Source organism: Pseudoalteromonas sp. DL2-H2.2 (genome assembly GCF_021532535.1).
GTDB classification, from domain to species: Bacteria; Pseudomonadota; Gammaproteobacteria; order Enterobacterales; family Alteromonadaceae; genus Pseudoalteromonas; species Pseudoalteromonas rubra_A.
The window spans coordinates 115,343-173,013 of sequence record NZ_JAKGBD010000002.1; the positions used below are offsets into that span (position 1 = coordinate 115,343).

The following is a 57,671-nucleotide window of genomic DNA, read 5'->3' on the forward strand; positions in this document are numbered from 1 at the left end:
GATTTTGGTAGGCTCGACAAAAGATTTAAAGCCGGCCAGTTTAATGCTACTCAGGCGCATAGAAACAAAAGCTTAAGTGCAATCACACAGGTTCAAAGCCACCACCTTAACCGTGGCGCTTGATGTTATCGAGGATGATCCCCGTGGCCATCGCCACATTCAGCGACTCCGCGCCGCCAAATGCCGGAATGGTGACAGGCTGATTGATATGCTGTGCCACCGCATCACTGATCCCGTGCGACTCGCTGCCCATCACCAAAATACCTTGCGCTGTAAACGACGTAGTATGCACGCTTTGACCTTCCAGGAAAGCCCCATAAATTGGCCCATCGTAGGTTTTTAGCAACGCGCATAGATCGGTTCTGATCACATCAACCCGGGCAAAAGAGCCCATAGTTGCACTGATCACTTTGGGATTAAGGTGGTCGGCACAGTGCTCGCTAAGCACAATCTGGCGCAAACCATACCAGTCCGCAACACGAATAATGGTGCCCAGGTTGCCGGGGTCGGATACGCCGTCCAGCGCCAGGACCAGCCCTTGGGTATTCAACTCAGCTTGCGGCTCTGTCTCAGCAATGGCAATGGCCGCATTGTTACTGACCAGAGTACTGACTTTACTCAGCTCGGCCTCATCACACGTCACTACTTCATGATTATTCAACAGCAACTGGTGGTCGGCAATAAACTCGGCAGTGGCAAAGATCTGTTTCACCGGCTTGCCAGCGCTCAGCAGCTCCTGCACATTTTTGGCCCCCTGTACCAGGTATTGGCCATATTGTTTACGATATTTTTTTTGCGCCAGCGCACGGAGCAGCTTTTGTTGATTTTTCGACAGCATACCTACCTCATTGGTTTACCTGCAAAGTATAACCGCAATAGCAGGGAAAAGGCAGCGCCATCCACCCGCTTGCTTGCCAAAGTCCCTTTGTGGGCCGTAAAATAGCCACTCATTCGTATCTATAAGCTGTATTTATGTCCATTGAACTTCAGGTTATCCTGCTCAACGTCATTATTTTGTGTTTGGCCTATTTTGTCATTTACCCGCGTTACGCTGGCAATGACTTGAAAAAGGTCTCCATTCAGGATCTGGTAGCCACTTTGGTGTCACTCGCAATAGTCGGTTCGGTTTATTATGGTTCCGGATTGGCTTTTTCTTTGGTCTTGTTTGAGGTTAACTGGGCCTGGTTTACGGTCATAACCTTTACCCTGATTGAGCTGCCCTTGTGCTACTGGTACGCCAAGCGCCATGGCGTAAAATTTCCAGAGTAACAGAGCTTGCGATAAAAAAGGCACCCTCAGGTGCCTTGGCGTTAATTTACATTAACTTTAGGAAATAAATCGGTTGGGCAGTACGCTGCCAATGGGTATCAGCGCTCTGCGTGATGCAGTACAGACACCACAATGTCGTTAAAATGCTCGGCGGGGCGCAGCTGATTTACCGGACGACCACCGACTTTAATCAGCTCGACCAAATCAAAATACCCGCAGATCTGGTTGGTCTCAGGCTCCGTCACCAGCAGGTAATCCAGACCATGCGATTCCATGGTCACCAGCACATCCCCGGCGCTGGCATCTCGTAATTTGTTCAGATTTACCTGCTTGAGGGTTTGCAACGGCAACATCACATCGCTCACCACCAGCTCATTACGCTGACATCCGCGTAACTGCGCTTCTTTTAATATATGCCGGCTGCCAAGCCGGGCCTGAGAGATGATCCCCTGTAACTGCCCTTTTTGTGCCACAAACATAGACGCTACATGGGTTTTATTTAGCACCAGCGTGGCATCGTCAATGCTGGTATCCGGGTCCAGATAAATGGCTGTCTGACCATCCAGGTTATGCATATACTTTTGTGCCGAAACCGTCAGACGATCAAGCCCGTCGTTATCACCAGTTACAGACAAGGGATTGGCCTGCACGGCCAGCTCGGTGGTTACATCCAGCGTATTCAGTCGGTTAAACGTATTCATATTGCACCTCTACTTCAGAGTCGCGTCAGTGGTTAGCCTGTATCAAGACTCGCCATGACTTTAAGCACACAACGCGCGCCGCCTTAAAATGACAGGCGCACAAAAATAACTATCAAGAATTTAAAGTGGACTTAAGACAAAGCTGGCGGGGCACGGATCCCCTGCTGGTAATAGGTAAGAGTGGGATAATGGGTGCAAGCTTCGGTGCGCAAACACAATGGCAGCGCTGTGGCTTCATCGTGCACACGGTATAAAACAATGACCGGATCGCTGTCGAGTTTACCGTTATCATCGTCATCGTTGTCAGTCAGAAATTGGCTCAATTGCGCGGTATGTACTGACACATTGCCGCCGCTGGCGTTCACTGTCAGTGACACCATCAGGCACAATACTAAAACCCAGTAACGCGATTGCATGAACAAACTCCCAAAGCCGATATTTTCAATGTATAGGCAAGCTGGTGTGGTTTCAACCAGCAAAGTGCAATAATCTGAAAATTAATTTTCCCTTGCTTTAGCCCATGATTGGCGTGTTGTGTCTGCTCTTCCGGAAACCATCGAAAACACAAGAAGATGGCATGGCATGTACAATTTGTTACTGATTAGGCTGCCCTTTTTGTGTTGCGCAGTTTTATAATGAGGACAGAACTTTCAGTACAGAGGTATTTCAATGCAACTGACCAAAGGTATGGAGTATTTTGTCGCTGGCTTTTCGCTGTTAAGCCAGAAAGGACTAAAACGCTTTGTGTTTATTCCACTGCTTATCAATGTGACGCTATTTGGCGGCTCGTTATTTTTCCTGTATGACTGGCTGACACAGGGCTTTGCCTACCTGAATGGCTTACTGCCGGACTGGCTCAGCTGGCTGGAATGGTTAATGTGGCCCATTGCCATCTTAGTGATTTTATTCAGTTACAGCATGGTGTTTACGGTGATCACAAACTTTATTGCGGCACCGTTCAATGGTTTATTATCTGAAAAAGTTGAACTGCATCTGACCGGACAGCCAATTAACGACGATGGCTTTGCCGATTTGGTGAAAGATGTGCCCCGTATGTTGGGCCGCGAATGGAGCAAGCTGGTTTACTATCTGCCACGCGCCATTGGCTTTTTCATCCTGCTGTGGATGCTGCCTTTCATTGGCCAGATACTCTGGGTGTTGTTTTCATGCTGGATGTACAGCGTGCAGTATAACGACTATCCCTTTGATAACCACAAAATCTCTTTCAAAGAGATGAAAGACACCTTAAAAGCACACCAGGGGCTGTCCTATGGCTTTGGGTTTGCAGTTATGGTGCTGACCAGCATTCCGATTGTTAACCTGATTGTGATGCCGGCGGCAGTGTGTGGTGCAACCAAATTGTGGGTAGAGAATTACCGCACGCAATTTCGCAGCTAACCGCTGATGCCAGCCTGCCGGGCACAAAGGTTGCCCGGCAGGCTAGCTGGCTTTTTCTCCTAACGGCAGACTGACCGTGACCTCAGTGCCGCGCTGCTCGTCGGTATTAAAATCTATCTGTCCCTGCTGCGCTTCTGTAAGCAATTTGGCCGTGTAAGTACCAACACCAGCGCGGTCAGGCTTACCAAAAGTCACAAACTTCTCGAAAAAACGGGTTCTGACTCCGTCCGGCACCGGATCGGGGTTTTGAATGATCACCGTCAGCTGTTGCTCCGCAGGCTGCGCACTGATGGTCACCAGGGGCTTGGCCTTAACCGCTTCCAGCGCATTGCTGATAAGGTTGTGGAATAAGGTGTAACACAAGGCCGGTTCACCAAAAAACAGTAAATCTTTAGAGACCACAGTGCGCAGCTGGATTTTTGAGGCTTCAACCAGCGGAGCCAAATCTTCCAGCACGGCTTCAATGATTTTGTGTATCGGGTGGCTGATAGGATTTAGCTGATACTCATTCGCTTCGATTTTAGCCATGGCCGACATGCTGTCCATGGCATGCTGAAGCCGCAAACAGCTGTGCTGAATAAAACTAAGATAACGCCGTGCCCGCTCCGGCTCTTTAATATGACGTGCCAGCAGCGCCGTTGAACTGCGAATGTCTGACACCGGTTTTGCCAGGTTAGTCTGTGCCAAGCTGTCAAATTCGTCGCGCAATCTGGCATTGTCGATCATGGCATCAATCTGCGCACGCATCAGGCGGTTCGATTCAATGTTGCGACAGTGCGCGCGTACCCGCGATTTAACCACCGACGGGTTAGCGGGCTTAGTTATATAGTCGACCGCCCCAAGCTCCAGCCCTCGCACTACGTGCTCTGTTTGCTCCAGCGCGGTTAAAAAAATCACTGTAATATGCTGGGTATGAGGGTCATCTTTAAGGCGACGGCAGACTTCCAGCCCGTCCATGCCCGGCATCATAATATCCAGCAGGACCAGATCGGGTTGCGGCTCTGCGGCGCAGATCTGCAATGCCTTGGCACCACTCAGTGCTGCTTTCACCTTATATTCCTTGCGCAACACATCACCGATGATCTTGATGTTGTCTGCCACATCATCGACCACCAGCACCTGAATAGGCTGCTCCACCACTGCTTCTTCTTCAGCAACTTCGCCGTGGTATGGCCTGACCGGTTTGTTGAGCGCACGGCGCAGTCGCTCCAGCATAATTTTGCTGGAAAACGGCTTAACCACATATTCAGACACACCACATTTAATGGCCTGCAGGACCTGAGATTGTTGTATCGACGTAGCTGTCATCACAAACGGGATAGCCGCTGTGCGCGGATTCTTTCGTACTTCTTTTAATAAGTCGATCCCCGCCAGCTTGGGCAGCATCCAGTCCGCAATAATCAGATGAATATCCTGATATTGCAGCTTGTCGAGGGCGTCGGCACCGTTGGGGCTTTGCAACACATTAACTCGTCCAAGTCCGGTGACGATATTGGCCACCATGGAGCGTATGGTCTCGTGCGGTTCAACAACCAGGATAGTCATAGTGGTTACTGCACTGCCATTGTCCATTCTTTTCTCCTAAAGCCAGCAGTCCCAAAATCAAGCCTGGCACAGTTAAGGGGTTACAGCGCCGGAAAATTTATTTGCTGTTATTGTGCACAGGTTTCTAATATCTGTCTAACCTTTGTACAACGAATCAATAAACCGCCAACAGGCCAACGTTATGCCAGTCATTTCTGTCTTATGCACAACCCGACCACGGCGTCGGGGCTTAGCACTCACTGTTAGTTTAGCGGTGATATGGCTGTTATGTGCTGTATTGACACAAAAAGTGCTGGCCACCACGCGCAAAATTGAAAATATCGCCACCTATAACGGCCTGAATACCCCTCAGATCTATGCCGTCAGCAAAGATCAGCAGGGCTTTATGTGGTTTGGCAGCGCCGATGGTATAAAACGTTACGATGGCTATCAGTTTAGTAATTTCAGGCACATTCCGGGCGATCCCAGCTCGCTGTCTGCCGACAGTGTCAGTGTATTGCTGTTCGACACTCGTGGCCGTTTGTGGGCCGGTACCTGGGGCGGTGGCCTGAACCTGTTTTTGGGCGCTCAGCAAGGGTTTCAGCATTTTCGTCATGACCCGGGTGATGCGTATTCGCTGGGGGCGGACAAAGTACAGGCGCTGTTCGAAAGCCAGGATGGCAGCCTCTGGGTTGGCACCAATGGCGGCGGGCTCAATCGTCTCAAAGCCGATGGCAGCGGATTCGAGCGTTTTACCCACGACCCAAATACCCCCACCAGCCTGGGCAACAACCGGGTATGGAGTATTGCCGAAGATCAAGCCGGTAATATCTGGTGCGCCACCTCGGATGGGCTCTACCGGCTTGACCGCCAAAGTGGCCAGTTCAGTGCTTTTAAGGTTGCGCCACAGTCACTCGACCACCCGGAAGTCCGCCAGGTCTCCGTTGCCGCCGATGGCCGACTCTGGGTGGCCACCCGCACCAGCTTTGGCCGCTTTGATCCGGATACTCAGCGGTTTCATACCTATCAGCTCAATGAACAGAGCCTGCCCAGTGTATCCAGCCTGCTGCACCATCAGGGCGATATTCTGCTGTCGACCTTTGCCGGTATCTACCGCTTCTCTCCTTTACAGGAGAAATTTATTCCCACGGCACAGGACGGCAAGCTGGCATTACTGCAAAACCGCGATGTTCGCCAGGTGCTGATTGATCAAACCGGGCTGATGTGGGCGGCGACGCGCTACTCCGGTGTCATTAAAGTATTTCCCCACCCGCCTGCTTTTAAAGCCTGGCACCACTTTTTAGAAGATCAGCAACTCTCCGGGTTATTTAATCAGGTGCTGAGTATGGCAAAGGCCATTGAAGGGGGTGTGTGGCTTGGCACCGGTCGGGGCCTGGTGCATTTTGATGGACACGGGCAATTTATTCCGTTTGCCTCGCCCGAGGAGCTAACCGGTGACTACCGGCTCAGAGTGCATCACCTCAATCGGGATGCCGATGGCCAGCTCTATGCAGGGACTAATTTTGGGCTGTTTAAGGTTGATGAGCTAAACCGCACTTTAACGCCCTTTATGCCTGCAGGCGTGCGGGATGGCTCCCCCGTCGATTATGTCAATTTTGATGCACAGGGGTGGGTTTGGCTGATCATTGCCGGTGAGCGCAGGGTCACGCGCTGGCACCCGCCAAGCGGTGAAGTTCAGCACTTCGTGCCCAATACCGATCCGACTTTTATACTGATCGACAGTGATGCGCAAGTCTGGATAGGCAGCGACGGGGACGGTCTGTTTCGTCTTAGCCCGGATTTAACCCAAACACAGCACTATCTGCCCGACAATACCGCCACCAGCCTGGATGGCCGTCATATTAATCAGGGTATTCAAAGCGGCCGCCACCTTTGGTTTGCCAGCAATAATGGCGTGACCCGCTATGCACTGGATGAGAAACGCTTTGTGCGGTTTAATAACACCACGTCACAAGCCAATTTTGCCGTTAAATCCATCGTTGCCGACGAGCTGGGGTTATTGTGGCTGGCCACCTCAGGGGGCGTGTTTCAGCTCGACCCGCTCAGTGGTATTTTCCATCAGTTTACCACCCACGACGGACTGGGGAATAACCACTTTCTGGCGCGCTCTTTTGTGACCTATGACGAACAAATCCTATTTGGCAGCATAGATGGCATCACCGGGTTTAATCCGCTGACGGTCTACGTCAATATCTCTGCGCCGCCTCTGGTCTTTACCTATGCCGAGCGCGATGGGGTACGCATCGACAAACTTGATAACGGCATTGAGTTTACCCACAGAGACAGAAACCTGGCGGTCTATTTTGCCGCCCTGGATTACCACGCCACGGAAGATAACCGCTATCGTTACAAGCTGCTGGGCCACGATGCCGACTGGAGTGCAATCACAGACACGCCCCGCGCCAGTTACCGCTCATTGCCACCGGGCGAGTATGTACTGCAAGTACTGGGCAGCAATAACCATGGTGTGTGGAATGATACACCAATTGGCTTGGCGATCATTTCGCTGCCCGCCTGGTATGAAACCCTGTGGTTTAAAACTCTCTTACCCGCGGTCCTTATCATTGCGATTGTTACCATAGTACATATCAGAGAGCGCAGGCTGCGTCTGGCCAGCTTAAAGCTGGAGCAAAAAGTGGCGCAGCGTACTCAGGAGCTGGTGGTACTGGGCGAAGTGGGTAAAGAAGTGGCAGCCACCTACGACATGAAAGTCATTTGTGAAACCATTTATCAGCACCTTAAGCAAACCCTGCCCTGCGAGTTTTGTGCGGTGGGCATTTATCATCGCGAGCAACAGTACATAGACTACATCTATGCCGTGCAAGATGACGAGCCGTTTGCAGCGCTGATCAGCAAACTGAGCACCAGCCGGGGTGCCGATGTGTACTGTGTCAAAGAAGCCAGCCCTGTGTATGCCGCCTGCCCGCAGGACTGGCAGAAACTGGCATTAGCTGCCGCCGATAACCTGCACGGCGCGGCCACGCAAAGTGTCTTTTGTGCTCCGCTGGTGGTTGACGGCGAAGTGCTGGGCGTATTTACCCTGCAATTTAACCATGAGCACGCACTGACCCGGGCTCAGCGTGCAATCTTACGGGTTGTCGCCAATCACCTGGCGGTGGCTTTGGCCAATACCTTGTCTTATGGTGAACTTAAAGAGGCGGAGCAACGGCTGGAGCTGGCTATGTCGGGGGCCAATGCCGGTACCTGGGAGTGGGATATCAGCAGTGGCCGTTTGATCACCAACGATGTGTGGTCAGAAATGCTGGGCTATCAGTGCGACGAGCTGGAACAAAGATACGGCCCAAGCATTAGCCGCTGGCATCAGCTCATTCATCCGCAAGACCTGAGTGCAACCGAAGATGCTTTACTAGCCCATGCGCGCGGTGACAGCGATACCTTTCGCCATGAAATGCGTATGAAGTGTGCCGATGGCAGCTGGAAATGGATCCTTAGTATTGGCCGCAGCGTGGTCGCCAAGCATGGTTCGGGAGGCAAGGAAGTGTTTGGTATTCATATGGATATCAGCGACGCCAAAGCGCTTCAGGTAGCACTGCAAAAAGCCAAAGATAAGGCCGAAAGTGCCACCCAGGCCAAATCCGACTTTTTATCCAATATGTCCCATGAAATTCGCACGCCTATGAATGCCATCATAGGCATGAGCTACCTGGCACTGCAAACGGCTTTGAATCGTCAGCAGCGCAATTATGTCGAGAAAATCAATCGCAGTGCCGAGTCGCTCCTTGGGATCATTAACGACATTCTCGATTTTTCTAAAATTGAGGCGGGCCGGCTCGATATTGAAGCCATTGAGTTTGACCTGGAAGAAACCCTGACTCAGAGCATTGACCTGCTTACCATTAAAGCTCGGGAAAAAGACATAGAGCTGTGTGTGATGCTGGATCCGGGGATCCCACCGCGCCTGACAGGCGATCCGCTGCGGATCTCACAGGTGCTGCTAAACCTGGGCAGTAATGCGATTAAGTTTACCGACCAGGGCGGCAATGTGATCATTGATGTGTCACCGCAGGCGGGCGACAAAGAGACGCTGACACTGGCGTTTGCGGTCATAGACACCGGCATCGGCATGACCGATGAACAACAGCAGAAACTCTTTAAATCTTTTAGCCAGGCGGATACCTCAACAACCCGCAAGTACGGCGGTACCGGGCTGGGGCTGGCCATTTGCAAAAAACTGGTGGAGCTGATGGGTGGCCAGATCAGCTGCCAGAGTATTGCCGGTGAAGGCAGTACCTTTGCCTTTGATATCGTTGTGAAATTGTGTGACAACAGCGATACCCGTTTGCCTGAACTATCCATGCAACATGCGGTGATCCTCGATGACAACCAGTATGCCGCAAGCACGCTCAAACGCTACCTGCATGTTTTTGGAGTCAGCGCCGAGGTCATCGGCCGGGACGCCTTTGACCCGGATGCGCCAGCTATCAAAAGTGCCCAGTGTATTCTGGCAGACAGTCGCTGCCTGACTATCTTACCTGACTCACTGCGTGCAACGCTGCCCGTCGTCCTGCTAAACCATAGCGGCGACAGCGCAGAAGCCGGTGTCAGCTATACCCTTAGTAAACCGGTTTTCCCCAAGCCACTTGCCGCCTGCCTGCTCAGCCTGTTTGGCGACCCAAATATCGCTGAACACAGCGAGACGAATACCGAGGAACCATCTCACGCGGTCGCCGGTGCGCATTTACTGCTGGTTGAAGACAATGACCTGAACCAGGAGCTGGCCATTGCCTTGTTAGAAAAAAATGGCATTGAGATTGATGTAGCTGAGCACGGCCAACAGGCACTGGAGATGCTGCACCAGCGTGACTACGATGGTGTGCTCATGGACTGCCAGATGCCGGTGATGGACGGTTACAGCGCAACCGAAGCCATCCGCCAGCAGCCCAAATGGCAGGACTTACCGGTCATCGCCATGACCGCCAGTGTGATGCTGGATAACCGTCAAAAAGCGCTGGAATGCGGCATGAACGACATTATCGAAAAACCTCTGAACCCGCGCAAAATGTTTGCTACGCTCGCCCGCTGGATTGTCCCGGCCCAGCCTGCGAATGTGTCCGCCGCCAGCGAACAGCCGCCTTTAGTAGAACCAGATGAACCCGGGAACCTACCGACGATTACCGGGCTGGATACCCAGGCGGGACTCGCCATAAGCGAAGGCGACACAGCGCTGTATAAAAAACTGTTGGTGCGCTTTTGTGACAAGCAGGCGCAATTCGAACGGGCCTTTGCCGAGGCCCAGGCACATACCAGCACAGATCCACAGGGTCCAATGCGGTGTGCCCATACGCTCAAAGGCAGCGCCGGTAATATCGGGGCTGTTCAGGTGGCACAGCTGGCCGCTAAGTTAGAAACAGCCTGTGCCAACAATGCACCGATACAGGCTATAATGGACGAGTTATTAACCCGCCTGAATGCGCTGATTGATGCAATTTCGCAGGCACTGAATGCACAGCAAACCATTGAACATAGCGATGAAACAAGTCACTCAGCAAGCGCACATAAGGACATTGATATAACGGCCTTACTTGCACAGCTCAAAGTCCTGATCAGTGATTCAGATATGGATGCCAGTGATCAGGCTGATACATTACTGGAGGCGCTAAGCGGTGCACCCCAGCAGCCACTCGCTGAGCAGCTGTTTACCCAGATTGAGGATTTTGATTTTGATGGCGCAGGTGAGACTTTGACGACACTTGAGCAACAGCTGGCATCCTCACTGGACGCCTGAGCCGCTGACGTCCGTCACTTGTACTAAGGTCAGGTTTTCACTTTCCTCAGGCGGCTCAAAATACTGGCTCACCTGATAGAACACCGCTTCGGTATCAAAGTGTGCCCGCGCTGGCTGTTCAACGCGGCGCTTTGCCAGCTGCGCCAGACATTGTGTATCACAGACATCCAGATGGTAAAGTTGATGTTTGGCCTGTACCGCTTCACTCAGCTCCACAAACCAAGTACGCTGTCGCCGGGTGTTGGCCGGAAAATCCATCACCACATTCAGCCCCAGCCGCAACAGGCTTTGCACATGCGCTTTAATAAAAGGTTTGATTAGCCGAGATTTCTCGATGTAATCATCGAAGGTTTGGATTTGGCCCGGGTAATGCGCCGCCAGCCAGTCATCCTCTGACAGCACCACCGCCTGATGATCCTGAGCCAGCTTACGCGACAGGGTGGATTTACCCGCGCCCATTTTGCCGCATAAATAATAGAGTGTGCCACGTGATGCCATTGATTCTTCCTTGTTTTTTAGTTTGACCGAGAAGCCAGTATCCAGGCTGTGCGCCCCCCGGTCAACCGGCGTATTCACTTGTATGACTTTCTGGCTATGTTTACTCCAGCAAATCCGGCTTAGTTAAATCATACTGCCAATCAGACCACTTACCATTTGGGCGCAATATCGACATGGTATAACGTTTATCCGTCAGGTTCAGCCAGCCGAGATTAAGATGGCCAGAGAGGAATTTCCCCTGCCAGTTTACCGGCTTAAGATACTGAGTATTCTTGCGTTTGAATGGATTTATGGATAACCCCAGTACGGTTCCCTGATGAAGCATTTTTAGTGATGTTTCCAGTATCCCGGTGGGCGCATTCGATACCGAGCTGCTGGTAAGCTGCCAAAAATCAACACTGTGACTATTCGCAGGGTGTGACTTTTTATGACTGCGGCAATAGCCATAATGCACGTCACCAGAGAGCAAATAGCAGTGGCTGAGGGCAGGTAGAGTCAGCAAGTTGTCGGTCAGTGCCTGCATTTGTGCAGCATCGCTTATCCAACATTCTCCATCGAATCGCGTTGCCCCTTGATGTTTTAGCATGCTGACTGCTCCGAGTTGCAGTTGTTCCAACTCCGTAAAGCCAAACACAGGGGCTGGTGACACCACCACCAGCTCTTGCGTATTCGGCTCCAGCGTTGCCAACAATGCCTTCACCTGACTCAGCGCGGTGTCGTTCATTAACAATGGTGCGAATGGCTTACCAGGTCGAAACGCCCTTTGTGTTCGGGTGTCTAATATCAAAGCTGGCGGCTGTGTTGCACTGAGTACCGTAAAGTTTAGTGTGGTGAGTTTTTTAAAAGTGTCTTGATATTGTTGAGCATTGTATTCTGTCAGACCATCAATAAAAGCAGGCAAGGTCTGCGTTATTAATTCATGATATTGCTCGGGCGCATTACCCCATGCCTGGCAAAGCGCAAATGCTGTCAGCGCATTAGTCACCACTTGTTGACCCAGGCTCCCCGGCGCACTGAGTTGCGCCTGAATTTGCGCACTGAGGTTCCAGTCATCGGTCACTTCATGATCATCGCACATCATATAGCTGGGCACATGTGCCAGCAGGCGCCGGACTCGCCAGCTTTGACCAACAAAGTTGCGCGCCTTATTGTAACTGCGCCACACAGCACGGTCTTGGTCAATTTGCCGCTTGCTTAACTCCCCGTTGTTATGTTTCGTGGGCATAGGTATAACGGGTTCAGGCAGGTCGCGGCAAAGTCCTCCCCAGGCCAACAGATACATGGTCAGATACTCACGAAAACCAAGTAAATGATACTCCCCTGCTGTTGTGTAAAAACCATTTTCCTTATTCAGTAACAAATTTCGATTGCGCCAGCCAATTGAGTCCAGTGACAATCTATTTTGCCCTTGCTCTGCCAGTGCCTCATCAGGAAAAAGCTCACCGGAATATTGATAGATCAATTGAGCAACCTGCGGGTCTACATCATCGGCATAGATCTGATCGCCGGTGAGAAATAACACATCAGGGAGTTTATTCAACGGCCCGGATTGTTCAATCTTACGGTCGTATGCCGCCAGCGCATCCTGCTTTGCACCATGAGGCTTACGACAAGATGCACTCATCATTTGCGTGATACGCGAGTAATATCGAAAACTGGGATACGCTTCGCCATGATACAGAGGTAAAGGCCCCTCAAAATAGGCCGACTGAAACATGCTTTGCTGCTCATAACACAGGTCATATCCCACGGAATTTGCCTCTGGCCAGCCGCCTGCTGGCGCTTTCAGGCACACCATCACGGCGTGGAGTGACTCTGACAGCTTTATAGCGGTACACTCGCAATCACCAGATAGCTGTTCGCTCCCCAGCCAGGTTTGTGCACTGAGTGATGCAACGTCAAATTCCCCCTGGATCACCAGCCAGATATAAGCACAGTTAGACTCTAAACGCCTGAGCATAGGCCCGCTGAGTATCTTCATATTCCTTTTCTCCTGTCATTGGACGGATAAAGTATAGTCACACTGTGGATAGCCACATCATTTATAACTCTGAATGCAATGCTTCATACAAATTGACTAACCGCCCCAAAGAACATCTTTGAGTCGGTAATAGTAAGTTAAGTAAAAGGTCTTGGACACGACTTAAAATGGAACTAATATAGAAACAATTTTATAGTGCACCGGTAATGGGCCTGCGTATCCGGTCAGGACTAATACGACATGTCAGTAAATATATCTGAAAACCAGTGGGATGAGGCGATTGCGCAAAGTGAAGCAGATCCTGATTTAATCTATGCCAAATCGGTGTTTTTTAACCAGTCAGAGCAAGAGATACTAAAGCGCTTTCAAATCAATTTTCTTGATCGTGCAGATGAACTCAGGTTTATGCCGGCCAATTTACTGATGGCCTGTTTTCCCTATTTTGTCCGCTTTATCGTCACGTTTAGGCACGACGAATTCGATAAATCAGCAATAGCCGATTGTTTTCTGACCTTATTAGAAGGCAAGCTAAGTGACGAAACAGTCAACACCATAGAACTCTTACACCAAAGTAGAGAGGCGTTGCTTTTTATCTCGAACAGGCTGGGCGAATTTAATACTGACCCCGATATCTACGGTGATTTACAACCACGGCTGCACCATTTAATCACGCGGCTTTGATGAGGATATTCGAAATCAGCCGCCGTTTCTCTTTATTTTGAGTGGTAATCTTATGAAGGATGGAGCGAGCGGCAATCAACAAGACTGCCGCCGAATATAACTTAACTGTAGAGGTTTTGCGGCACTTTCAGTACCTGAATATGCACGGTCACTTCTTCGCGATCGTGGTAGAGGTGTTTAGCCTGTAGCTCATAGCCTACGCCGTATTTTTTCAGCTCGTCGTGGATCAGTGTTAAACACTCATAAACCGTATCAAAGCGCTTTTTCATGGGCAGCTTGAGGTTGAAGATCAACTCACGGACAAAACCGTTGACTATCCAGTCGACCATCAGCTCGCTGACGCGGGTTGGTTTTTCGACCATGTCACACACCAGCCAGTCGATGTTGCGCTTTTCGGGGCGGTATTTAAAGCCGTCTTCACGGAAGTGCTTTACCTGCCCGGTTTCCATTAAATCGTCGTTCATCGGACCGTTATCAATTGCCGCCACAAACAACCCGCGGCGTACCAGCTGGTAGGTCCAGCCACCCGGACAGGCACCCAGATCCACGCCGCGCATGCCAGATCGAACCCGCTCTGGCTCGTTCTCTTTACCAACAAACACATTGAAGGCTTCATCCAGCTTCAGCGTTGAGCGACTCGGTGCATCTGCCGGCATTTTCAGCCTGGGGATCCCCATAAAGAACGGCGAGTTGTTATGACTGAATGAGTAACCGACATAGGCGGTGTCGTTTGCCAGAAACAGCACATGCAGCACAGGTTTGTGGGCTTTGTGGTCGCGGGTCAGCTTATTTTGCTTTTCCAGCGCTTTGGCCAGTGGCGTCGAGAATTTTTTACAGAACTTCGACAGCTCTTTGCCTTCATTGGTATCCGGGGTTTCTACCCGCAGATCGCCACACAAAGGAAAATCCCCAACCACCTGCTTGATCTCAGATACGCGGTCTTCAACGGGCATTTTGCTTAACAGCACACCCGCAAACCACTGGCGGGCAAACACCAGGCTGGAAAAATCAACCTGCTTAAGTAGCAGCTCACTCTGAGCCGGGTCAAAACACTCAAAGGTCACATAGCCCGTATTGGGCTTAGCTTTCACGTAACCGGCGACATTATGTAACGCGGCGTGATGCGTAATTTCGGCCGCCGCATCGCTTTCAAAGCCGCTTCGGCAATAAATAACCACACTAGACATAGTGATAAAAAGTCTCTAATCAATTAAAAGGGCTGGCGGGCAACCTGAAACAGCAGCCAGGCCCAGCCAAGAATAAAACACAGTCCGCCCAGTGGCGTAATCGGTCCCAGCCACTTGGCACCGGTCAGCGCCAGCAAATACAAGCTGCCACTGAACAGGACAATCCCGGTCGCAAATAAATAGCCCGAGAGCTGAACTTTCACGCCCCATTTCAGGAGCATGGCCACGGCCAGCAATGCCAGACCGTGGGTCATCTGATATTCAGCGCCGGTTTTAAATATGCCAATGGCATAGTCACTTAAACGGCTTTTCAGGCCATGGGCGGCGAAGGCCCCCAGCATGACCGACAGCATACAAAATGCCCCGCCCAGCAGTAAGAATAGCTTAGCCATTGAGTATCTCCGCAATTTTAGCTGCAATGGCCTCAGCTGCCAGCTGGCGGTTTTGCGCTTCTGTCAGGCCGCTGGCTTTGCGCGGCTTTAACGAATGGTCGCCATCTTTAAGCCATAACAGTTCAGGCCAGATCTTTTCTTCGGCTTGCGCTGCCAAAGCGGTTACCTCGGCGTGATTACCAAACGTATCGCGCTCTCCTTGCAGCACCACAAACGGGCAAGGGATATCGGCAAAGTGCTCGGTACGCAGTTTCTCGGGTTTGCCTGGTGGGTGGAACGGATAACCCAGCGCAAACACGCCCTGTACCTGAATATCGTCTTCACAGACCAGCATAGATGCCATCCGCCCGCCCATAGACTTACCACCGATAAACACAGGTAAGCCGTCGAGCTGCGCGCTCAGCACATCGCGATAATGGGCCAGCAGTTTAGGGGCACGCTCCGGCGGGCGACGTTTATCAAGCGCCTTTGCCATCTGCATATAGCCAAAATCAAACAGCCCGACGGTGACTCCCAACGCGCTCAGGCGGTTTGCCATGTCCTGCATAAAGTCGCTGTCGCGGCCCGCTCCTGCGCCATGGGCCAGGATAAGTTGCGCCAGAGGTGCGTCAGCCTGATGCCACTCGATATCAATCTTTACTTCGCTGTGCGTCATTGTTGTTCCTGCTCTACCATTTCCAGCATCCAGTTTTTGAAGGACACTATTTTACCTAATTCAGCCTGAGATTCACGACACACCAGATAGTAAGCATTTTTACTTTCCAGGTGATGGCTAAATGGAATGATCAAACGGCCCGCATCCAGGTCGGGTTTAGCCAATACGCTGTTGCCCAGTGCGATCCCCTGGCCATGCACCGCTGCCTGAGTCACCATAGACGAGTGACTGAAAATTGGTCCGGTGTTAGCCGGTACATTGCGCACTCCGGCGGTTTTCAGCCAGGCTTTCCAGGCGCGTCGGGTGGTATCATGCAACAGGGTGTGATTCGCCAGGTCACTGGGCTGATCCAGCGGCTTAGGGCCATTGAGCAGCAAAGGGCTACACATGGGCACCAGGTATTCAGTATGCAGCTTATGGGTTTGCACGCCGCTCCAGTTGCCCCGGCCATAATAAATGGCCACATCCACGTCATCGGTTAATGAGTTTTCATCCAGATCCTGTGCTTTTATTCGCACATCAATGTCGGGGTGCAATTCATTAAACAGGCTCAGCCTGGGCACCAGCCACTGAATGGCAAAACTGGGCGTCAGGCTCACAGTAAGCGACCCTTTTGCACCGCGTGCTAATAGCCTTTCGGTGGCATCGATCAGCTGAGAAAACAGCTCTTTGATATCCAGGAAATAACCCTGCCCTTCTTCCGTTAACAGCAAGGAGCGGTTTTTACGTAAAAAGAGTTTAACCCCGAGGTGTTCTTCCAGAATTTTGATCTGGTGGCTAATGGCTGCCTGAGTGACAAACAGCTCTTCTGCGGCCTTAGTAAAACTCAGATGCCGGGCTGCGGCCTCAAAAGCTTTCAGTGCGTTTAATGGGGGTAATCGTCGTGACATGGCGGGAATTCCAAACCAGGCTGATGAAAATGGCGGAGTCTTCTCCGCCAGCAAGTGTCATGTTACAGATCGGCAGCGCTGGTATCTAACGGTGCAAAGCTCTTGACCAAATCGTCCACAGCTTTCATCTGTTGCAAATAGCCTTCAAGCTTTGCCAGCGGCAGTGCGCACGGGCCATCGCACTTGGCTTCGTTTGGATTGGGGTGCGCTTCAATAAACAAGCCCGCCAGGCCCAGCGCCATACCGCTGCGTGCCAGCTCCGCCGCCTGCGCACGACGACCATCGGCCGAATCGCTGCGGCCACCCGGGCGCTGCAGGGCGTGTGTGGCATCAAAGATAACCGGTGCCATGTGCTTCATGTCATCCATACCCAGCATGTCGACCACCAGGTTGTTATAACCAAAGCTGGTACCACGTTCACACAAGATCACTTGCTCGTTGCCCGCTTCGCTCATCTTTTTGATGATGTGGCGCATCTCGTGTGGTGCCAGAAACTGAGGTTTCTTCACGTTAATCACATTGCCGGTTTTTGCCATGGCCACAACCAAGTCGGTCTGACGCGCTAAAAAGGCCGGAAGCTGGATCACATCAACCACTTCGGCAACGGGTGCAGCCTGATGCGGCTCATGCACGTCGGTGATAAGCGGCACGTTAAAGGTACTTTTGATTTCTTCAAAGATTTTAAGCCCTTCTTCCATACCCGGACCACGGTATGAGTTAATTGAAGAACGGTTGGCTTTGTCGAACGAGGCTTTAAACACATAAGGAATGCCCAGTTTGCTGGTCACTTCAACATAGTGCTCGGCAATACGCATGGCCAGGTCGCGAGACTCCAGCACATTCATGCCACCAAACAGCACAAAAGGTTTGTCGTTAGCAACTTCGATGTCTGCTACTTTGATAATCTGTGTATTCATTGTTTTTCCTAAAATAGTCGCTAACTGGCAGCGCTAACTGCCAATCACACGTAAAAGTTGTCCGCATAGCCAGGCCGCGTAGGTGCCCAGCGCATAGCCCAATACGGCTAACAGTACGCCCACCGGAGCCAGTGCCGGATGGAACGCTGACGCAACCACAGGCGCAGACGCCGCGCCACCAATATTGGCCTTGCTGCCAACCGCCACGTAAAACACGGGCGCTTTAATGAGTTTAGCCACCAAAAATAATAACCCCACATGCACTGCCATCCAGATCAGACCAATGACCACATACTTAGGAGCCTCGACGATTTTGGTGATGTCCATGTGCAAGCCTATGGTTGCGACCAAAATGTATAAGAAGCTGCTACCCACTTTGGAGGCGCCCACGGCCTCAAAGTTGCGGGCTTTGGTGAAAGACAGCGCAAGGCCGATGGTGGTGACCAGTACGATGATCCAGAACAGTTTGGAATGCAGAGAAAACTTCTTCAGCTCCGGGAAATTACTGGCAAAGTAGGGTACCAGCAGATCGGCGGCAAAATGCGCCAGGCCGGTTGCACCAAAGGCAAAGGCGATCAGCAGCATTAAGTCTTTTAATTCGGGCCGTCTTGCGTGCTCGGCTTCGAAGGCCTGCACTTTGTCAATCAGGCGCTCAATCGAGGCCGTATCAGCACCGGTTCGCGCATCAATGTCTTTATGTCTGGCGGCCAAAAATAACAGGCCCGCCATCCACAGGTTGGCAACCACTATGTCGACCGTTACCATAATGGTAAAGATCTCCCCGCCGGCGCCGTAAATTTCTTTCATCGCCACCATGTTGGCACCACCGCCAATCCAGCTACCGGCCAGCGCCGCCATACCTCGCCAGACGGCTTCTGGCCCGGCAACACCGAGTAATTCCGGCATAAAAGTGGCCGTGATCAGCAATGCAATCGGCCCGCCAAGCACCACGCCAACCGTACCGGTCAGAAACATAATGATGGCGCGCTTGCCGAGCCCCATAATGGACTTAAGATCGATACTTAAGGTCAACAACACCAGACAGGCTGGCAGTAAAAAGTACTTAGCAACCGTATACACATCATTACCGCTACCATCGACAATACCGAAGGTATTCAATAGGGAAGGCAGGAAGTAGCACATTAACAGGGCCGGCACATAGCGATAAAACTTGGCCCAGAACCCGGTTTTCAGATTGGAGGTATAGAATACAAAACCCAGAATGATGGCTAACAGGCCAAGCACAACGGCATTATTGGTAATGAGTACACTACTCTCTTGCATGGGATCTCTCTGTTTCCTTGATTATACAAAAACCGCTTGGGAAGCCATGCCGGGTATGCAAGTGAACAAAACGGCGAAGCTCCCTAACATGCAGTGCCTGCTGGCCTCACTTAATGCAGGATATTATTGTGATCGGCCAGCTCTGCGATTTGATTTTGAATGAGCTCTATGGTCGGGTCGTCCGGACATTCATCCACAAAGAACTGTAGATCGTCTTTGGCCATTTTCGGGCAGTTAAGTTGATTCAGCAAATAGCCCCTGTCGCGACGCTCATAAGGATCATCACCCAGTAATTCCATCAGCATTTCAACGCAGCTCAGTGCATGACCAAATTTTTCGGCAGCAATAAACGACCATTTTTGCTGGGCAAGGTAAAGCTTGAAGGCTTCTTCACCAAATACCAGCTCCATGGGCTCCTGCTCTTTATCATCGCCATTTTCCGGGATCACATACCAGGACTGGTGGCCAGAGCTTGGATCTATGATGTAGCCTTCCTCGTCACTCAGTGCGATGTGAACCAGCACATCTCCCTGGTTGATGGCCAGGCTTGCAGTCAGCTTAGCGCGCTCCATTAAGTGCACCAGGATCAGGGCCAGCGCCATGCTGGTGCCGCTGCGCATTTTTAACACATAGCAGACGTTGTTTAGTAAATGCTCAGGGACTTTTTGGTCCGTGCCGCTAAACAACCATTGGGTATAAAACGTATCGAGCAGTGCATCCACACACTTGTGCTTATCATCATTTTGATGACAAATGTCGTCAACAGCCTGCTCCAGCTCGGCCAGCAAACATAGCGTGTGTGAGGTATCGGCCTGCGCATCCCAGTGTGGCTCAGCCCAGATACAACGTAACAAGGCAGGCGTCGAGAAATGATCCGTACTTGTGTCGTGTTCATCGAACCAGATATCAGTCATAAATAACGAACTATTTTCTACTGTCTATAGTCATAATGGACTAGTGTAACATTTTTCAACACATTCCCAAGGGGATTTTTATGCGCGGGCAGCAAGGCCCAGTTGCGGGAGGTTAGCGGGCAGCAAGGCTACCCGGCCTGAGCATTATAATATCAGGGCATTTTTGGCGCTGGCGAGGTAGCCAACAGCCAGTAAGGTCAGTGTGGCTAGCACCAGAGCGCCTGCCTGTTTGGCTTTGGTGGTTGATTTTGCAATTACAAAACCCAGTGCAATGTAGGCAATAACCAGGATAATTTTTTCCATCAACCAGGGCTGCTGCGCCGGATTGAGACTAGCCATCACCGCCAGTGACACCGCCGAGATAAGCAGCACAGTATCAACACTGTGGCTGGCGATAAACACCCCTTTGTTGGCAGCCAGTTTACCACTGGCCAGGCGCGAGATGGCCCGGGTGTAAAACAAAATAATACTCAAAACTGCAAACATCACATGCGTGTGTTTAAGTGCCATGTAGTCCAAAATTGCCCCTTAATAAATAAACGATTAAATTAATCTTCCAGGCGAGCCAGGATCTGCTCTAGCTCATCAATTGCGTCATTAAACACATCAACCAGTTTGGGGTCAAAATGCTTGCCCTTTTGGCTGTTAATTTCTGCTACCACTTCTTCCAGATTATAAGCAGGACGGTAACAGCGCTCATGACGCATTGAGTCGTACACATCCGCAATTGCGGCAATGCGACCAAAAATATGGATCTCTTCGCCTTTTTTACCGCTCGGGTAGCCGCTGCCATCCCAGCGCTCGTGATGGTCACGGGCGATCATAGCGCCGGCATTGACAATTTCACGGCGTGAATCGCGCAGGATCTGATAGCCTTTTTGAGTGTGAGATTTCATCACCTCCCACTCTTCGTCCGCAAGCTTATTGGGTTTGTTCAAAATGGCATCGGGAATGCCCACATTGCCCACATCGTGCAGTGGAGACGCCAGTCGCACCAACTCGGCTTCGCGATAACTCAGACCATAGCGCTTGGCCAGCACATAACAGATGTTAGCGACACGTTTTACGTGATTACCCGATTCAGTCGAGCGTTGCTCCAGCGCTTCACTCAGGCGATATACCAGCTCCTGCTGGGTATCTTCAATTTCCGCCTGCAGCTGAACATTTTCATAGGCCAGTTGTACGTTTTGCGAGAATATTTTGATCAGGTGTTTTTGTGTGTCGGTCAAAAACTCAGGGATCCCCGATACAAACAACATAGACGCATGATTATATTCGCTGGAGCAGTAAGCAAACAGGTAGTTGTCCTTGTAGACAATCCCGCGGTCCTGCAAGGCCTGCCGGCAGGCTTCCATTTGTTCCGGCGCCAGTACCTCTTCTATTGGTTTGCCTTCGCTTCTGGCAAATTCGCCCCGACCGGTAAACACCACCAGTTTATCGCTGCTGTCACTAGGGTCGTTGCTGGCCACCAAAGAGGTGGCATAAATGGCTTCATCCACAGTTCCCAGTAACGAGGTAAGCTGCTGGATAACGCCTTCTATAAATTGATCAATGGAGTGTGAGGCAAAGATATTACGTGAGGCTGTGATGATTTTTTCCAGCCCCTGGCGAGATTGATCAATGGACAAGATATCCCGGTAAGAGCGCAGACTCGACATCACCACAGTAAACAGCTTTTGCGCCGTCAGTTCTGTTTTAGACTTGTAGTCATTGATATCATAATTGACGATAACCTGACGCTCCGGTGCCTGGCCAGGCTGGCCGGTACGCAAAATAATGCGAATGTTGTTATTCTTTGCTGTTTCACGGATAAATTGCGCGACTCGCAGGCCCGCATCATCCGTTTCCATCACCACATCAAGTAATACAATGGCTGCATCGGGGTGGTCCATAACCACCTTTTTTGCTTCCTCACCGGAATAGGCGCTGAGAAATTCCAGGCGCTTTTTCTGAAATTCAAAGTCGCTGAGCGCGAGTTTAGTTACCGCATGCACTTCTGGTTCATCATCAACAATGATGACCTTCCAGGTGCCACTTTTTTCCTGTACTTCTACTTCACCCGGATCGTCTGAAAACAAAAAATCATCCATTGGAGAGTCCTTAACAGTCTTATATACATATATCTCGCCAGCAATACTCCGCTGGCGGACTTAAAGCCGACACTGTATGCGCATGTTCATCCTGAACAGAAGTCCAGGCTATGCATACTGCTGCGATTTAACCAGGTGGGATTATTGCGGCTTTTGCGCCATCGTCACCCTATCACAGCCTGCCATATCTTTTATTGTAAGTATATTGCGATAGTTCATTTGTGCAAAAATCTGCTGAACGCCAGCGGCCTGCTGATAACCGTGCTCAAACATCAGATAACCATCTGGCGCCAGATAGGCCAGAGCCTGCTCAATGATATGACGGATATCGGCATAACCTTGCTCCGGGGCGACCAAAGCCGATAATGGCTCAAAACGCACGTCGCCCTGGCTGAGGTGTTCATCTTGCTCACAGATATAAGGCGGATTGCTGACAATCAGATCAAAACGCTGATCTGCTAATGCTGAAAACCAGTCACTATGGCGGATCTCAACATGTTCAAATCCAAGGCGCTGACGATTTTTCTCTGCCAGTGCTACCGCATCATGTGAGAAATCAACACCGGTTAGCTGCCAGCCGGGTTGCTCCGATGCCAGTGCCAGCACAATGGCGCCCGTCCCGGTGCCCAGGTCGAGTACTTTGGCCTGCGCAGACAAAGGCAATGCAAGCGCCTGCTCAACCAGGGTTTCGGTGTCCGGACGAGGGATCAGTGTGCTGTTATTGACGTATAAAGGCAGGCTCCAGAATTCCCGCTCTCCGGTAAGGTGGGCAACTGGCTCACCCGCTTGTCGACGCGCGATTAGGGTTGCAAAACGCTGCTGTTGCTCGGCGTTTAGTTCAGCTTCGGGCCAGGCAAATAAATAGCTACGGTTTTTCTGAAGGATATGCAAAAGCAGCACTTCGGCATCAAGTTTCGCCGACTCTGAGCTGCTTTGAAGTTGCCCGCTCGCCCAGGCAATCGCCTGGGCAAGGGTTGAATGTTGCGTCATTAGTCGTCGCCCATGGCTGCCAACAAGTCAGCCTGATACTCCAATACTAACGGGTCGATAACCGCACCCAGATCACCGGCCACAACTTCATTCAGACGATAAAGCGTCAGGTTAATACGGTGATCCGTAATACGGCCCTGCGGATAGTTGTAAGTCCGGATCCGCTCAGAGCGGTCACCGCTACCTACCAGGTTACGACGTTCGCTTGCCTCAGCAGCCTGACGTTTTTCATCTTCTGCCTGTTGCAGGCGCGCGCCCAGTACCGACAGTGCTTTGGCGCGGTTTTTGTGCTGCGAACGCTCGTCCTGACACTCCACCACAACGCCCGTTGGGATGTGGGTAATACGGATAGCAGAGTCAGTTTTGTTAACGTGCTGACCACCGGCGCCCGAGGCACGGAAGGTGTCGACTTTCAGGTCGGCTGGGTTAATTTCGATGGCTTCCGCTTCCGGGATCTCCGCCATTACTGCCACGGTACACGCTGAAGTGTGAACACGGCCCTGAGATTCAGTCTCTGGTACACGCTGTACACGGTGCGCGCCCGACTCAAACTTGAGCTTTCCGTACACGCCATCGCCTTTAATGTTAGCAATGATCTCTTTGTAGCCACCGTGTTCACCTTCGTTGGCACTGACTACTTCCACTTGCCACTTCTGGGTTTCGGCATAACGGCTGTACATACGGAACAAGTCACCGGCAAAGATAGCCGCTTCGTCACCGCCCGTACCGGCACGGACTTCCAAAAATACGTTATTGTCGTCTTTGGGGTCTTTCGGTAGCATCAGGATCTGGAGCTGATCTTCAAGCTCACTGATTTGTTCTTTTGCTTCTTTATATTCTTCCTGCGCCATTTCGCGCATATCAGGATCTGAGTCCTTCAGCATTTCTTCAGCCGCAGCCACGTTTTCTTGCGCCTGCTGATAAGCCGTAAATGCCTTCACGACGTCTTCCAGCTCTGAGTATTCTTTTGATAACGCGCGAAAACGATTTTGATCGCCAATAACTTCCGGATCCCCCAGCATGGCTTCCACTTCTTCGTGGCGCTCTACCAGCGTTTCCAACTTACGATAGACGGACTCTTTCATTTAACTTTTATTCCTGCTCAATACCTAATGCTTGTTTTAATACTGCAATGCGCTCTATATCACCCTCTTTTGCCGCCGCCTGAATGGCCCGGGTCGGTGCATGAGTGAGTCGATTGGTAAGCTTATTTGCCAGCTCTAACAAGACCTTTTCTGAATTCTTACCCGATTGTAGCTGATTTAACGCCTTTTCCACGAGCTCTAATTTAATCGTCTGGGCCGAATCACGATAGTCACGGATCACATCCACCGAGGTCAAAGAGCGCTGCCACTGTGCAAACTCGTGGGTTTTGTCATCAATGATATGCTGGGCTTCGCGTGCTGCCTGTTCCCGCGACGCCATGTTTTCATTCACGATCGCCTGCAGGTCGTCCACTGTATATAGATAAGCTGCATCTAAATCATTGACCTGGCTTTCGATATCACGTGGCACCGCAATGTCCACGAACAACATCGGCTTATGCTTGCGTTTTTTCAGAGCCTGCTCAACCACCCCTTTACCTATGATGGGCAAAGTGCTGGCGGTGGAGCTGATCACTATGTCTGCCTGGTGTAATTGCTCTGGCAGCTGGGCCAAAGAAATGACACTGGCGTTTATTTCGTCGGCCAGCGTTTGTGCCCGCTCAATAGTGCGGTTGGCGACTGTGATGGCTTTGGGGTTGTGCTGAGACAGGTGCTTGGCTACCAGCTCTATGGTTTCACCCGCACCGATTAATAGCACATTGGTTTTTTCCAGCTGACCATAAATATGTTTGGCCAGATTGACGGCCGCATACGCCACAGAGACAGCGCTGGCACCAATTTCAGTCTCGGTGCGCACCTGCTTGGCCACAGAAAACGTTTTTTGAAACAAGCGTTCAAACACCGGCTGAATGCCGCTGTGTGCCTTGGCACTGTTGTAAGCTTGCTTGATCTGACCCAGAATCTGCGGTTCGCCCAGCACCAATGAGTCCAGGCCACAGGCCACCCGCATCAGGTGATTGACGGCATCCTGATTGTGATGCACATAGACGTTTTCGGCCAGCTCTTGCTCTTCTATCTGGTGAAATTCAGCCAGCCAGCCCAGAAGCGCTTGGGAATTCGAGTCCCCAAGGCTACAATAGATTTCGGTCCGATTGCAGGTAGAAACAATCACGGACTCATTAAACTGCGGTAACTCAGACAGCTGCTGTAGCGCATCCGATAGCTGTTGCGGAGAAAAAGCGACTTTTTCCCTCAATTCGACGGACGCGGTTTTGTGATTGATCCCAAGTGCGATGATGGTCATAACTGCCAGTATTGCTCAAGCCCTGCTTTAAAGCCGCTAATTTTACCAAAAATCAATCGAATATGGAAAGTAAGGAACTCAGTTTGAAACAGTTTCATTTGATTTTGCTCATGTTTTTATTGTTTCTGGGCGGGTGTGCGCAGCGTATTACGCCCCCTGACGAGCATGCACAGCAAAATCGTCCCGAAAAATATAACAACTGGCGGGCCACAGGTAAGCTGGCATTTATCTCTCCCGAAGAGCGTCAGTCTGCCAACTTTAACTGGCAATATCGTGAACAAAAGCAAACCCTGACACTCAATACCTTTATCGGGACTCAGGTCCTCAAGTTGCAAGAATTCGATCAGCACAGTGTACTGACGCTCGAAGATAACACTTACACCAGTGAAGACAGCGGCGATTTGGTGTACCGCCTGAGCGGCTGGCAACTGCCTGTTTCGCAGGCCCCTCAATGGTTAACGGGTAACATAGACGCGCCTGGCAATCAGTATAATGATAAACAACAATTAACTCAGGCCACCTGGCAAGACGAGCAAGGCCTGCGCTGGCAGGTTGCTTACCAAACCTATCAACGCGTTAACGGACTGACATTGCCAACCCGGCTAACGCTGACGCACAAAGACATCACCATTAAGATCCGTATCAGCAACTGGCACTTTGAGACTTTATGAAGACACTGACATTAACGGCCCCGGCCAAACTGAACCTGTTTTTGCACATCAATGGCCGTCGTGCGGATGGCTACCATGAACTGGAAACCCTGTTCACTATGCTGGAGTATGGCGATGAACTCACTTTCTCGCTTATCAAGCAGGATATTGTGGAGATCGGGGGCGATGTCGCTGGCATTCCGTTGCAAGAGAATTTGATTTACCGTGCTGCCGAAGCGCTCAGGCCCTATAAACAATCACCATTCGGTGCCCATGTTCAGCTGGTTAAGAAACTGCCTATGGGCGGCGGCGTGGGGGGCGGTTCATCAGACGCCGCAACCACCTTGCTTGCCTTAAACACATTGTGGCAATGTGACTTGTCACTTGACCAGCTTGCAGATATCGGATTATCACTCGGTGCGGATGTCCCCGTCTTTGTGCGTGGGAAAACAGCGCTGGCGCAAGGGGTTGGAGAGGAGTTGAGCCCCTATACTCTGGCAACAAAACACTATCTGGTGGTCTTCCCCAATGTCCATGTTGGTACTGTGGAAGTATTCACACACCCAGAGCTGCCGCGAAATACCCCGAAATTATCTGAGGGCTGGACCATTGACCAGACACACAACGACTGTCAGGCATTAGTCAAAAAGCTCTACCCCGAGGTTGAAAAAACCCTGAGCTGGTTGCTAAAATATGCGCCGTCCAGAATGACGGGAACCGGAGGATGCTGCTTTGCAGAATTTGATTCAGCACAGGCGGCACAGCGTGTACTCGAACAACTCCCGTCTCACTGGACCGGCTTTGTTACCCAAAGCGCAAGCGAGTCAATTGCCCACCGGCAACTGGCTGCATGGCGTAAAGATGAAGTAAAATAGTTTAAGTTAGCCTGTTTTGACACTGTCACAGACGCCGTCATTGCAAAATATATATTACAGTGCCTGAGGAACCCTACCGTGCCCGACATGAAGCTCTTCGCTGGTAACGCAACACCTGAGCTAGCTCAAAAAGTTGCAAAACGTTTGTTTATCGAATTAGGTGATGCCGTTGTAGGCCGTTTTAGCGACGGCGAGATCAGCGTTCAAATCAATGAAAATGTTCGTGGTTCTGATGTATTCATCGTCCAATCCACTTGTGCACCAACCAATGACAACCTGATGGAACTCATTGTGATGGTGGATGCTTTACGTCGTGCTTCTGCAGGTCGTATTACCGCCGTTATTCCATACTTCGGCTATGCCCGTCAGGATCGTCGTGTACGTTCTGCGCGTGTGCCAATCACTGCAAAAGTTGTTGCGGACTTCTTATCAAGCGTTGGTGTTGACCGCGTTTTGACGGTAGACCTGCACGCTGAACAGATCCAGGGCTTCTTCGATGTGCCTGTAGACAATGTGTTTGGTAGCCCTGTGCTGCTTGAAGACATGAAAGAGCGCGATTTTGACGATGTTGTGGTCGTGTCGCCAGATATTGGTGGTGTCGTACGTGCGCGTGCAATCGCCAAACTGCTGGATGACAAAGACCTGGCTATCATCGACAAACGTCGCCCACAGGCTAACGTTTCTCAGGTCATGCACATCATTGGTGACGTGGAAGGCCGTGACTGTATCATCGTCGACGATATGATTGATACCGGTGGTACGCTGTGTAAAGCCGCTGCTGCACTGAAAGAGCACGGTGCTAAGCGCGTATTTGCTTATGCAACGCACCCGGTTCTGTCTGGTAATGCCGCAGAAAACCTGCGCAACTCAGTGATAGACGAAGTGATTGTCACTGACTCAATTACGCTGTCGGACGAGCTAAAGTCTGTTGATAAGATCAAAGTACTGACACTGGCTGATATGCTGGCTGAAACCATTCGCCGCATCAGCAACGAAGAGTCTATCTCTGCGATGTTTGAACACTAACCCGTGTTCACTGGCAGAGAAAAAGCACCTTAGGGTGCTTTTTTTATATCCAAAGGTTTGCAAGGCTGCTGGTTAGTGGTATATTAGCGCGCCTTTTTACTGGGCTTGCTTTGGATACAACCAAGGCGAGTACAGTGATTTACCGAAGTGCTTGGTCGCGAGCCCTTCGAAGTATTAACTAAAATAATTGGAGACACTCATGTCACAATACGTATTAAACGCTGAAGTACGCGAAACTCTGGGTACTGGTGCGAGCCGCCGCCTACGTCGCGAAGAAAAAGTTCCTGCTATCCTTTACGGTGCAGGCAAAGACGCTGTTTCGCTTACTCTGGACCACAACAAAGTTATCCAGATGCAAGAAGACGAAGGTTTCTACACGCACATCCTGACTCTGAACATCGGTGGTGAGTCTGTTGAAGCTATCCTGAAAGACATCCAACGTCACCCGTACAAGCCTAAGGTAACTCACCTTGACTTCCAACGCGTTGACGCTTCTCAAAAGCTTCACACTAAAGTGCCTGTTCACTTCCTGAACGAAGAAGCAGCAACTAAAGGCGGCAACACTGTTGCTCACCACGTAACTGAAATCGAAATCACGTGTCTGCCAGCTCAGCTTCCTGAGTTCGTAGAAGTTGACGTAGCAGCTATCGAAGTTGGCGCAACTGTACACCTTTCAGACATCACTCTTCCAGCTGGTGTAGCTTCTGTTGAGCTAGCTAAAGGTGCAGACCACGACCAAGCGGTTGTAACTGTAAACGCACCTAAAGGCGGCGCTGCTGAAGAAACAGCTGAAGAAGCTGCTGAATAATTTCTAAGGTGTTAGCACCTTGAATACTATTCAAATGCTAGTGGGCCTGGCTAATCCAGGCCCCGAATACGCAAACACCCGTCACAATGCCGGTGCCTGGTTTATCGAAGAACTGGCCAAGCGCTACAACGTCCCCCTCAAACCTGACTCAAAACACCATGGCCTTAGTGGCAAGCTTATCCTGAACAATCAGGAATTTAAGCTACTGATCCCAACCACCTTTATGAACCTAAGCGGTAAAGCCGTAGGTAGCCTGGCAAACTTTTACAAGATCCCGCCAGAGCAGATCCTGGTTGCGCATGATGAGATGGATATGGAACCTGGTGTCGCCAAAATCAAAAAAGGCGGCGGTCACGGTGGGCACAATGGTCTCAAAGACATAATCGCCAAGCTGGGCAATAACAAAGAGTTTATGCGCCTGCGTATAGGTATTGGCCACCCTGGACACAGAGACAAAGTAACAGGTTGGGTGCTGGGCAAAGCCCCTCAGGCAGATCAGGAAAAAATCGATGCAGTGGTAGATGAAGCCGTGCGTTGTATGGAAATTCTGGCCAAAGACGGTGTGTTAAAAGCACAAAATAGACTACATTCTTTTAAGCCGTAACACCGACGCTCCCGTCCCGTTACAGCTGTGATTGATGGCAAACTAAAGGTTTTAAACTATGGGTTTTAAATGTGGCATTGTTGGCCTGCCTAACGTAGGTAAGTCAACCCTATTCAATGCATTAACCAAAGCGGGCATCGAAGCCGCGAACTTCCCTTTTTGTACTATCGAGCCAAACACCGGCGTAGTTGCCGTTCCGGATCAGCGTCTGGACCAATTGGCTGCGATTGTGAATCCACAAAAAACCATCGCAACCACGATGGAGTTTGTTGATATCGCAGGCCTGGTAAAGGGCGCATCTAAAGGTGAAGGCCTGGGTAACCAATTCTTAGCAAACATTCGCGAAACAGATGCCATTGGTCATGTTGTTCGCTGCTTTGAAGACGAAAACATCGTCCACGTATCTGGCCAGGTAAACCCGGCAGACGATATTGATGTTATCAACACTGAGCTGGTTTTAGCAGATATGGAAGCGGCCGATCGCGCAGCACAACGTAACGCTAAAAAAGCCAAAGGTGGCGATAAAGACGCTAAATTCCAAAACGAAGTACTGGAAAAGGTCAAAGCACACCTGGATGAAGGGTTAACACTGCGTTCACTGGAGCTGACAAAAGAAGAACTGGCTGCGATTAAGCCGCTTAACTTCTTAACGATTAAGCCGACCATGTACATCGCAAACGTGACTGAAGATGGTTTCGAAAATAACCCATTCTTAGACCAGGTACGTGAGATTGCCGCAGCGGAAGAAGCCGTTGTGATCCCGGTCTGTGCTGCAATTGAATCTGAACTGTCTGAACTAGAAGAAGAAGACAAGCTTGAATTCATGGCTGACCTTGGTCTGGAAGAGCCAGGGCTTAACCTGGTGATCCGTGGCGGTTACGAGCTACTGAAACTACAAACCTACTTTACGGCAGGTGTTAAAGAAGTGCGCGCATGGACTATTCCTGTTGGTGCGACTGCGCCACAGGCAGCGGGTAAGATCCACACCGACTTTGAGCGTGGCTTTATTCGTGCACAAACCATAGGTTTTAATGACTACATTGAATACCAAGGTGAAAGCGGTGCGAAAGACGCAGGTAAAATGCGCCAGGAAGGTAAAGATTACATCGTTAAAGACGGCGATGTGATGAACTTCTTGTTCAATGTCTAAGTAACTGCATTCAATATGCACCAAGTTTATTGGTCTGACAAAAAGCGCCTGATGGCGCTTTTTTTGTCTTTCTCTTACACTGTATGAGGAATTATTGGCTGAATTGCATTAAAAACAGCCCGCTTCGCTTAATTTATCTGCAAACAAACTGTGTTAGGTATTTTTTTGCAAAAAAGGTGTTGACGACATACGGGCATATACGCATAATACGCCCCGCATCAGCGATGATGAGAAATTAAAGAGATGGCTATGTAGCTCAGCTGGTTAGAGCACATCACTCATAATGATGGGGTCCCCTGTTCAAATCAGGGCATAGCCACCACGCTTTAATTACTACCAAAACTCATTGTATAGTTGAATTGCAAATAAATGCGGAAGTGGCGGAATTGGCCAGATGTCTAGAAATAGACGCTGGATTTAGGTTCCAATATAGAAGCAAAAGATGTGCGGAAGTGGCGGAATTGGTAGACGCGCTGGATTTAGGTTCCAGTATCTTCGGATGTGAGAGTTCAAGTCTCTCCTTCCGCACCATGTTCTCGATAAGAACTAAAACAATCGATTTCGTTGGAGTATCGCCAAGCGGTAAGGCAGCGGGTTTTGATCCCGCCATTCCCAGGTTCAAATCCTGGTACTCCAGCCATTGGCTATGTAGCTCAGCTGGTTAGAGCACATCACTCATAATGATGGGGTCCCCTGTTCAAATCAGGGCATAGCCACCACGTTGCGGAAGTGGCGGAATTGGTAGACGCGCTGGATTTAGGTTCCAGTATCTTCGGATGTGAGAGTTCAAGTCTCTCCTTCCGCACCATGTTCTTGAAGTTTGAACTGAAACAACTTTTAATACCTTTGTTGGAGTATCGCCAAGCGGTAAGGCAGCGGGTTTTGATCCCGCCATTCCCAGGTTCAAATCCTGGTACTCCAGCCATCTCTTTTTTGAGAGATAAAATTTGATGCGGAAGTGGCGGAATTGGTAGACGCGCTGGATTTAGGTTCCAGTATCTTCGGATGTGAGAGTTCAAGTCTCTCCTTCCGCACCATGTTCTTGAAGTTTGAACTGAAACAACTTTGAATACCTTTGTTGGAGTATCGCCAAGCGGTAAGGCAGCGGGTTTTGATCCCGCCATTCCCAGGTTCAAATCCTGGTACTCCAGCCATCTCTTCTTTAAGAGATACAATTTGATGCGGAAGTGGCGGAATTGGTAGACGCGCTGGATTTAGGTTCCAGTATCTTCGGATGTGAGAGTTCAAGTCTCTCCTTCCGCACCATGTTCTTCAAGTTAGAACTAAAACTCTTGATTACGCTTTTTATTTCTGTAGTATCAAGCGTTAAGAAGAAGGATATTATCTCTTAGATTTATCTGGATTCAAGATTTGAATTATTGCTGGAGTATCGCCCCATAATGGATAAGCGGTAAGGACAGAAGAGAGAGGTTTTGATCCCTCATTCATCCATCCCCCAGTTTCAAATCTTGAGAAAGTATTTAGATTTGGATTATTGCTGGAGTATCGCCAAGCGGTAAGGCAGCGGGTTTTGATCCCGCCATTCCCAGGTTCAAATCCTGGTACTCCAGCCATCTCTTCACGAGATGGAAATACAGTTAAATATACGATGCGGAAGTGGCGGAATTGGTAGACGCGCAGGATTCAGGTTTCTGTAACTTCGGTTGTGAGAGTTCAAGTCTCTCTTTCCGCACCATTTTAACTCTTGTCTTAAAATCTTAGAACTTTTCTTCTTTTTAAAAATCAAATATACGATGAGAAAGCTGCAGAATTGGCTGTCGTCAAGCAAGACGCAGGATTCAGGTTTCCTTTTCATTGATGAACTAAATATACGATGCAAAAGTCGCGGAATTGGCTGTTTTCGAATGAGACGCAGGATTCATGTTTCTTTTTCATTGATAAACTAAATATACGATGCGGAAGTGGCGGAATTGGTAGACGCGCAGGATTCAGGTTTCTGTAACTTCGGTTGTGAGAGTTCAAGTCTCTCCTTCCGCACCATTTAGTTCTAATTCATCCAAAATTCAATTTTTATTCCTCTGAAACACCCTAATTACTTTTCCATTTTCACTATAATTTCCATTTAGTTTTATTACTTTGCTATCTGTTATTACTGTCATGAATGACGTCTAAACGACGCCACCCATTGCATGTTTCAATACTTCACGTTTAATTGGACCGGCATGATTAGCCACTTTTAACACCAGGTTGCGTAAATGCCTTAAAGGTGCAATTTCATTAGAGAAGCCAAAGTAGCAGGCGTCCATCATGCTCATCATCATCAGGTTATCGTTACGACGGCTCTGCTCATAGCGACGCAGCAAGGCGGCGTTACCAATGTCCTCAGCGCCTTCCAGTGCGCTTGCCAGCGCAGCCACATCTTTGAACCCTAAATTAACGCCCTGCCCTGCTAGTGGATTGATGGTATGTGCTGAATCGCCAATCAGGACGACACGCCCCTGATGGTATTGATTGGCATGTTGTCTGGCCAGTGGAAATACCGCGCTTTGTAAAACCTCGAACTCACCGGGTAAATCAAAAAAGTGATTTTGTATCTCCTGCTTTAACTGCGCATTCGATAACGTCTTCATCTGCGCCAGCTCATTACCATGGTGATACCAAATAAGATTGGCATACGGATATTGCATGGGCAAAAAGGCAATCGGCCCGGACGGCTTAAACTGCTGCCAGGTTTTTACCTGCTGTGGCGCATCCAGTTTGATCAGCACACCCATACAATGCTGCTGATATTGCCAACCGGTCACCCCAATGCCAGCCAGTTTGCGTACCACCGAGCGTCCGCCGTCAGCTGCTAAGAGTAAATCGGCCTGATAACTTTGCTCCGAGTAAATCAACTCAACCGAATCAGTATTTTGCTTGATTGCCTGCGGCGTACCAGAAACCTGTTCGACCTGAATACCAAGGCGTTCGAACTGTGCCCATAAACTGGCCTGAATCAGGCGGTTTTCAACAATGTGGCCTAAATGCGTTGCAGCCAGCTCCTCGCAATCAAATAGCAGGCTGTTATTTTCCTGCTCATATGCCTCGAGCTGCTGATACGGTGCCAGTCTGGCATTGCGCAGCAACGGCATTGCCTGGAGTTCATCCAGCAAAGCTTCTGAAAAGCGATTAATGGCTGAGACTCGAATATCTATGGTCTCGTCCATTAAAGCCTGCATGGCATCCAATGGATGCGTTTCGAGCACAGTGACTGTCAGGCCTTGCTGCGCGAGCTTGACGGCGGCTGCTGCGCCAACCATGCCACCGCCTACTATCAGCACTTTGTTTTTCATACCCTTTTTCCTTAGTTCTGCTTGCTAAGTCATATCCTGCTATTGTAACCCAATTCGCTGTGAAAGGTTCACAGCCCTGCATAGTGTAGCCGAGCAAATACAAGATGCCTTGATCTTGGTTTCTAAAGTTAAAAACTATACTTGGCTAGTGTCATTAGGTCATATAAAATACGCGTCCTTTAAACTAATTTCACGCAAGATCCTGGCAAAGATACAGGTTATGCTCTGTACTGGAACAGGTGATGAGCGGGTCGGCTTAGTGATATTAGTTGTTTTAGCGTCGCACACCGTGCTATTCACCGAGTTGAAAACGAGGCATTATTTCAATGAGTAAAAAGTTGCATATCAAAACCTGGGGCTGTCAGATGAACGAGTATGACTCCCAGAAAATGGCGGATCTGCTTGACTCCACCAACGGCTATCAGCTAACAGAAGAAGCTGAGCAAGCGGATGTGATCCTACTCAATACCTGTTCAATTCGTGAAAAAGCACAGGAAAAAGTATTCCACCAACTGGGTCGCTGGAAGCTACTTAAAGACGACAACCCGGATCTGGTGATTGGCGTCGGTGGCTGTGTGGCGTCTCAGGAAGGCGATACCATTCGTCAACGCGCGCCTTTTGTTGATATCGTATTTGGCCCGCAAACTTTGCACCGTCTGCCAGAGATGATCAAACAAGTACAGAGCAAGCAAGGCTCTGTGGTCGATATTTCATTCCCGGAAATCGAGAAGTTTGACCGCCTGCCAGAGCCAAAAGCGGAAGGCCCAAGTGCGTTCGTATCCATTATGGAAGGCTGCTCTAAATACTGTACTTTCTGCGTTGTACCTTATACTCGTGGTGAAGAAGTAAGCCGTCCGCTTGATGATGTTTTACTTGAAGTTGCTCAGCTGGCAGAGCAAGGTGTGCGTGAAGTAAACCTGTTGGGTCAGAACGTAAATGCCTATCGCGGCGAAATGCACGATGGCGAAATTTGCTATTTCTCTGATCTGCTACGCTTTGTGGCGGCCATTGATGGCATCGACCGCATTCGTTACACCACTTCACACCCGGTTGAGTTTACACCGGACATCATCGACGCATATGCAGACGTACCTGAGCTGGTTGATCACCTGCACTTGCCGGTTCAAAGTGGCTCAGACCGTATTCTGAACCTGATGAAGCGTGGCCACACGGCGCTTGAGTACAAGTCGACTATCCGCAAGCTGCGCAAGATCCGTCCGAACCTGAGCATGAGTTCTGACTTTATTATTGGCTTCCCGGGCGAAAGCAAAGCTGACTTCGAAGCGACCATGAATCTGATCAACGACATTGGTTTTGATATGAGCTTCAGCTTTATCTATTCAGCGCGTCCGGGTACGCCAGCGTCTGACCTGCCTGACGATGTTACCGAACAGGAAAAGAAAGAGCGTTTGTACTTGCTACAAAACCGCATTAATCAAATGGCGCAGGATATCAGCCGCAAAATGCATGGCACTGAGCAGCGTATTCTGGTCGAAGGTCCGTCGAAAAAGAATCCGATGGAATTACGTGGCCGTACCGAGAACAACCGAGTGGTGAACTTTGAAGGCCCTCATTCAGTGATCGGTCAGTTCGTTGATGTACGTATCACAGAAGCACTGCCGAACTCGCTACGTGGTGAGCTGTTAAGGACCGAAGCTGAGATGGACTTACGCCGTGATGTGGCGCCATCTGATATCTTAAATCGTGCCCCGGCAGAACCTGAAGCCAACGAACTGGGTGTAGCGACCTTTACGCCTTAGTCTTGGAATTTCGACGCCAGCTGATGCTGGCGTCTTGTTATTAGGAAGTTGTTTTGAGTAACCAAGTCAAGAATATCGAATTTTATCTGGAACCCTCCGACAATCACCGCCTATCTTCTTTATGCGGGCCTTTTGATGACAACCTGAAGCAAATCGAACGTCGTCTGGGCATAGAAATTACCCACAGAGATAACTGGTTTAAAGTCACCGGCCAGCCGGTTGTGGCAAAAGCCGCCGTCGACATCTTAAAATCTCTGTATGTCGAAACCCAGCCTGTGCGCGGTAAATTTGCGGATATCGAACCGGATCAGGTTCACCTGGCTATCACCGAAGCGAACTGCCTGGAGCAGGAAGCCCCGGATGTGTGGGAAAAAGAAGTGTTTATCAAAACACGTCGTGGTGTGGTTAAGCCTCGTAACCCCAACCAGAGCCAGTATGTGGCCAATATTCTGACCCATGACATCTGCTTTGGAATTGGTCCGGCGGGCACAGGTAAAACCTATCTGGCGGTAGCCGCGGCGGTAGATGCCCTTGAGCGTCAGGAAATTCGTCGTATTCTGCTGACTCGTCCGGCTGTTGAAGCTGGCGAAAAACTCGGTTTCTTACCCGGTGACCTAACGCAAAAGATAGACCCATATTTGCGCCCACTTTACGACGCTCTGTTCGAAATGCTGGGCTTTGAAAAGGTTGAGCGCCTGATCGAAAAGAACGTGATAGAGGTTGCTCCGCTGGCCTACATGCGTGGGCGAACGCTGAACGACGCCTTTATTATTCTGGATGAAAGCCAGAACACCACCACAGAGCAGATGAAAATGTTCCTGACCCGGATTGGCTTTAATTCCAAAGCGGTGATCACCGGTGACATCACTCAGGTGGATTTACCACGCGGAGCGCGCTCTGGTCTGCGCCATGCCATTGATGTGTTGGGTGAGGTAGACGAGATTTCGTTTAACTTCTTCAAGTCTCATGATGTAGTGCGTCACCCTGTGGTGGCACGCATTGTTGAGGCCTATGAGAAAAAAGAAGAAGCCGAGCGAAAGGAAAAGTTTAACAAACAGCAGGCAAGATTACAGGCACAGGCCAATACCGCGCCGGCTGATACACAGCCAAACGCCAACGACGAGGAGCGCTCATAATGTCGCTTGAGGTAGATCTACAGATTGCCAGTGACTTCGCCAACCTGCCCTCTGCTGAACAATTTCAGTTGTGGGCCGAAAAAGCACTCCTTGCGTATAAGGAAGAGGCCGAGGTCACCATACGAATTGCAGACGAAGCAGAAAGCCAGGAACTGAACAGCCAGTACCGTGGCAAAGACAAGCCAACCAATGTGCTGTCTTTTCCTTTTGAAGCGCCGCCTGGGATTGAGCTGCCTTTAGTTGGCGACCTAATTATTTGTCCTCAGGTGGTTTTTCGTGAGGCCGAAGAACAGGAAAAAACTTTCCATGATCATTTTGCCCATATGGTGGTACACGGGTGCTTGCATTTGTTGGGCTTTGACCATATAAATGAACAGGACGCCGATGAAATGGAAAGTCTTGAAAAAGAATTCTTAGCCGATCTGGGCATTGCTGACCCATATCGAGATGACGTTTAACCGACTGGAGTAACACACCGCAATGAGCGACGAAAACTCGCAAAGTAGTCAGGGTTCTTCGAGCAAGACCTGGCTGGGACGCATCACTCAGATGCTGCAAGGGGAACCCCAAAATAAAGAAGAGTTGGTAGAAGTAATTGCCGACGCTCAGGAACGAGCCCTGATCGACCCTGAAACCAAAGACATGATGGAAGGCGTACTCAGTGTCTCTGAACTGAAAGTCCGTGACATCATGATCCCGCGCTCACAAATGGTGACGCTGGATATTGATCAGGACCTGGAGTCGCAGTTACCCGCTATGGTTGAATCCAGCCATTCGCGCTTTCCAGTCATTTGCGAAGACAAAGATCATGTCGAAGGCATTTTACTGGCCAAAGATCTGCTACCGCTGATTGTTCAGCGCGACAGTGAACTGCCAACCATCCGTGAATACTTGCGACCTGCCGTTGTGGTGCCAGAAAGTAAACGTGTTGACGCACTGCTCAATGAGTTTCGTCAAAAACGCTATCACATGGCCATTGTCATCGATGAGTACGGCGGTGTTTCGGGCCTGGTAACCATCGAAGATATTCTGGAAACCATCGTAGGTGAAATCGAAGATGAACACGACAATGAAGACGAACAGCAGGCCATTCGCCAGCTCTCTAAACACGTGTTCAACGTTCAGGCGCTGACCCCATTGGATGAATTCAACGATTTCTTTAAAACGGAATATGACACGCAAGAAGCAGACACCATAGGCGGGATCATCTTGCATGCTTTTGGCCATATGCCAAGCCGGGGCGAAACCATTGATATTGCACCATTGCAGTTCAAGGTTACCAACTCGGACAATCGCCGTATTTTGCAGTTACAGGTGACCATGCCAAAAGCTGAACATGTTGAAGACGTTTTCGAATAAACTCACCACCTTACTAAAAGATAAGTTTGCGTGGCTGGCACTGCTTAGCGGTGCCTCACTGACCTTTAGTTATGCCCCGTTTGGCCTCTGGCCCCTGACTTTTGTAGCGCTCGCAGTAGCGTGTTTTGTCACAGATCAGCCCACTACCCGACACGCCGCTAAATATGGCTTTTTATTTGGCTTTGGCTGGTTTGCAGCCGGAATAAGCTGGGTACATGTTTCCATTGCTCAGTTCGGGGGGTTGCCTTTACCGGCCTCACTGCTGTTAATGGGCCTGCTCTGCGCCTATCTGGCGATTTACCCTGCGCTGGCCTTTGCGCTGGCAACACGTTTTTCGGATAAACCCTGGCAACGCATTGCGCTGCTGCTCAGTGGGTTTGCGGTATTTGAATACCTGCGTGGCACCTTACTGACCGGGTTTCCGTGGCTGAGCTTTGGCTATAGCCAGACCGACGCACCACTTAACATGCTTGCTCCCTGGATTGGCGAGTTTGGCCTGACCCTGGTGTGCGTGTTACTTGGTGCGCTGCTGTACTACCTGCTCTGGCAAAGGCGCTATCAGCTGACCATGATTGCCCTGCTGCCTGTGCTGGCGCTCATCCTGTTTACACGCCTAGCGGATAACCCAGTGCACTATAACGGCGAACAAACCCGAACCTTGCTGGTTCAGGGCAATATTCAGCAAAGTCTGCGCTGGGAGCCTGAGCAGTTCTGGCCGACTATGTCTAAATATCAGGATATGACCCGCCCATTGTGGCAGCAGGCCGACTTAGTTGTCTGGCCGGAAGCCGCTATCCCAGAGCTGGAAGACTTAGCATTCGACTTTTTGCACAATCTGGATAAAGCCGCCGCGTTTAATCAAAGCGCACTCATTACCGGCATTCCGGATTATCAATTTGATACCCGCAATGTCTATAACACTTTGATTGTGGTTGGTAAACAGCATGCAGAGGATGAGCAAGGTCACTATCGCTACTTACATCCCAACCGTTATCAGAAGCACCAGTTGCTGCCCATCGGAGAGTTTGTCCCATTCGAGAAGTGGTTGCGACCGATTGCACCGTTATTCAACCTGGCTATGTCATCCTTCTCGCGAGGCGAAGCGCACCAGCCGAATCTGATTGCCAACGGGCTGCATATTTTACCTGCTATCTGCTACGAAATTGCCTTCAGCGAACTGGTGAGAAACAATTACAGCAGCGAGTCGGATATGCTCTTTACCGTGAGCAACGACGCCTGGTTTGGTGACTCGCACGGCCCGCATCAGCATATGCAAATAGCGCGCATGCGTGCGCTGGAGCTACAACGCCCTCTGATCAGAGTAACCAATAATGGGATCAGTGGGATTTATGATCCTCTCAGCCAGACTCAGCATACACTCCCTCAGTTTGTTGAAGAAACGATGTTATTGGACGTAAAACTGATGAGCGGAAACAGCTGGTATAGCCAGCATGGAAACACATGGATCTGGATAGTGTTGGTACTTTTGACCACGCTGGTCATGCTCGAAAAAGGATTAACCAGATTTAAATACCGGGTTGAGCGTGACTATTTGTAAAAAATAGTCACGCTTTGAGCAAAGAGGTTTCCAGCTAACCTTTACACACTGAATCCCCCCTCAAATACTGCACCATGTTTGTGAGCTTTTTGCTTTAGTAAAGTGCACCATCACGCTCATCATGCCTTCACTTTTATTAAGATATTGAAAATATTTGAATTATATTTTTGGCATAGTTCTTCCTTACTAATCGATATCAACTCGGAAGGAATGAAAACATGCTCCATACATTTATCGATACCCTAAGTCTGATCTGGCGAATAGACTGCAGTGTATGGCCACTGCGGGACCAACAGTTTAATAGTGAGGAAAGCTAAAATGGCCGCCAAACTCTCTTCTACGCACCCCAGTGTGCTGCGTGCAGTGCATATGGTACAAAGCCAGCAACTGACCATTCATGAGGCAGCCAGTCAGTTTGCCTTATCCCAGCGAACGCTTTACAGGGCACTTCGGGGTAATCAGGCCCGTACTCAGTCACACTATTCGCAGCTTTTACAGCAAAAACAGCAACTCGAATCTCAACTTCGTCAGATCCGCGAAGAACTGGCTTGTATACAAAAGGAGAACTATGCCACTCATAATTGAACCTCTGGCACAGCTCACTGTGGAGCAGCAAGCGCTTGCCTGGCAATTGCAAGCCTGTGTTGCTCAGGGCGCGTCTCTTGGGTTCTACCACCCACTCTGTGACGCAGACGTGGCCGACTACTGGTCTCAGGTCAACACTGAGCTCACGGAGAAAAAACGCCTCTTACTGGGCGCTTACCTCAACCAACAGTTGGTTGCCTCGGTGCAACTAGTACCTTGCCAAAAACAAAATGGCCAGCATCGTGCAGAAGTCGAAAAGCTGATCGTACATCCGGATTATCAGCGTCAGGGCATTGCCCAATCACTGATGCATCACCTTGAAACCTATGCCAGTCAGCTGGGCATTAGGCTCTTAGTGTTGGATACGCAAAGTGGTGATAAGTCGGAACAGTTTTATCAGGCCGTTGGCTTTACCAAAAGCGCAGAGATCCCACACTTTGTTAGTGATCAACAAGGTACTTTGTATGCCACCAGCTATTATTTTAAGCTACTTCCCCCCGCTAAATCAATAAAAGTACCGGTGGCATAGCTTGCCTGCTCACTGAGCAAACAGGCGATGGCACTAGCGACTTCTTCAGGTTTACCGTCTATTTGCAGTGGCAGGTGTGAAGCGAGGACGGAGAACCGAGGACACCCACGCTAAATCGTTGCGGCGTACCGAAGGTACACCCTGTACGCCAGTTTGCGGTGGGTGTCTCCCCAAATTACATGCTCTCTCAGCAAACCAGCTACGTGAACAACGCGCCTGTTGGCAAATACGACCACACAAGCAGTGAAATTGAACACCTGACCACCAAACTCTCCGCCAACGACAGCATTTACCTGATGGCCTCTGGTGCGATTGAGCTTAAAGCCGCAGAGCTGCATGCCGATCAGGGCGTGATTGATATTCTGGCGGGTCAGGGTGTGTATATTCTGAACGAGTTCAATGAATCTCAGAGCAGCAAAAGTGGCAAGTGGGGTAAAACCACAGAAGAAGAGCAAGAGTTCCAGACCATGGCGATCCGCTCAGCGCTGGAGGCCGGTAAAGGCATTCGAATTGCCTCGGAGTTTGGTGATATTACCTTAAAGGCCACACAAATAACCTCAGGCACCGGCACCAGTATTGATGCCCGCAACGGCCGGGTAAACCTGCTGCTGGCCACAGAGCAGGACCATTACTTCTACAACAAGGTCAAAAAAGGCACCTGGAAAATCAAGACCGAAACCAAACAGGATACGGTCGATACAGCGGTATACAACCAGATTATCGGCGGGGTTAAGGTCAATGCCACCCATGGTATTACGCTGGAGCTGGGGCAGTATGAAGGAGAGACACTCCAGGATACATTGAACGCATTTAGCGGTGATGAAAGCCTAAGCTGGATGTCAGACCTGCATAACGATCCGGAGTTTGCGGGGAACATCGACCTTGCTTATAAAAAGCTGGTTGAAATTCACAAGCATGAAAAGAAAAGCACCCTCAGCCCCGCGGCCATGGCCATTATAGCCATTGCGGTATCTGTGGCGATGGGGCCTGGTTTTGCTGAACTCATCGGTTCCGGTGGCTCAATCGGCTCGTTTGGTTTTATTAGCGCCCCCGCCATGCAGGCCGGTGCAGTAACTCTGGCCACTCAGGCTGCAACCAGTATCGCCAATGGTGAAGGCCTCGATGGCGCGATGAAGAAAATCTATTCCAGTGAAGGCTTACGCTCTCTTGCTATTTCTATGGCAACTGCGGGTGTTCTGAACGGCCTGGATGATCTGCAGCTGTTCGGGAAAGTTGACCCTAATGCGCAATTTTTAAGTTCAGACACAATCATTTCCATCGGTAATCAGGCCACAGAAGCCATCGTTACAGCCACCGTTCGTGCAGGTATATCAGCAGCTATTAATGGTGGGAGTTTTGATGGTTTTAAACAAGATTTTATCGATAATCTTAAAACCCATGCAATTAGCAGCCTTGGTGAAGGCATGGCCAAGGAAATTGGTGATCTGGTTGAAAATGGCGAAATAAACCAGGCTGTTCGCTATTTGTCTCATGCCGCCTTGGGGTGTGCTATTGGGGCAGCTACGGCAGAAGTCAGTGACAGCGAAGGCTCAGGAGTTGCCTGTGCATCCGGTGCAGGTGGTGCGGTTATTGGCGAGGTCATTGCTGATTCATTCAATTCGCAGCAGGATTACGACGGTAAAAAAGCTGCGCTGGATCAGGAACTCGAAGCGCTGGGCCTGGATATCAATAACTTTGATAACCTCACCCCGAGTGAAAAACTCAAGCTCATTAATTCAACGTCAGTGGTTGAGCAGTTTGAAGCGCTTCAACGTATCAAAGCTCAGGGGGTCGACCTGGCCAAACTTGGGGCCGGTCTGTCTGCCTTTATTGCCGGTGGCGAGGTGAACATTGCCGCAGATGCCGGTGAAAATGCCGCGCAGAACAATGCATTCTGGTTTGTACTGCAAATTGGCTATGGCCTGTATAAAGCCTACGAGCTTTATCAGACGGTTGAGTCTATCGCGGAGCTGGGCGTTGAGCTTAAAAATGCCAAAGACGACGCTGAAAGAAACCAAATTCTGCTGAGGGCTGCGACGAACCTGGGCGTTGAGATTGTGGTCGGTAAAACCGCGTCGGCCACTTTTGGTGTACTCATCAAAAAAGCGCGCGACAGTGGACTGCTGCCTGATGATGCTCTGGATGAGGCAGCTGCGATTTACAATCGGATGACCGAAGGTAATCTGAAAGACTACAAGCCTGGACAAGGTCAGGGCCGTAAAACAAACCCCGGTCCGGAAGTGGATAACGACAGACACAACTTCCCGGAAAACTATGAGAAGCTACCCGATGGCACATTCAAAGGGCCCGGTGGCGGTATTTTCACAGACTCAGGGTACACCTCAGAAAATGGCTTCCCCATTTTCCAGCGCAGCTCCGGCGGCTACTTTTACATTGGCAGTGATGGCAAACAAGTTAAAGTAAACTCCCCCAGAAAATACGGCGACTTCCATAAAGTCGATGATGTCTGGGCACCGGGAGTTAAGCCTATCCAGCGAGGCAGGCAGATACAAGACTCAGTATTCAAAAACGAGTATAAAGCGCATGGATGGGGCAATACGGATGAGTATGAGGTATGGGATGATAAGCTAGGGGACTATGTTGAGGTTAAAGGCCAAAACTTCCCGCTGATTGACTTTCATCGCGGCGATGAAGTGGTCAGCCTGAAGTCTATTAATACCAATGGGTCTGGTTGGGAACAACGCACAGCAGCACATATAGACGATTTATCGAAGCGTGGTATCATCGGCAGCAGTGGCAACCCCATACCTAATGCAAACCGAACGTTGGACATTCGAGTACAGCCGGGTGGGTATAGGGATGCTCAAAAACTAATTCAAATAGGTCGAGACAAAGGTATTAAAGTTATTATTAAGGAGTTTTCCGGTCAATGAGCTTAAAACTAAATATCAGCTTTTTGCCCAACCAGTTCCCCAGAGCCTTAACGCTCTGGGAGCTGGCCGATTTTAGCCGGGCATTGATGAACATCGAGGGGTTAACCAGGCTGATTAATATTGACACCTGCCGGACCATCAAGATCGAAAACTTTGTAAAGAGTAAAGATAAAGTAGGTACTAGACCTCAAACTTTTTCGATTGATCATCCACAAAATGTTAAAAGTTTTAGCCATGGCTTGTCTTTTATGCCTATGAGCGACTGGGATTTTGATCAGCTTTTAATATGGGGTTTTGATGAATTAATTAAGCAACGTGAACTTTGGTGGCGATCTGTCTTACAGCATCCAGGTCTTCTTATGGTTCGGGTAATGCAAGAAGACTATGATATTCAACAAAATATGGATGATATCAGGTACCATGAGAGCGAAGGTTGGAACCATGCTCACCTCCCTAAAATCAGCAACGGAAAGCCACCACCAATAGATGAAATGGTCGTTGATACCCGGGTTAATCCCGGCCACTGGCGGTTTAAACCTGGCTATATTGAGGGCGTGTCGTCTGAAATGTGGTTAGGTCAACATTTCTTCAAGCATGTCGGGCTGGATAAACAGGCCCTGTATGACGTGGACTGGCTGGAAGTCACTGAGTTGGGTAATGTCACTCATATCAGGGCGTACCATAAGCCTTTTGACAGCGATGTGGGAGAGCAACGTGAGCTGCAAATTAAACTCAGAAAGCTGCTGTTTGGTCAATCCCCTCACACCGACGACCCGGAGTTTAAACTGCTCAGCCAGTTTCAGCCCCCGGTGCGTTAGTGCAGCTGTAACTTGTTCATCAGAGCCCAATCACGTTTGCCGTACAGGGCTTTAACGAAGAAGTCGCGCTACAGGCATGATACCAAACCGCATAAACAATTAGTTATTCGGTTTAGCAGAAAAAGGAACCGGGCAAGCCAATTGGTTTGCCCGTCATTTAGAAAAAAGAAAAGAAGTAACATAATGAAGCAGTTAAAAAATCTTAGTTTAGCGTGTATCACTTTGGCCGCTGTGGGATGCAGCGCCGTGTCGTATCAGTCTATGGGTATTCGTGGCGGCTACTCCGAGAAAAAATTAAACGATAATAGCTACCGGGTACATTACTCAGGTAATGGCAGTGTCTCACTTGAGCAGGCCATCGACTTTGCGCTATTGCGCAGTGCGGTGATTGCTCAGCAGCACGGTGCCGATACCTTCACCAGTTCCAACCATGCTGCCAATGTATCGCGCTCCTACGCTGGCACTCCGGGCGTGTATGTGAGCAAGCCCAGCGTATATCTGGATATTGCACTGCCAGCAACCCAAAGTGACTCAGAAACACTGGCCTGTGGCCAGTTTAGTGGTCTGTTTACGCTGATGACATTGCAAAATGAGGTCCGTGCCTTCAATCATAATACTCAGGCCTGTATTGACGAAATACAGACAAAACATCAGCTCACAGAGCAGCAGATATTTGACAGAATATAACCCACTCCCTTTTATAAACAAGGTGTTGTAAGGGTTTATCAGAGGCGCTCCCTTGAAATGGGTGAGCGCCTTGGGGTATCCAAGTGGTGTTGTTCAACATAATAGACTCTTTAGTCACAACCTTGCGCACTGGCAGAAAAGCTAACTTAAACTATAGTAGTGCACTTCAATTTAGAACATAGCCCTTCGCTATGCGACAATTAAGGGTGATGTCCTCGGTGTCCTGCTCGGTTTCCTCGCACCTGGCAATTGCAAGCCTGTATTGCTCAGGGCGCATCCCTTGGATTTTACCACCAAAATACCTGGAAAAGGTATATAGGTGACAAGTATGTAAACAAACTTTTTTGCAATCAGACCGGTTGCAGAAGCAAAATTCAAGGATTGTTGACTTTTAATTAACCCCCTGATTCAATTCCCTTTTTACTTATAAAAAGGAGCCTGCATGAGGGCAAGACTTGGAATCGTTGCAATACTCATTACCATCATAATGCACAGTGCGCACGCATTTACATTAATTGAAGATGTTGCAGTTAGCAGTGAAAAACAAACCATTACATTTAACGGATACTCTGATCCCGTTATTATTTCATCGGTGCCAACACTTAATGACAGTGAACCAGGCGTTATTTCCATTTCGAATGTGACCCCGACAAGTTTTGATGTGCAATTTAAAGAGTGGCCATATCTTGATGGCATGCATGAAGAAGAACGAGTGTCGTTTTTAGTTGTTGAAAATGGCCGCCACCAGCTTGACGATGGCAGCATATGGGAAGCCGGCAAATTTAACCTTAAAAGTGGCAATACTCAGCTATTTTTTAAAGAAAGCTTTGCACATGCACCTAGTGTACTATTGAGTGGCCAAACTCAAAACCGCAGTGATGCCTATACATTACGTGCCTCTAGCGTTTCAAAACTGACTTTAGGTGCAGACTTAGAAGTGCAGGAGATTGGCAGCGCACATGCAGAAGAAACCATCGGTTATCTTGCTATCTATAAAGAGACTAATAATGGGTTTACGAACGAAAACCTGGCTTATAACCTGACGCATCAAGCAACCAATCAAACTGGTTTTCAAACCCTAAACGGAAAGCTTTTTATACAAGAAGAGCAATCTAAAGACTCCGAGACAAGCCATGTACTGGAAGTGGTGAATATTCTAAATTTGAAAAACCAACTCTTTGCACAAGACATCACCCACTACGGTAAAGATACCATGTCGCTTCGCTTACAAACCTCCAGCACATTCACGATTGAGCCTGGTGAAAAAACAGGCCAATACGGGAACATCGCTTTAATTGGTTCAAATGGTTTAACCGAATCATCTTACACAACTAGCCAAAGTTACTCTGCGGATAGTGCCTCTGGTGCATTCGACGGCTATAACTATTCAACACTGGTAAATAATGACGCCACTGAAGGAAAGATTAAACGAGGCATATGGCTAACGACTGTGGTTCAGGAACACTGGCTTCAGGTTGCCTTTGAGAAACAGGCTTACATTACGTCATTTAGAATTATGGTGCATACCAGTGCAGCTAGCCATGGCATGGATGTAAAAGATATCACGTTACAGGTGTCTGATGATAATACCAACTTTATTGATCATGAGTCATTTACCCTAACCAAAAGCTATGATCAAACCGTAGAACTTACACAGCCAGCAATCGGAAAATACGTCAGATTGAAGATCCACTCTACATACGGGCATAACTATCGTGTGATTTCAGAATTAGAATACTATGGCGGATTTGTAGGCAATGGCACACCTGAAGTACCAACAGAAGAGCCAAACCCAGCAAATGGCATTACCTGTGCCACCATTAAGCAGCAAAACCCAACTGCCAGCTCTGGTTTCTACGAAATTGACCCTGATGGCGACAATGGCATCGCACCGTTTAATGCATACTGTGAAATGACACAAAATGGCGGTGGCTGGGCGTTAGTTGCACATCATACCGATGGACTTGAAAGTATCGTACACACCTCTCCTGTTACCTTAGACACGATCGGTGTACTTGCTAATGATCAATGGCAGGCCATTCGTGACACTATGACAACGGGTATGATGTTTGTTGATGAACACAACAAGGTTTCACAAATAAGCAAAAGCAAACTCGTAAACGCTAACTGTATTTCTGTAAAACAAAATAATGACTTAACTGAGCCTCAAGTCCCCTACGATATTGCCGTTTTATGGCATAACGAAAACACTGGGTGTAGCATGTCAGGATTAGATTACTCATTTATTGCTTTGAGCATAAAATCCACCAGCCGAGGCGATGGCTACCTGCGCGCAGGCGCGTCGTTATACCAACACAACGTTAAATTCGATGTATGGCCTTATAGCCATGGAACTTACAGTGGCGCAGAGCAAAATACTCTGTATTACTACGTAAAATAAAAAAGGTCGCAATTGCAATACAAGGTGTTTATGAGGATCCAATGAATAGGTACTTACAACTTTTTGCAGTCGCTGGTTGTGCTTTTCTGGTGAAGTCAATATTTGATGATTTACTCACATTAAACACAGAAAATTTATACGACTATGTACTGAGTGTCACCATAGCAGTGACAGTTCTTTTGGTTATATCCTTTCGAAATAAAAGCTAATATTCAAAGCACGTAAGCAGAAGAACAAAGAAGTTTTGGGGACACCCATTTCAAGCTGGCGCACAGGAAGTGCGCCGCCTACCTTTAGTTAATACTCAATGGACTGAGGATGGCAGACTATGCCAATGGCGAGGAAGAGTCAGATTAGCTTATAGGGTACCAAGTACCAGCACTCAACCAGGTGTCCTATCATGCCACCAGCTATTATTTTAAGCTACTTCCCACCCGCTAAATCAATAAAAGTACCAGTCGCGTAGCTTGCCTGCTTACTGAGCAACCAGGCGATGGCACTGGCGACTTCTTCGGGTTTGCCGCCTCTTTGTAGTGGCAGGAGTGAAGCGAGTCTATCAACTCTGCCAGGCTCACCGCCATCGGCATGAATATCGGTATAAATGCAGCCCGGACGTACACAATTGACCCGGATCCCTTCTGCTGCCAGCTCCAGAGACAAACCTCGCGTGAAGCTGTCAATGGCACCTTTTGCCGCCGCATAATCAACATATTCATTGGCACCGCCCAGATAAGAAGCCGCCGATGAGACATTGACTATGGCACATTGGTCCGGCTGATGATGGTCACGGATCTGTTTCAGCACCTCTCTGGCGCAGATAAAGTACGGGGTCACATTAGCACATAACATCTGATTAATGCGCTCAGCGGTCATCTCTTCCACGCGCATTTGAGTGGCCAGCACACCGGCATTATTGACCAGGTGTGAAATTGGACCCAGCTGCATTTTGATTTCATCACACAGCTCAACTACCTGCGATTCATCACTGATGTCGGCCGCAAAGCGCTGGGCAATACCACCCTGGGCGCGGATCTGAGCAACCACCTGCTCAGCAGCCGCATGATTCGATTTGTAATTAATCGCCACCTGGTAGCCCTGCTCAGCCAGAAAGTTCGCGGTTGCCGCGCCAATTCCCCGGCTGGCCCCTGTGATTAACACCACCTTTTTCATTATTATTTTTTCCTTACACCTGTTTGCTAATAAAAAGGGGTGCCTCGCACCCCTTTTTAATTGATATGCATTGAATCTATCAGACTCAACGCTTTTTCATCAAATGCTCACTCGCTTGTTTAGCGACCAAACTCCGTAGGTGCTGGCGGTACAGTGAGCGGCTGCTTCGGATTTGCTTTCATTTCTTTAAGCAGCTCCTCAACGGCACGTTCTACTGACGGATCTTTACCTGCATGGATAAGCTCCGGACGGTCGATCACTTCAATGTCCGGGCTGACACCCACATCTTCAATGATCCAGTTACCCTCAGTATCGAGAATACGGAAAGTCGCCGCGATCACCTGACCACCATCGACCAGGCTCGGGTTACCAGAGATACCGATCAGACCACCCCAGGTACGGGTACCAATCAGTTTACCTAATCCCGCCTGACGGAAGTAATAAGGTAGTGCGTCACCACCTGAGCTGGAGTAACCATTGATCAACATAGCCTTAGGACCATCGTGAGCAAACTGTGGGGTTTTCGTCGGCTCCACGCCACGGCGCTTCCAGTAGTTCAACGGTTTGCGCGCCAGCCAGGTGATCATGTGCTCAGGGATAAAGCCACCACCGTTGTAGCGGTCGTCGATGATCAGGGCATCTTTGGTTGTTTGTGGCATAAAGTGCTTGAACATGGCACGGTTGCCTTCAAACAGCGTATTTGGCAAGTGCACATAGCCAATTCGGCCACCCGATAACTTGTCTACATAAGCCATACGAGAATGCACCCATTCCAGATAGCGCAGGCCGCTCTCACTGGCACTTGGCTTGACGGTCACCTGCCAGGCACCTTCCAGGCTCGGTGTGTTGTTAAGGCGCAGCTCGACCTGCGTGCCCTGGGTATTTTCCAGCAGCTCGTAGAAGTTACTAACGGTATTAACCGCACGACCATTCACCGAGACTATGTAATCGCCTACACTGGCGTTCACTCCGGGTTCGTCTAACGGCGAGCGGAATTCTTCATGCCAGTTCTCACCCTGGTAGATTTTTTCGATGCGCACAAAGCCTGAGCTGTGGGCACTGATCTGAGCGCCTAACAGGCCGTGCTTCTTGCGCTTGGCTTTTGGCTCATCACCAGACTGAACATAAATATGACCGGCATTGATTTCACCAGCAATTTCGCTCAGTACATAGTCCAGATCGTTGCGGTGTGCCACGGCATCGGCCATTGGCTGATAGCGTTTTAGTATGGCATCCCAGTCCTGACCATGGTGATTTTCATCATAGAACCAGTCTCTGAGTGTGCGCCAGCCTTCCACATACATTTGTTGCCACTCAACTTTAGGGTCTATCTTCAGCGTCATGTTGCCAAGATCAAGTTGTGTTGCTTTCAGATCTTGCTTGGCCTGGGGCTTAATCACACTGTATTTACCGCCAGCGCGAACAATCAGGTGCGCGCCACCTGCCGCCAGCTTGTAGGCCTGAACACCCTTAGCGACCGTTTGCACTTTACCGTCTTGTTTATTCGGGATCAGCTGCAATGCGCCCTCAGACAATGCCAGTACACCGTCTTTTACGCCAGCCAAGTCATTATAGCTGCCCGCTTTCGCGGGCAGTGCCACAACCCGTGACATAAAGCCCTCAACCTGGAGCTGATTATCGGCTTTACCCTCATCGGCTTTGTCATCTTTTTCGTCACTGACAATCGCGGCTTCGTCGCTGCTAAACTGCGTCAGCGAGGCGACCTTATCGTTCACAGCAACCGCGTACAGGCGCGTTGCATCGTTATACAAATAAGCGAACTCATAGGAGCTGAAAGTCAGATTAAAATCGCGCTCTGAAGTGAAATACAAATACTGACCATCCGGTGAGAAAGCCGGGTTCTGCTCGCTGGTCATGTCATCCGTCAGGCGACTGAGCGTTTTGCTCTGGGTGTTGTAATGCCACAAAGAGGCGTATCGGTTGGCATTGTTCTTCACAAAGATCAGATCTTCGCTGTTTGGCGACCAGGTGTACTGAGTGATGCCATCATCATCATATTTACCGGTATCTATCTTGTGCAATTCGCCCGATTTAACATCCAGCCACCACATTGTGTGGTTTTTATCGGCAAACAATAGCTTTGAGCTGTCGGCTGACCAGATTGGGTCAAATCGCCAGATAGTGCCGTTGCTGGTGAGCTGCTTAACTGCGTTGTTGTTGGCGCGGTCTTTCAGGTAGATCTCATACTCGCCCGTGGCATCGCTCATATATGCAATGTAACGGCCGTTCGGTGACCAGCTGGCCGCAATTTCGCGCCCCTGTGCCGTCATACTCAGGTTGCGTGTTGTGCCCTGCTCAACCGGTACTGAGAAAATCTCACCCCGCGCAGTAAATAACGCCCGCTTACCATCGTGAGAAACATCCATTGAATCAATGAACTTGCTAACATTTTTGGTATAAGGCATAGCATACTTGCGTACCCCAGGCACATTAATGGTCAGCTTTTCTGTGGCTTTGGTTGCCTCATCAAAACGATACAGATAACCGCCATTTTCATACACAATGGCATTTGGTCCGGCCGATGGCCACAGTACGTCATAGTCACTGTGGTTGGTCATTTTCACCGGCGCTTTGCCATCACGGTATTTGTAAAGGTTCAGGGTATAATCTCTGTCAGAGACAAAGTAAATGCTGTCATTTACCCAGGTTGGCTGCTGATCCGTTGCTCTGTGCTCAGTCAGCTGTTTTGAGGTGTTGTTTTCCAGGTCATACACCCAGACATCCTGGGCACGACCGCCCCGGCTGCGTTTCCAGGTTCTGAATTCCCGGTCTATGGGCGTATACACAAACTTTTTGCCATCAGGCGACAGCATACCTCCACCGCTTTCAGGAATAGCCAGTGGCTGCTCCAGTCCGCCATCTGCGGGGATCATGTAGGGGCGACCCATGCGCTTACCCCAAGGGGTACGGTTGGCGCGAAACACAATGTGTTTACCATCCGGTGTCCAGTCAAACACCCGGTAATCAAAGCCGCCGCGTGGTGGCATTGGGCCCACATCATTATAATAGGTCAGCTGCTTTAGGTCAGAGCCATCGGCATTGATCACATAAATCTGACGGCTGCCATTGTACTCGGCAGCAAAGGCTATGCGCTTTCCGTCCGGTGAAAATTTAGGGAAAGTCTCAAAACCAACGTGGTCGGTCAGACGGGTGCTGTTACCCGATTTGGTATCGGCAATGTAAATATCACCACCATATACAAAGGTAACCTTGTCCTGGTGAATATCCGGGAAGCGCAGCAGGCGCGTATCCTCAGTTTGGTAAGCAGCGGCCAGCGGCGCTGCCACAGCCGCAATGGCGGCAACTAAGTGCTTGAGTTTCATAAGCCTCACAAGTTCATTTTGTTATTTTATCTCATTTATAATAACAATTCTGTTCCTAATTACAGCTAACTTGCGGCCAAAAGCTTGTTACAAAATATGAAACCCCGATATTTTTATCTAAATTGGATGCATCCGGGCCCGGATCACTGAAAGTTCAGCACTTCCACACCCATATCTTCTTTGATGTGTTCAATCACCATATAAGTGTGATTAGTACCAACCCCCGGTATTTCAACAATCTGCCCCAACACCTCACGATACTGGCGCATATCCTGTACCCGGATCTTTAATAGGTAGTCGAACCCGCCTGCCACCATATCGCAGGCTACCACGTTGGGGATCTCCAGCACATGCTGTTTAAACGTCTCGAATACCGACTCGGTTGAGCTTTTGAGCGTGATCTCAACATGGGCCACCAAGTGCTGGCCCAGTTTGGCGGCATTTAAGCGGGCTGCATAGCCCTCGATATAGCCTTCCGCCTCGAGCTTTTTTACTCGATCCAAACAAGGGCTGGGGCTCAAGTTGACGGCTTTAGCCAGATTTACATTGGAAATACGGGCGTTTTTTTGCAGGATGTCCAGGATCGCCATATCAATCCTGTCGAGCACCCGCGTTTTAATTGAAGTGGTCATTCAGCATATAATTCTGCACAGCTTGGCAATTACCCGCAAATTTACCGTAATCAAAAAAAATAAGACAGCATATTCTGCTGTCTTTTCGATAGAATGTCCCCGAAATTTGACGTAACCGCCACACCTCAGACTTATCCGTGGCGCTAGATTTTATTGAACGCGAGACTGGCTAAAAGTTGAACACACACTGAGGTGTGTTAAGGTTAGCATTATGACCGCATCATATTGTCGTAATTGATACTTCTTGTAGGTGCTCTGTAACGTTTAAAAGTTACAACCCGCTAGCAAGCGCTTACCAACCTTGCTCGCACCGCTACATTAAGCTGTTCAATTTACAATCATTTTTGACTCTTATTTTATGAGGCTGAGTTATGCTTTATAACGGCGATTTGACAACCACTTGTCCTATCAGACAGAAGATCCGCGATTTTTACCGCATCGATGAAAACGAAGTTATCGACCATATTCTGCCCCTGGCCGAAGTGGGTGTAACTGCACGTAGCCGTGCCTGGGAAAGAGCGCGCCAGATGGTGCTCAATATTCGTCGCGATCAGGATGGCCAGAATGGTGTAGACGCACTGCTGAACGAATTCTCTCTGTCATCAGAAGAAGGCGTGGTATTGATGTGTCTGGCAGAAGCCCTGCTGCGCGTGCCAGATAAAGAAACTCAGGATCAACTTATCCGCGACAAGCTGGCTAAAGGTGACTGGAGTTCACACTTAGGCAGCAGCGACTCGCTGTTCGTAAACGCTTCAAGCTGGGGCCTGCTGGTCACCGGTAAAATGGTCAACTACAGCGACAAAAACCAGGAAGAGCAGTTTGGTGTACTAAAGCGTACCATTGGCCGCCTGGGTGAGCCGGTGATCCGCAAGTCGGTAAACTTCGCTATGAAGATCATGGGTAAGCAGTTTGTTATGGGTGAAACCATCCAGGACGCTATCACCCGCGCCGCAGAAAAAGAACAAAAAGGCTATGTGTACTCGTACGATATGCTGGGCGAAGGCGCCCGCACTATGGCCGATGCTGAGCGTTACTATCAAAGCTATATGAATGCGATCCACGCTATCGGTAAAGCCGCAGCAGGACGTGGCCCAATTAAAAGCCCAGGTATCTCTGTTAAGCTCTCTGCAATCCACCCTCGCTATGAGTTCTCTCACAGCGACCGCGTAATGGACGAGCTGGTGCCTAAGCTCAAAGAACTGGCCTTGGCTGCCAAACAATATGATATTGGCTTTACTGTCGATGCCGAAGAAGCAGATCGACTGGATATTTCTCTGGACGTGATTGAAGCGGTATTCTCCGATCCTGAGCTGGACGGCTGGAATGGTTTTGGCCTGGCAGTACAGGCTTATCAGAAGCGTGCTATTTTTGTTGTTGAGTGGGTTGCCGACCTGGCGCGCCGCGTTGGCCGCAAACTAATGGTTCGTCTGGTAAAAGGCGCTTACTGGGATACTGAAGTTAAGACCACACAGCAAGATGGTTTGGACCACTTCCCGGTATTTACCCGTAAAGCAACCACAGACGTATCGTACAAAGCGTGTGCAATCAAGCTATTAGAAGCCCGTGATGTGCTGTTTCCACAGTTTGCCACTCACAACGCTTACACAGCAGCCACTATTCTTGAAGTTGCGAAAGGCGACAACACCGGGTTTGAGTTTCAGCGCCTGCATGGTATGGGTGAGTCGCTGTTTGACCAAATCGTGACCAGTGAAGGCATTCAGTGCCGTGTTTACGCACCGGTTGGCCATCACGAAGACTTGCTTGCCTACCTGGTACGTCGTCTGCTTGAAAACGGTGCAAACTCCTCTTTCGTAAATGCCATTGTAGACACCACTAAGCCTGTTGAGTCACTACTGCCAGATCCGGTTGAAACCCTGCAAGGCCTGCGCAATAAGTACAACAAGCAGATCAGCCTGCCTATCGAGCTATACGGCGATGAGCGTGCCAACTCAAAAGGCATGGATCTGACTGATATCAATGTACTAACGCCATTTAAAGAGAATCTGGACAACTGGTTCAACGAGCACCGCATTGAAGAAAGCGACGTTCCTGAGGGCCGTATGGCCGTGCGTAACCCGGCCAACCACACAGAAATTGTCGGCCATGTTCCAATGCACGATGACGCCTACATGCAAAGCATTCTGAGCAATGCCGAAAATGCCTTTGCCGAGTGGTCACAAACGCCTGTAAAAGAGCGTGCCGATCTGCTGCGCCGCGTTGGCGATATTCTTGAGCGTCACCACGATGAGCTGGTAGCTATCTGTATCAAAGAAGCCGGTAAAATCACTCAGGATGGCATAGATGAGGTCCGTGAAGCCGTCGACTTCTGCCGCTACTATGCGGCGCGTGCCGAAGAGCTGTCGAAAGATGAGCGTTTTGAAGCCCGTGGCGTGATTTTATGTATCAGCCCGTGGAACTTCCCGCTGGCGATTTTCCTTGGTCAGGTTGCCGCAGCCATCGTAACGGGTAACACGGTTATTGCTAAGCCTGCTGAGCAGACTAGTATGATTGCCCTGCGTTGTATCGAATTGATGCGCACTGTGGGCCTGCCAGAGCACGTTGTACAGCCAGTGATTGCCCGTGGTAGCGAAGTTGGTAAGCACATTGTGCCGGATGAGCGCATTCAGGCCGTGATGTTCACAGGCTCTACTGAAACCGGCACTTTGATCTCGCAAATTCTGGCTGAACGTAACGACATTCAGGTACCGCTGATCGCAGAAACCGGTGGTCAGAACTGTATGGTGGTTGACTCTACGGCACTGCCAGAGCAGGTTGTGGATGATGTGATTTCATCTGGTTTCCAAAGTGCCGGTCAGCGCTGTTCTGCACTGCGTGTACTGTTCCTGCAAGACGACGTCGCTGATGGCATTATCAAGATGCTACAAGGTGCATTGCAGGAGCTGCATGTTGGCGACCCGGCCATGTTGTCGACAGACGTTGGCCCGGTGATCGACGAAAAAGCCCTGAACACCCTGACCAAGCATGTTGAATATATGAAGAGCAACGGCAAGCTGTTGTTCGAAGCGAAGATCCCAGATAACAGCGAGAACGGCGCTTACTTCTTTGCACCGCGCTTGTATGAAATCTCTGACTTGTCTGTCCTTAAACGTGAAGTCTTTGGCCCGGTTGTACATATCATCCGCTTCAAGGGCGAAGAGCTGGATAAGGTGATTGACCAGATCAATGGCACAGGTTACGGCCTGACTATGGGGGTTCACTCACGTATCGAATCACGCTGTGAGTACCTGGCGAAGATGTCTCGTGCGGGTAATGTCTATGTTAACCGCAACATGATCGGCGCCATCGTTGGTGTTCAGCCGTTCGGTGGTCGTGGTCTGTCTGGTACAGGCCCTAAAGCCGGTGGTCCAAACTATCTGCTGCGCCTGGTGAAAGAAAAAGCGTCTCCGGATAACGTACAGATGACCAACCTGACACCGGATGAGCTGGAAACACACCACTTCCCGGGTGCCGTTGAGCAGGTTGAAGCTTTGATGCAAAACTCACTGCGCGACGAGAAGATCTGGCGTGCGACACCGCTGAATGACCGTGTTTCTGCGGTACGTCAGCTGCTTGCTAAAGTCGCCACGGTTGAAATCATCGACGAGCTGGCGGACGACTTAGCGTTGACACTGGCAGATGCCCGTGCACAGCTTAACCGCCTTGAAAAGCGTATGCGTTCACACATCGTGTTGCCTGGGCCAACGGGTGAATCGAACACCCTGCACCTTGAGGCGCGCGGTTGTGTGGTGTGTTATGCCGATAAGAGTACCTCGTTTAACTTCTGGGCACTGTCAATTATCACCGCACTTGCGGCGGGTAACACAGTGATCACCGTTGCCTCTGAGCTGTTCTACGAGGAAGCGCAGGCGTTTCGCGATAAGTTTATCGCCACCGGCGTTGCCGAAGGGGTATTCCAGGTTGCTAAGCCAAATCAGCTACAAGCTATCCTGGCGCACCCTCACCTGGCAGGTGCCGTGGTTGCCGCGCGCTCTTCGCGCCTGGGCTACTTCAGTCAGCAGCTGGCTGCGCGTAAAGGCGCTATCCTGCCGGTGATCAGCGCAGAATACTACGACACGCTGATCAGCCGTCTGGTTACAGAGAAAACGATCAGTATCGATACCACAGCATCGGGCGGTAATACCTCACTGATGACGCTGGTAGAAGACGACGAATAACGTTAGTCGTTAAGTTACACTCTCTTTAAGCCGGCATTCGCCGGCTTTTTTACGCAAATTTATGTCAAGTTTCCATAGCCTTAAACGGATATGTAATGCACAAATTACATACCTGTACCTTGATTTGTAGCAAAACTATTTCATTTTTAAGTTAACCGTTATATGGTGCCAGCTTCTCTCACTAAGTTAGGGGCTATGTGTGCAAAAAAACAAAACTATCGGCAGCATGTTAATTGTCGCCGGCACCACCATTGGCGCAGGTATGCTGGCATTACCCATCGCCTCCGCAGGGCTGGGGTTCACCACCGCGTTACTGTTGATTTTGGCCACCTGGGCCTTAATGACTTACACCGCCTTACTGATGCTGGAATTGCATCAATATGCCAGCAAAGAGGCCACATTAAATACGCTGGCCAAACGTATTTTAGGTAAGAAAGGGCAGTATATTGCCAACTTCTCTATGGTGTTTTTATTCTATGCACTGTGCGCCGCTTATATTGCTGGCGGGGGTGCCCAACTGCAAGAAAAGCTAACAGCACTGACCAGCATGGAGATTGCTCCACAAGCAGGCTCAGTGCTTCTGGCTATTATGGTTGCGACAATCGTGACATTAGGCACCAGTACCGTGGATAAGCTCAACCGGGTATTGTTCACTATCAAGCTGGTCGTTCTGGCCAGTTTGTTTTTCGTGCTGACTCCTTATGTGCGTGGCCAGCATTTACTGGATATG

General features: G+C 49.7%; 47 protein-coding genes and 12 tRNA genes (2 of these 59 running past the window's edge). 35 read left to right on the forward strand and 24 right to left on the reverse strand.

What is annotated here, in order from left to right; genetic code table 11:
* Nucleotides 1–60: the start of a chromosome segregation SMC family protein gene (locus L1285_RS03145; RefSeq protein WP_235410953.1), read on the reverse strand. The gene continues 3,348 nt to the left of window position 1, outside the view; only the first 60 of its 3,408 coding nucleotides appear in the window; it begins with the start codon at nucleotides 58–60; its stop codon lies off the left edge, out of view.
* A gap of 46 nt (nucleotides 61–106) precedes the next feature.
* Nucleotides 107–838: a TrmH family RNA methyltransferase gene (locus L1285_RS03150; RefSeq protein WP_046006593.1), complete on the reverse strand. Its 732-nt coding sequence runs from the start codon at nucleotides 836–838 to the stop codon at nucleotides 107–109.
* 134 nt (nucleotides 839–972) lie between these two features.
* On the opposite strand from L1285_RS03150, the gene L1285_RS03155 reads away from it, so the two are divergent.
* Complete coding sequence (locus L1285_RS03155) at nucleotides 973–1,269, forward strand: hypothetical protein (RefSeq protein WP_235410954.1); 297 nt, start codon at nucleotides 973–975, stop codon at nucleotides 1,267–1,269.
* Nucleotides 1,270–1,367: 98 nt separating this feature from the next.
* Here the strand turns inward: L1285_RS03155 and L1285_RS03160 are convergent, their stop codons facing one another.
* Both L1285_RS03160 and L1285_RS03165 read right to left on the reverse strand, forming a co-directional pair.
* Nucleotides 1,368–1,970: a CBS domain-containing protein gene (locus L1285_RS03160; RefSeq protein WP_235410955.1), complete on the reverse strand. Its 603-nt coding sequence runs from the start codon at nucleotides 1,968–1,970 to the stop codon at nucleotides 1,368–1,370.
* Between the two features lie 131 nt (nucleotides 1,971–2,101).
* Nucleotides 2,102–2,386, reverse strand: coding sequence for a hypothetical protein (locus tag L1285_RS03165; RefSeq protein WP_209051041.1), 285 nt, complete (start codon nucleotides 2,384–2,386; stop codon nucleotides 2,102–2,104).
* Nucleotides 2,387–2,639: 253 nt separating this feature from the next.
* On the opposite strand from L1285_RS03165, the gene cysZ reads away from it, so the two are divergent.
* A complete protein-coding gene (cysZ, locus tag L1285_RS03170) occupies nucleotides 2,640–3,368 on the forward strand; it encodes a sulfate transporter CysZ (protein WP_235410956.1) in 729 nt (242 codons plus the stop codon).
* A 42-nt stretch (nucleotides 3,369–3,410) separates the two neighbouring features.
* Here the strand turns inward: cysZ and L1285_RS03175 are convergent, their stop codons facing one another.
* Nucleotides 3,411–4,940: a response regulator gene (locus L1285_RS03175; RefSeq protein WP_235410957.1), complete on the reverse strand. Its 1,530-nt coding sequence runs from the start codon at nucleotides 4,938–4,940 to the stop codon at nucleotides 3,411–3,413.
* A gap of 250 nt (nucleotides 4,941–5,190) precedes the next feature.
* On the opposite strand from L1285_RS03175, the gene L1285_RS03180 reads away from it, so the two are divergent.
* Nucleotides 5,191–10,659 (forward strand): response regulator, encoded by a 5,469-nt coding sequence (locus L1285_RS03180; protein WP_235410958.1) that lies wholly within the window; start codon nucleotides 5,191–5,193, stop codon nucleotides 10,657–10,659.
* Here L1285_RS03180 and L1285_RS03185 read toward each other — a convergent pair.
* Both L1285_RS03185 and L1285_RS03190 read right to left on the reverse strand, forming a co-directional pair.
* Nucleotides 10,645–11,157, reverse strand: a complete 513-nt coding sequence (locus L1285_RS03185; protein WP_235410959.1) for an AAA family ATPase — start codon at nucleotides 11,155–11,157, stop codon at nucleotides 10,645–10,647. The genes L1285_RS03180 and L1285_RS03185 overlap by 15 nt on opposite strands.
* Nucleotides 11,158–11,257: 100 nt before the next feature.
* Nucleotides 11,258–13,138: a hypothetical protein gene (locus L1285_RS03190; RefSeq protein WP_235410960.1), complete on the reverse strand. Its 1,881-nt coding sequence runs from the start codon at nucleotides 13,136–13,138 to the stop codon at nucleotides 11,258–11,260.
* 240 nt (nucleotides 13,139–13,378) lie between these two features.
* On the opposite strand from L1285_RS03190, the gene L1285_RS03195 reads away from it, so the two are divergent.
* Nucleotides 13,379–13,819, forward strand: a complete 441-nt coding sequence (locus L1285_RS03195; RefSeq protein WP_235410961.1) for a hypothetical protein — start codon at nucleotides 13,379–13,381, stop codon at nucleotides 13,817–13,819.
* A 101-nt stretch (nucleotides 13,820–13,920) separates the two neighbouring features.
* Here the strand turns inward: L1285_RS03195 and rlmM are convergent, their stop codons facing one another.
* The 12 genes from rlmM to hemA all read right to left on the reverse strand — a co-directional run bounded on the left by rlmM (nucleotide 13,921) and on the right by hemA (nucleotide 25,487).
* Nucleotides 13,921–15,006, reverse strand: coding sequence for a 23S rRNA (cytidine(2498)-2'-O)-methyltransferase RlmM (gene rlmM / locus L1285_RS03200; protein ID WP_125716511.1), 1,086 nt, complete (start codon nucleotides 15,004–15,006; stop codon nucleotides 13,921–13,923).
* A 23-nt stretch (nucleotides 15,007–15,029) separates the two neighbouring features.
* Nucleotides 15,030–15,398 carry a DUF423 domain-containing protein gene (locus L1285_RS03205; RefSeq protein WP_235410962.1) on the reverse strand — a complete coding sequence of 123 codons (369 nt, stop codon included), beginning with the start codon at nucleotides 15,396–15,398 and terminating at the stop codon, nucleotides 15,030–15,032.
* On the reverse strand, nucleotides 15,391–16,053 hold the full coding sequence (locus L1285_RS03210; RefSeq protein WP_235410963.1) for an alpha/beta family hydrolase: 663 nt from the start codon (nucleotides 16,051–16,053) through the stop codon (nucleotides 15,391–15,393). Before L1285_RS03210 ends, L1285_RS03205 begins: the two co-directional genes overlap by 8 nt.
* Entirely contained in the window at nucleotides 16,050–16,943 is an 894-nt protein-coding gene (locus L1285_RS03215; RefSeq protein ID WP_046006605.1) for a transcriptional regulator GcvA, read from the reverse strand. Before L1285_RS03215 ends, L1285_RS03210 begins: the two co-directional genes overlap by 4 nt.
* A gap of 62 nt (nucleotides 16,944–17,005) precedes the next feature.
* Entirely contained in the window at nucleotides 17,006–17,860 is an 855-nt protein-coding gene (gene kdsA, locus L1285_RS03220; protein WP_046006606.1) for a 3-deoxy-8-phosphooctulonate synthase, read from the reverse strand.
* Nucleotides 17,861–17,893: 33 nt separating this feature from the next.
* The gene (locus L1285_RS03225) at nucleotides 17,894–19,144 is read right to left on the reverse strand and encodes a DUF819 family protein (RefSeq protein ID WP_046006607.1); all 1,251 of its coding nucleotides are present in this window, start codon (nucleotides 19,142–19,144) and stop codon (nucleotides 17,894–17,896) included.
* Between the two features lie 110 nt (nucleotides 19,145–19,254).
* Nucleotides 19,255–20,058 carry a tetratricopeptide repeat protein gene (locus L1285_RS03230; protein ID WP_235410964.1) on the reverse strand — a complete coding sequence of 268 codons (804 nt, stop codon included), beginning with the start codon at nucleotides 20,056–20,058 and terminating at the stop codon, nucleotides 19,255–19,257.
* A 144-nt stretch (nucleotides 20,059–20,202) separates the two neighbouring features.
* Entirely contained in the window at nucleotides 20,203–20,577 is a 375-nt protein-coding gene (locus tag L1285_RS03235) for a SirB2 family protein (RefSeq protein WP_235410965.1), read from the reverse strand.
* Between the two features lie 29 nt (nucleotides 20,578–20,606).
* Nucleotides 20,607–22,148 carry a response regulator gene (locus L1285_RS03240; RefSeq protein ID WP_046006610.1) on the reverse strand — a complete coding sequence of 514 codons (1,542 nt, stop codon included), beginning with the start codon at nucleotides 22,146–22,148 and terminating at the stop codon, nucleotides 20,607–20,609.
* A gap of 141 nt (nucleotides 22,149–22,289) precedes the next feature.
* Nucleotides 22,290–23,138, reverse strand: coding sequence for a peptide chain release factor N(5)-glutamine methyltransferase (gene prmC, locus L1285_RS03245; protein ID WP_235410966.1), 849 nt, complete (start codon nucleotides 23,136–23,138; stop codon nucleotides 22,290–22,292).
* A complete protein-coding gene (prfA, locus tag L1285_RS03250) occupies nucleotides 23,138–24,223 on the reverse strand; it encodes a peptide chain release factor 1 (RefSeq protein WP_235410967.1) in 1,086 nt (361 codons plus the stop codon). The genes prmC and prfA overlap by 1 nt, the downstream gene beginning before the upstream one ends.
* 7 nt (nucleotides 24,224–24,230) lie before the next feature.
* Nucleotides 24,231–25,487, reverse strand: coding sequence for a glutamyl-tRNA reductase (hemA, locus tag L1285_RS03255; protein ID WP_235410968.1), 1,257 nt, complete (start codon nucleotides 25,485–25,487; stop codon nucleotides 24,231–24,233).
* Between the two features lie 83 nt (nucleotides 25,488–25,570).
* Here hemA and lolB point away from each other — a divergent pair, with 83 nt between their 5' ends.
* The 18 genes from lolB to L1285_RS03345 all read left to right on the forward strand — a co-directional run bounded on the left by lolB (nucleotide 25,571) and on the right by L1285_RS03345 (nucleotide 32,601).
* Nucleotides 25,571–26,158: a lipoprotein insertase outer membrane protein LolB gene (lolB, locus tag L1285_RS03260; RefSeq protein ID WP_235410969.1), complete on the forward strand. Its 588-nt coding sequence runs from the start codon at nucleotides 25,571–25,573 to the stop codon at nucleotides 26,156–26,158.
* Nucleotides 26,155–27,012, forward strand: coding sequence for a 4-(cytidine 5'-diphospho)-2-C-methyl-D-erythritol kinase (ispE, locus tag L1285_RS03265; protein ID WP_235410970.1), 858 nt, complete (start codon nucleotides 26,155–26,157; stop codon nucleotides 27,010–27,012). Before lolB ends, ispE begins: the two co-directional genes overlap by 4 nt.
* A 78-nt stretch (nucleotides 27,013–27,090) precedes the next feature.
* The gene (locus tag L1285_RS03270) at nucleotides 27,091–28,038 is read left to right on the forward strand and encodes a ribose-phosphate pyrophosphokinase (RefSeq protein WP_010386544.1); all 948 of its coding nucleotides are present in this window, start codon (nucleotides 27,091–27,093) and stop codon (nucleotides 28,036–28,038) included.
* A 199-nt stretch (nucleotides 28,039–28,237) separates the two neighbouring features.
* The gene (locus tag L1285_RS03275) at nucleotides 28,238–28,846 is read left to right on the forward strand and encodes a 50S ribosomal protein L25/general stress protein Ctc (RefSeq protein WP_235410971.1); all 609 of its coding nucleotides are present in this window, start codon (nucleotides 28,238–28,240) and stop codon (nucleotides 28,844–28,846) included.
* A 19-nt stretch (nucleotides 28,847–28,865) separates the two neighbouring features.
* Nucleotides 28,866–29,450, forward strand: a complete 585-nt coding sequence (pth, locus tag L1285_RS03280) for an aminoacyl-tRNA hydrolase (protein WP_046006617.1) — start codon at nucleotides 28,866–28,868, stop codon at nucleotides 29,448–29,450.
* A 58-nt stretch (nucleotides 29,451–29,508) separates the two neighbouring features.
* Nucleotides 29,509–30,600 (forward strand): redox-regulated ATPase YchF, encoded by a 1,092-nt coding sequence (gene ychF / locus L1285_RS03285; protein ID WP_046006618.1) that lies wholly within the window; start codon nucleotides 29,509–29,511, stop codon nucleotides 30,598–30,600.
* 245 nt (nucleotides 30,601–30,845) lie between these two features.
* Nucleotides 30,846–30,922 (forward strand) — tRNA-Met (locus L1285_RS03290).
* A gap of 124 nt (nucleotides 30,923–31,046) precedes the next feature.
* Nucleotides 31,047–31,131: transfer RNA gene (locus L1285_RS03295), tRNA-Leu, on the forward strand.
* A gap of 34 nt (nucleotides 31,132–31,165) precedes the next feature.
* A tRNA-Gln gene (locus L1285_RS03300) sits at nucleotides 31,166–31,240 on the forward strand.
* A gap of 2 nt (nucleotides 31,241–31,242) precedes the next feature.
* A tRNA-Met gene (locus L1285_RS03305) sits at nucleotides 31,243–31,319 on the forward strand.
* Nucleotides 31,320–31,323: 4 nt separating this feature from the next.
* Nucleotides 31,324–31,408: transfer RNA gene (locus L1285_RS03310), tRNA-Leu, on the forward strand.
* Between the two features lie 42 nt (nucleotides 31,409–31,450).
* Nucleotides 31,451–31,525, forward strand: a tRNA-Gln gene (locus L1285_RS03315).
* 27 nt (nucleotides 31,526–31,552) lie between these two features.
* A tRNA-Leu gene (locus L1285_RS03320) sits at nucleotides 31,553–31,637 on the forward strand.
* A 42-nt stretch (nucleotides 31,638–31,679) separates the two neighbouring features.
* A tRNA-Gln gene (locus L1285_RS03325) sits at nucleotides 31,680–31,754 on the forward strand.
* A gap of 27 nt (nucleotides 31,755–31,781) precedes the next feature.
* A tRNA-Leu gene (locus tag L1285_RS03330) sits at nucleotides 31,782–31,866 on the forward strand.
* A 233-nt stretch (nucleotides 31,867–32,099) separates the two neighbouring features.
* Nucleotides 32,100–32,174: transfer RNA gene (locus L1285_RS03335), tRNA-Gln, on the forward strand.
* A gap of 37 nt (nucleotides 32,175–32,211) precedes the next feature.
* Nucleotides 32,212–32,296: transfer RNA gene (locus L1285_RS03340), tRNA-Leu, on the forward strand.
* Between the two features lie 220 nt (nucleotides 32,297–32,516).
* A tRNA-Leu gene (locus L1285_RS03345) sits at nucleotides 32,517–32,601 on the forward strand.
* A gap of 128 nt (nucleotides 32,602–32,729) precedes the next feature.
* Here the strand turns inward: L1285_RS03345 and L1285_RS03350 are convergent.
* Complete coding sequence (locus L1285_RS03350) at nucleotides 32,730–33,893, reverse strand: FAD-dependent oxidoreductase (protein WP_235410972.1); 1,164 nt, start codon at nucleotides 33,891–33,893, stop codon at nucleotides 32,730–32,732.
* 326 nt (nucleotides 33,894–34,219) lie between these two features.
* Here L1285_RS03350 and miaB point away from each other — a divergent pair, with 326 nt between their 5' ends.
* The 7 genes from miaB (at nucleotide 34,220) to L1285_RS03385 (ending at nucleotide 40,820) form a co-directional block, all read left to right on the forward strand.
* Nucleotides 34,220–35,653, forward strand: a complete 1,434-nt coding sequence (miaB, locus tag L1285_RS03355; RefSeq protein ID WP_054017262.1) for a tRNA (N6-isopentenyl adenosine(37)-C2)-methylthiotransferase MiaB — start codon at nucleotides 34,220–34,222, stop codon at nucleotides 35,651–35,653.
* Between the two features lie 53 nt (nucleotides 35,654–35,706).
* Nucleotides 35,707–36,789, forward strand: coding sequence for a PhoH family protein (locus L1285_RS03360; protein WP_054017263.1), 1,083 nt, complete (start codon nucleotides 35,707–35,709; stop codon nucleotides 36,787–36,789).
* The gene (gene ybeY / locus L1285_RS03365; RefSeq protein WP_046002926.1) at nucleotides 36,789–37,247 is read left to right on the forward strand and encodes an rRNA maturation RNase YbeY; all 459 of its coding nucleotides are present in this window, start codon (nucleotides 36,789–36,791) and stop codon (nucleotides 37,245–37,247) included. Before L1285_RS03360 ends, ybeY begins: the two co-directional genes overlap by 1 nt.
* Before the next feature lie 22 nt (nucleotides 37,248–37,269).
* A complete protein-coding gene (gene corC / locus L1285_RS03370) occupies nucleotides 37,270–38,148 on the forward strand; it encodes a CNNM family magnesium/cobalt transport protein CorC (protein ID WP_054017264.1) in 879 nt (292 codons plus the stop codon).
* Nucleotides 38,126–39,706 (forward strand): apolipoprotein N-acyltransferase, encoded by a 1,581-nt coding sequence (gene lnt / locus L1285_RS03375; RefSeq protein ID WP_235410973.1) that lies wholly within the window; start codon nucleotides 38,126–38,128, stop codon nucleotides 39,704–39,706. Before corC ends, lnt begins: the two co-directional genes overlap by 23 nt.
* A gap of 318 nt (nucleotides 39,707–40,024) precedes the next feature.
* The gene (locus L1285_RS03380; RefSeq protein ID WP_235410974.1) at nucleotides 40,025–40,291 is read left to right on the forward strand and encodes a helix-turn-helix domain-containing protein; all 267 of its coding nucleotides are present in this window, start codon (nucleotides 40,025–40,027) and stop codon (nucleotides 40,289–40,291) included.
* Nucleotides 40,275–40,820: a GNAT family N-acetyltransferase gene (locus L1285_RS03385; protein ID WP_235410975.1), complete on the forward strand. Its 546-nt coding sequence runs from the start codon at nucleotides 40,275–40,277 to the stop codon at nucleotides 40,818–40,820. The genes L1285_RS03380 and L1285_RS03385 overlap by 17 nt, the downstream gene beginning before the upstream one ends.
* Here L1285_RS03385 and L1285_RS03390 read toward each other — a convergent pair.
* Nucleotides 40,769–40,894: an SDR family oxidoreductase gene (locus L1285_RS03390; protein WP_442960475.1), complete on the reverse strand. Its 126-nt coding sequence runs from the start codon at nucleotides 40,892–40,894 to the stop codon at nucleotides 40,769–40,771. The genes L1285_RS03385 and L1285_RS03390 overlap by 52 nt on opposite strands.
* A 105-nt stretch (nucleotides 40,895–40,999) precedes the next feature.
* On the opposite strand from L1285_RS03390, the gene L1285_RS03395 reads away from it, so the two are divergent.
* The 4 genes from L1285_RS03395 (at nucleotide 41,000) to L1285_RS03410 (ending at nucleotide 47,620) form a co-directional block, all read left to right on the forward strand.
* Nucleotides 41,000–43,714: a DUF637 domain-containing protein gene (locus L1285_RS03395; RefSeq protein WP_235410976.1), complete on the forward strand. Its 2,715-nt coding sequence runs from the start codon at nucleotides 41,000–41,002 to the stop codon at nucleotides 43,712–43,714.
* Nucleotides 43,711–44,532, forward strand: a complete 822-nt coding sequence (locus tag L1285_RS03400; RefSeq protein WP_235410977.1) for a hypothetical protein — start codon at nucleotides 43,711–43,713, stop codon at nucleotides 44,530–44,532. The genes L1285_RS03395 and L1285_RS03400 overlap by 4 nt, the downstream gene beginning before the upstream one ends.
* A gap of 183 nt (nucleotides 44,533–44,715) precedes the next feature.
* On the forward strand, nucleotides 44,716–45,219 hold the full coding sequence (locus L1285_RS03405) for a CC0125/CC1285 family lipoprotein (protein ID WP_235410978.1): 504 nt from the start codon (nucleotides 44,716–44,718) through the stop codon (nucleotides 45,217–45,219).
* A gap of 442 nt (nucleotides 45,220–45,661) precedes the next feature.
* Nucleotides 45,662–47,620, forward strand: coding sequence for a fibrinogen-like YCDxxxxGGGW domain-containing protein (locus L1285_RS03410; RefSeq protein WP_235410979.1), 1,959 nt, complete (start codon nucleotides 45,662–45,664; stop codon nucleotides 47,618–47,620).
* 423 nt (nucleotides 47,621–48,043) lie between these two features.
* Here L1285_RS03410 and L1285_RS03415 read toward each other — a convergent pair whose 3' ends face one another.
* The 3 genes from L1285_RS03415 to L1285_RS03425 all read right to left on the reverse strand — a co-directional run bounded on the left by L1285_RS03415 (nucleotide 48,044) and on the right by L1285_RS03425 (nucleotide 52,766).
* Nucleotides 48,044–48,790, reverse strand: coding sequence for an SDR family oxidoreductase (locus L1285_RS03415; RefSeq protein WP_235410980.1), 747 nt, complete (start codon nucleotides 48,788–48,790; stop codon nucleotides 48,044–48,046).
* A gap of 119 nt (nucleotides 48,791–48,909) precedes the next feature.
* A complete protein-coding gene (locus L1285_RS03420) occupies nucleotides 48,910–52,134 on the reverse strand; it encodes a S41 family peptidase (protein ID WP_235410981.1) in 3,225 nt (1,074 codons plus the stop codon).
* Between the two features lie 143 nt (nucleotides 52,135–52,277).
* Nucleotides 52,278–52,766: a winged helix-turn-helix transcriptional regulator gene (locus L1285_RS03425; RefSeq protein WP_046002933.1), complete on the reverse strand. Its 489-nt coding sequence runs from the start codon at nucleotides 52,764–52,766 to the stop codon at nucleotides 52,278–52,280.
* Between the two features lie 371 nt (nucleotides 52,767–53,137).
* Here L1285_RS03425 and putA point away from each other — a divergent pair, with 371 nt between their 5' ends.
* Complete coding sequence (putA, locus tag L1285_RS03430; RefSeq protein ID WP_235410982.1) at nucleotides 53,138–56,941, forward strand: bifunctional proline dehydrogenase/L-glutamate gamma-semialdehyde dehydrogenase PutA; 3,804 nt, start codon at nucleotides 53,138–53,140, stop codon at nucleotides 56,939–56,941.
* Between the two features lie 199 nt (nucleotides 56,942–57,140).
* A protein-coding gene (locus L1285_RS03435) for an aromatic amino acid transport family protein (RefSeq protein ID WP_046002935.1) crosses the window boundary here: on the forward strand, nucleotides 57,141–57,671 show its beginning. Its footprint extends 690 nt past the window's final position; the window shows 531 of its 1,221 coding nt (coding positions 1–531); it begins with the start codon at nucleotides 57,141–57,143; the stop codon falls past the right edge of the window.

Excerpts from the sequence above, each read along its gene's own strand:
- L1285_RS03150 (WP_046006593.1), bottom strand. The coding sequence starts at position 838 with ATGCTGTCGAAAAATCAACAAAAGCTGCTCCGTGCGCTGGCGCAAAAA.
- L1285_RS03155 (WP_235410954.1), top strand. The coding sequence starts at position 973 with ATGTCCATTGAACTTCAGGTTATCCTGCTCAACGTCATTATTTTGTGT.
- L1285_RS03160 (WP_235410955.1), bottom strand. The coding sequence starts at position 1,970 with ATGAATACGTTTAACCGACTGAATACGCTGGATGTAACCACCGAGCTG.
- L1285_RS03165 (WP_209051041.1), bottom strand. The coding sequence starts at position 2,386 with ATGCAATCGCGTTACTGGGTTTTAGTATTGTGCCTGATGGTGTCACTG.
- cysZ (WP_235410956.1), top strand. The coding sequence starts at position 2,640 with ATGCAACTGACCAAAGGTATGGAGTATTTTGTCGCTGGCTTTTCGCTG.
- L1285_RS03175 (WP_235410957.1), bottom strand. The coding sequence starts at position 4,940 with ATGGACAATGGCAGTGCAGTAACCACTATGACTATCCTGGTTGTTGAA.
- L1285_RS03185 (WP_235410959.1), bottom strand. The coding sequence starts at position 11,157 with ATGGCATCACGTGGCACACTCTATTATTTATGCGGCAAAATGGGCGCG.
- L1285_RS03190 (WP_235410960.1), bottom strand. The coding sequence starts at position 13,138 with ATGAAGATACTCAGCGGGCCTATGCTCAGGCGTTTAGAGTCTAACTGT.
- L1285_RS03195 (WP_235410961.1), top strand. The coding sequence starts at position 13,379 with ATGTCAGTAAATATATCTGAAAACCAGTGGGATGAGGCGATTGCGCAA.
- rlmM (WP_125716511.1), bottom strand. The coding sequence starts at position 15,006 with ATGTCTAGTGTGGTTATTTATTGCCGAAGCGGCTTTGAAAGCGATGCG.
- L1285_RS03205 (WP_235410962.1), bottom strand. The coding sequence starts at position 15,398 with ATGGCTAAGCTATTCTTACTGCTGGGCGGGGCATTTTGTATGCTGTCG.
- L1285_RS03210 (WP_235410963.1), bottom strand. The coding sequence starts at position 16,053 with ATGACGCACAGCGAAGTAAAGATTGATATCGAGTGGCATCAGGCTGAC.
- L1285_RS03215 (WP_046006605.1), bottom strand. The coding sequence starts at position 16,943 with ATGTCACGACGATTACCCCCATTAAACGCACTGAAAGCTTTTGAGGCC.
- kdsA (WP_046006606.1), bottom strand. The coding sequence starts at position 17,860 with ATGAATACACAGATTATCAAAGTAGCAGACATCGAAGTTGCTAACGAC.
- L1285_RS03225 (WP_046006607.1), bottom strand. The coding sequence starts at position 19,144 with ATGCAAGAGAGTAGTGTACTCATTACCAATAATGCCGTTGTGCTTGGC.
- L1285_RS03230 (WP_235410964.1), bottom strand. The coding sequence starts at position 20,058 with ATGACTGATATCTGGTTCGATGAACACGACACAAGTACGGATCATTTC.
- L1285_RS03240 (WP_046006610.1), bottom strand. The coding sequence starts at position 22,148 with ATGGATGATTTTTTGTTTTCAGACGATCCGGGTGAAGTAGAAGTACAG.
- prmC (WP_235410966.1), bottom strand. The coding sequence starts at position 23,138 with ATGACGCAACATTCAACCCTTGCCCAGGCGATTGCCTGGGCGAGCGGG.
- prfA (WP_235410967.1), bottom strand. The coding sequence starts at position 24,223 with ATGAAAGAGTCCGTCTATCGTAAGTTGGAAACGCTGGTAGAGCGCCAC.
- hemA (WP_235410968.1), bottom strand. The coding sequence starts at position 25,487 with ATGACCATCATCGCACTTGGGATCAATCACAAAACCGCGTCCGTCGAA.
- ispE (WP_235410970.1), top strand. The coding sequence starts at position 26,155 with ATGAAGACACTGACATTAACGGCCCCGGCCAAACTGAACCTGTTTTTG.
- L1285_RS03275 (WP_235410971.1), top strand. The coding sequence starts at position 28,238 with ATGTCACAATACGTATTAAACGCTGAAGTACGCGAAACTCTGGGTACT.
- ychF (WP_046006618.1), top strand. The coding sequence starts at position 29,509 with ATGGGTTTTAAATGTGGCATTGTTGGCCTGCCTAACGTAGGTAAGTCA.
- L1285_RS03350 (WP_235410972.1), bottom strand. The coding sequence starts at position 33,893 with ATGAAAAACAAAGTGCTGATAGTAGGCGGTGGCATGGTTGGCGCAGCA.
- miaB (WP_054017262.1), top strand. The coding sequence starts at position 34,220 with ATGAGTAAAAAGTTGCATATCAAAACCTGGGGCTGTCAGATGAACGAG.
- ybeY (WP_046002926.1), top strand. The coding sequence starts at position 36,789 with ATGTCGCTTGAGGTAGATCTACAGATTGCCAGTGACTTCGCCAACCTG.
- corC (WP_054017264.1), top strand. The coding sequence starts at position 37,270 with ATGAGCGACGAAAACTCGCAAAGTAGTCAGGGTTCTTCGAGCAAGACC.
- lnt (WP_235410973.1), top strand. The coding sequence starts at position 38,126 with ATGTTGAAGACGTTTTCGAATAAACTCACCACCTTACTAAAAGATAAG.
- L1285_RS03380 (WP_235410974.1), top strand. The coding sequence starts at position 40,025 with ATGGCCGCCAAACTCTCTTCTACGCACCCCAGTGTGCTGCGTGCAGTG.
- L1285_RS03385 (WP_235410975.1), top strand. The coding sequence starts at position 40,275 with ATGCCACTCATAATTGAACCTCTGGCACAGCTCACTGTGGAGCAGCAA.
- L1285_RS03395 (WP_235410976.1), top strand. The coding sequence starts at position 41,000 with ATGCTCTCTCAGCAAACCAGCTACGTGAACAACGCGCCTGTTGGCAAA.
- L1285_RS03400 (WP_235410977.1), top strand. The coding sequence starts at position 43,711 with ATGAGCTTAAAACTAAATATCAGCTTTTTGCCCAACCAGTTCCCCAGA.
- L1285_RS03405 (WP_235410978.1), top strand. The coding sequence starts at position 44,716 with ATGAAGCAGTTAAAAAATCTTAGTTTAGCGTGTATCACTTTGGCCGCT.
- L1285_RS03410 (WP_235410979.1), top strand. The coding sequence starts at position 45,662 with ATGAGGGCAAGACTTGGAATCGTTGCAATACTCATTACCATCATAATG.
- L1285_RS03415 (WP_235410980.1), bottom strand. The coding sequence starts at position 48,790 with ATGAAAAAGGTGGTGTTAATCACAGGGGCCAGCCGGGGAATTGGCGCG.
- L1285_RS03420 (WP_235410981.1), bottom strand. The coding sequence starts at position 52,134 with ATGAAACTCAAGCACTTAGTTGCCGCCATTGCGGCTGTGGCAGCGCCG.
- L1285_RS03425 (WP_046002933.1), bottom strand. The coding sequence starts at position 52,766 with ATGACCACTTCAATTAAAACGCGGGTGCTCGACAGGATTGATATGGCG.
- putA (WP_235410982.1), top strand. The coding sequence starts at position 53,138 with ATGCTTTATAACGGCGATTTGACAACCACTTGTCCTATCAGACAGAAG.